Here is a 51,580-nt window from a genome sequence, read left to right on the forward strand (position 1 = left end):
TTCGATCACGGGAGAAGGCTCTCACATTCTGAAGGTTAGATCGCATGATACGACCTCGTTGGAGCGATTGCTTGGCAGTATTCAATCCTGGCCAGGGGTAACGGGCACGAGAACCAGCATTGTTCTGAGCACCTACAAGGAGACGCGTGAATTGCCTGTATCCCCAGATAACTAGCTCGCTCGACAACTAGTATCGTCGCACATGAGCGGATGAACCGAATGCCTGAAGATCAGACGAAGACCGGATGGTCAGCGTCCAGTCAGAAGGATCGTGAGCTGGTTTCCCGCGCACTGGAAGGGGATCAGCGCGCGTACGCACTGCTCGTTCAAAAATACCAGAAAGGGCTGTCCCTGCACATTAAGCGTACGATTGGGGAGACAAAAGGGATTGAAGATTTGGTTCAGGAGGCGTTCATGAAGGCATTCAATGCTTTGGATACGTACTCCACCAGTTACGCGTTTTCAACCTGGCTCTACAAGATTGCGTCCAATCATGCGATTGATTATAAGCGCAAGCGAAGGCTGGCGACGATCTCGTTGGACAAGCCAACGCAGACCAAAGAGGGTGAGGTCCGTCAGCAAGTCCCCGATACCACGTACCGGCCGGACCGTAAAATTGAGGGTGGACAGCGTACGAATATCATTCAGGAAGCGATTGATTCGCTGCCTCCCAAGTATCACCGGGTAATCGTAATGCGGCACCAGCAGGAAAAATCCTACGAAGAAATTGCTCAGGAACTGGATCTCCCACTCGGAACCGTCAAGGCGCATATTTTCCGGGCCCGGAGACTATTATACACACGCCTGCGGGATAAGCGTGATTCGCTGTGAGAGCTGAGACCATCGGGATCCGAAATGTTCAGGCACAGGACCGCACAAGACTGTGCATGGATAACCGAATCTGCAGTGATCCAACCCCCTCAATTGTATATTCAAGAAATTACAGATTAAGAAGCGTATGATTCAGCGATACACCCATTCGGTTATGCAGAAACTCTGGAGTGAGCAGCGCCAGTTTGAGGTGTGGCTTCAGGTAGAGTTGGCAGTTTGCGAGGCGTGGTCCAGGATCGGAGTCATTCCCGAAGATGAAGTTCAAACCCTTCGGGAAAACGCATCCTTTGACCTGCAGCGGATTCACGAGATAGAAGAATCTACGCGGCATGATGTGGTTGCGTTTACGCGTGCGGTCAGCGAGGGACTTGGACCGGAAAAGAAGTGGGTCCATTATGGCCTTACCTCATCCGATGTTGTAGATACGGCCTGGTCCGTACGGCTTGCAGAAGCGAATCAATACATTGGAGAAGCCCTTGAGGCCCTACTCAAGGTCTTGCATGACCGGGCCCTTGAGCACCGTGATACTCTAATGATGGGCAGGACCCATGGAGTGCATGCAGAACCGACCACCTTTGGGCTGAAGCTTGCGCTCTATTATGCAGAGATGGGCCGAAACCTTGCACGGTTCAAAGCGGCTGCTGAGGAGGTTCGAACAGGGAAATTGTCTGGAGCCGTCGGAACGTTTGCTCATACGCCACCGGAGGTCGAACGAATCACCTGTGAACTCCTCGGCCTTGAACCAGAGCCAATTGCTACGCAGGTAATCCAGCGGGATCGCCATGCAAATTACGTGAGCGTACTGGCACTCATAGGGGCCAGCCTTGAAAAGATTGCTGTGGAAATTCGGCACTTGCAGCGCAGCGAAGTCAGAGAGGTCGAGGAAGCGTTTGGGAAAGGGCAGAAAGGTTCCAGTGCCATGCCGCATAAACGCAATCCCATTGGTAGCGAAAATATCACGGGTTGCGCGCGGTTACTGCGCGGCTATATGGTGGCAGCAATGGAAAATGTAGCCTTGTGGCATGAGAGAGATATTTCACACTCCAGTGTGGAACGTGTGATTCTCCCCGATGCAACTACGGTCGTACATTATGCTCTGCTGAGATTGACACGTATTCTTCAAAACTTGGTTGTCTACCCTGATCGCATGCAGAAGAACCTGGATGCAACCTACGGTTTGTATAACAGCCAGCGATTGATGCTGCACCTGATTGACCACGGGCTGACGCGCGAAGAAGCATATGACCTAGTTCAGCCCCTTGCAATGCAAAGTTGGAAGGAAGGGAAGCCATTTGAGTCGTTGGTCCTGGCTTCTGCGGAGGTCATGTCCCATACCTCCACGAAAGAGGTTCGAGATCTCTTCAATGCAGCCCACCATACGAAACAGGTGGATTTACTTTTCTCACGCGTAGGAATTACAAGCTCTAACCCTTGATTCATCACAAAAAAATCGAAGGGCATGATATATTGCCTGAAGGTTTTTTTTTGCAAGGAGTTAAAACCACGGTTTGAGTCATGTTGTGCGGAATAGCCGATCGAGCGATGCGTACCCTGCTGGTGAGTGTGGTCGTCTGCGTACTTGCTGAGCCTGTTTTTGCACAGACGGGGGCGGTTACCGGCAAGGTCACTGATTCAGAAACAGGCCTGCCGCTGATCGGTGCGAATGTGTTCATCACGGGGACGGCGATTGGACGTGCGACGGACACAGAGGGAGTCTTTGAGATCCGTAATCTTGCTCCCGGAGTCTATACGCTGCGTGTCAGTTTTGTTGGCTATGCGGCCCAGGAATCTCAGATCACCTTGACTGCGGGTGAGAATTATATATGGAATGTTGCTTTGGTGCCGGGAACGGATTTCGATCCGGTTCAGGTGACGGCCGGGCGCCGGAACGAGAAAGCACTGGATGCGCCTGCATCCATTGATGTGATCATTCCACGGGAGTTTCAACTGGACGTTGCTCCGACGATGGCGCAATCGCTGCGGAATGTGACGGGGGTGGATATGGTACAAACCGGAGTAGATCGCTATGAAATCGTGCTCCGGGGATTCAATAATGTCTTTTCGCGGACCACTCACGTACTGACCGATTACAGGAAAGCCGGTGCGGCATCGGTTGGGGTCAACCTGCACAATATTATGCCAAGCCTGGCTATTGACACGGAACGGATCGAAGTTGTACGTGGGCCAGGATCTGCACTTTACGGTCCTGGTGGAGATACCGGGGTCATCCATTATATCTCTAAAGATGCGTTCAGTTATCCTGGAACCACGGTTTCGGTAAGTGGGGGACAGCGATCCATGTTCAATGTCCAGGGCCGCATCGCAACCGTCTTGGGAAAAAATCTTGGCGTAAAATTGATTGGCAACTATGCAACGGCAGATGATTTTGCTCTTCAGGACTGTGATCCCTTACTTCTCGAAGCAGAGCGGTTCAGTGAGTGCCCCGATCCAGAGGATGCAGTGCAGCTGTTCGTAGACGGTGAACGCGAGATCCGGCAGCGTAAGCTGGTATTGTCGGGCAGCGTGGATTGGCGCATGAGTGGTCAAACCACACTTTCAGTCAATGGGGGTATTGCCAACCTTGATGGGACTATGCTCAGCAGTATTGGCACCGTTCAGGCCAAAGGATTGATCACCGGCTATGCTCAGCTTCGATTGGCCAGCGGACCATTCTTCGCGCAGGCTTATGTGAATGCAATCGATTCGCGTGATTCATACATATACGGGGGAGATCTCATTACAGAAGTTTCGGAAGAGTATGTACTGCAGGGTCAGTACAGGCAGGCGATTGGCTCTCGGCAGGAATTGATCGCAGGCGTTGACGTGACGCTGGAGCATGTGGACAAATTCGGCGCATATGTACAGTCAACCACAAAGATTTCGGACCGACTAGAATTGACGCTCGCACTTCGGGGAGACTACAACAACGTAGTGACGGACATTCAGGCATCTCCCCGGGTTGCACTTGTTCTAAAACCGACACCATCGTCAAGTCTGCGTGCAACATACAACCGCAGCTTTTCCTCGCCGCTTGCCACCGACTACTTCCTCAATATAGTTGCTGCTTCCCTTGGAGATCTCAATGTGCGGGCACGCGGTGGAGAAAGCGGCTTCACCTATTCCCGGAACCCGGACTATTTGACGCTCGGAGCTCCAACGGCGCTTGTCGCTTCTAGCATGCTTCCTGGTATGGAAGGCGTGCCAACTCCCGTTGGAATTGATACCGGTGTGATGTACGGACTGATTTACGAGGGATTAGTAGCAATCCCGGACGCTGACTTGGCCATGATGCTGGCGGATGCAGGGGTAAATATTCCCGCCTCATTGATCTCTCTTTTGAAGCAGGGACTAAGACCTGAAGTTACCCCGGTTCAGGGATTCAGTCCTGGAACTTTGGCATTACCCAATCTCAGTACACTAGAGCTCGTAACTGATCCTGAATTGAATAACCTCCCGGATTTGGGGCCGATTAAACCTGCAATGACCCAGTCATGGGAGGTCGGATACAAAGGAATCGTTCGCGATAAGCTCTTGTTCACGGTGGATGGGTATTTTGCGAAGCGGGAAAATTTTATCGGTCCACTCCAGGCCAAGACTCCGTTTGTGCTTGTCCCGAATCTGCAACAGGATCTCATCCGGGATATTTCGGCTGGGTTCGCAGCAAACGAAGACATCGTAAATGTACTGGGGTTACTGGGCTTAACTCCCCAAGAAGGTGCAGAAATATTGGTCAATGTCGCCGGGGATGATCTTCCCGACAGTGAAACTCCCATCGCGATCGTACAGACAAACGAGAATAACATGGGGGTGGGGCATTTTCCAGAGCTTATGTTGACCTATCCGATCTTTGGAAGCATTCAGTACTTCGGCATGGATATTTCAGCTCGGATCCTTGCCAGTGATAAACTGATGTTTTTCGGGAATGCATCCTGGATTAGTGACGATTATTTTGATCACACGGAGCTGGGCGAAGGATCCGAGGATTTGGAGCTGGCACTCAACGCTCCCGGCTTCAAATTCAAGGTTGGTGGGCAATACCAGCGCAGGAACGGCTTATCGCTGACTGCATCCGGGCGGTTCATGAAGGGTTTTCCTGTCATAGCAGGGCAGTATATAGGGGAAGTTGAGAGCTATACAATTGTTGATGTTGGTGTGGGATATTCGATCTATAAGGCTGGAATTCGCGCAGACCTGGGGATCAATAATCTTTTCAACAGCAATCACCGTGAGTTTGTAGGTGCTCCCAGGCTCGGTCGTGTTGCGTCTTTCCGACTCACCTACACAACGGATCGTGGAAGTTGAAGAGTGGGCAATCTATAGTTCTATGTGTTAAATTAGAAAAGGATGGATTCGAGGCGCAACAATGGGAGAGTTACAGAAGGATAGTGTTGAGGCTGATTCCAGACCATGCGGTTGAGCGTGTCGTGTCAAACATTCACAAAATCTAGAACAATGTGCACTACAAGAAAAATCTTTGGGATCGTTTTATTTCTGCTGTTTTTTGTATCTCCCAGTTGGGTTTATGCTCAATCGGCCTCGGTGACCGGCGTCGTTACAGATGCGGAGACTAGCCTCCCACTATTCGGGGCGAATGTGGTTCATGTTGGCTCTGGACAAGGGACAGCTACCGATGAATCCGGGCAGTATACACTTGAGGGATTGCCGGAAGGAGCCGGCGTCATTCGGATATCCTATACGGGATACAGGTCCGTTGAAATCGAAGTCAATCTCTCCGGGGTAGAAACACAGACTCTTGATGTAGGTCTGGTGAGTGGAGTGGATCTGGAACAGATACAGGTTACCGCTGGCCGACGGCAGGAGAAGGTATTGGACGCGCCCGCATCCATTGACGTGATTTTGGCCCAGGACCTCGCGCGCGCGGTTGTCCCTTCGACAGTTATGTCTCTGCGTGCTGTCACAGGACTTGATATGGCCCAAACCGGAATAGATCGGAATGAAGTAGTTCTGCGAGGTTTCAGCAATGTATTTTCCGGAGCCACGTTGGTTTTGACGGACTATCGTGATGCCGGCTCACCTGCTATTGGAGTAAACCTGCATACCCTGATGCCCAACATTTCAGTAGATCTGGATCGGGTGGAAGTTGTGCGAGGTCCGGGATCTGCGCTCTATGGTGCGGGCGTGGATGCAGGAGTCATTCATTACATCACCAAGGATGCCTTTACACATCCAGGGGCTACGGTTTCGGTCAGTGGAGGAGAACAATCTCAGATGAATGTACAAGCTCGGGTTGCGAGAGTGCTGACTGACCGCATTGGTGTCAAAGTAACCGGTTCGTATGCGACTGCGGAGGATTTTGCTCTTCAGAGCTGTGATCCTTCGCTTCTCGAAGCGAGCAAATTTGATCAGTGTCCTGATCCAGACGATGCAGTACAGCTTTTCGTGGACGGTGAGCGAGACACAGAGGTCAACAAGTACACCGTTGCGGGGGATCTGTCATTCCGCTTGGGAACCGGGACAACGTTGTCCTTGAACGGTGGAATCGGTGTACTCAAGGGGGCGATGTTAAGTGGGATCGGCACGATTCAAGGGGATAACTATCGGTATTCGTTCGCCCAGGCACGGCTATCCAGCGAAAACTTTTTCGCGCAATTTTTCGTCAACGTCAATGATTCTGGTGATTCCTATGTGTATGGGGGAGAGCCAGTCACCGAACATTCTCGCGAGTATGTGATGCAGGCCCAGTACGATATGCAATTTGGTGCCCGTCAGTCATTGATCGTGGGAGTGGATTTTGAGTTGACCCGCCCAGATACAAAAGGGACCGTCTTGGGACGCAACGAGGATAATGATAACATTGATGAATATGGGGTGTATGCGCAGTCGACGACAACAATCACCAATCGTGTCGAATTGACACTGGCATTGCGTGGGGACTATAATGACGTTGTCGACAAAGTCCAGGCCTCCCCGCGTGTTGGACTGGTGGTGAAGCCCACTCCAAACTCAAGCTTCCGCGCAACCTATAACCGCAGTTTCTCGTCCCCCTCGGCGACCAACAACTGGTTGGATATAGTCGCTGCAGTGCTGCCGGGTAATTTAAAAGTACGCGGACGAGGTGCGGCCACTGGCTTTACCTATGAGCGGAATCCAGACTATCTGGCGTTAGGTGCCTCAACGGATCTTGTTGCGTCAAGTCTATTGCCAGGGGCGGAGGGAGCTCCAACTCCGGTGGGGATCAGTACCGGAGTAGTCTACGGGCTGATGTACCAGGGACTAGTTGCAATCCCCGATGAAGACCTAGCCCAGATGCTCGCCAATGCCGGTCTGAATGTACCTATACAACTGGTTTCAGCGCTGAAGGACGCTTTCAGCCCCACGTCAACGGTGGTAGAGGGGTTCAGTCCAGGGGTTCTAGGGGCATTGAATCTCAGCACGCTTAGTATAGATTTTGGATTAACGGATCTGGAGGATGTTGATCCCCTCCAACAGACGATATCTCAGGCGTTTGAGGTGGGCTACAAGGGAATTATTGGTGAAAAGGTATTGTTTGCTGCGGATGTCTACTATGCGACAAAGAAAAATTTCATAGGCTCTCTCCAAGTGCGTACGCCACTGGTTTTGGTTCCGACCCTTGCTCAGGATCTTGTTCGGGATATTTCAACGGGAATTGCGAATAATTCCACACTGGCCGGTGCACTCGGGCTCTTCGGTCTGACCGCGGAGCAGGCTGCGCAACTATTGGTAGATGTCGCGGGCAGCCAGTTGCCAAATCCATCAACACCGATCGCAATCGTGCAACCCAGAGAGAATAATCCGGGTGTCGGTCAAGTACCAGAGATCATGCTGGCCTATCCTAATTTTGGAAATATCCAGTACTATGGCGCGGATGTATCTTTGCAGGTGCTTGCTACCCGTGCACTCTCCCTGTTCGGAAATCTGTCCTGGGTGAGTGACGACTTCTTTGATCATACGGAATTGAATGAGGACCATGAGGACCAAGTGCTTGCACTGAACGCGCCAAGTTTGAAGTTTAAGTTTGGTGGGCAGTACGAGCACCGAAGTGGGTTCAGTGTGAATGCATCCGGTCGTTACATAAAGGGATTTCGGATGCTTTCGGGGCCCTATGACGGTGACGTACCATCCTATTTTGTTGTGGATTTAGGTGCTGGTTATGAAATCAATCCGACACTTCGGGTAGACCTTGGCATCAACAATGCGGCCAACAGCGATCACCGGGAGTTTGTCGGTGCACCTAGGTTGGGTCGTCTTGCAAGCGCACGTTTGACCTATACCGCGGACTGGAGGTAAAATTTGGGGGTTAGCAGTCGAATATATAATCCCCAATTCTCCTTACTGCGTATAACTTCACGGCCATGGATTCGTGGAGGAGGGGTCTGGGCGTAACGTGACCAGAAAAATGGGTTTGCCGCCGCGGTTTACTTCAGTGGTCTGCATTTTTCTGGCGGAGTAGTCGCGCGGCAGCCCGTAGTAGCAGAGTACGGAGTCGATAGTATAGATCATTTGTGATTCCAGGTTCTATCCCTCAGCAGTTGAGATGAGTGCAGCAATGTGTATCTTCGTGAATAACACAGTTTTTATGGTCTATAGTAGGAAACCAACGATTTGATATGAGTGCTGAATTCACTGCACTGTTGATTATGTTGGGGCTGGCCACAGGCCTTGCCCTGACGTTGCTTCTTGCTCAGCGACTCCTTGGTCCGCGAAGACCGAATCGGGTAAAGGTCGGCGCCTATGAGAGTGGGATGGATCCCATTGGGACGGCGCATCAGCGGTTTTCTGTAAAGTTCTATCTGGTCGCGATGATCTTTATTGTTTTTGATGTAGAAGTCGTCTTTCTGTATCCATGGGCGGTCAGCCATCGACACTTCCTGGAAGCAGGGATTGGGATGGGGGTACTCGCAGCCGTTACGATATTTGTCATCATTCTTGCAGTTGGGCTATTGTATGACATTAAAAAGGGGGGACTCGAGTTCGATTAGCGAAACAGAGCGCACAGATTTTCATAAAATCAATCAAGCTTTTATGCAATGGATTCAACGACTGGATACTTAACGACTACGGTTGATGCTGTGGTCAACTGGGCACGGTCCAATTCGCTGATGCCGATGCCGATGGGCCTTGCGTGCTGTGCCATCGAGATGATGGCATTTGGGGGTCCCAAGTACGATGTTGGGAGGTTTGGCAGCGAGGCAATGCGGTTTTCTCCCCGTCAGGCTGATCTGATGATCGTCGCGGGATGGTGCAGTTACAAGATGGCACATGCCATACGGCGTGTCTGGGATCAGATGGCCGACCCAAAATGGTGCATTGCAATGGGAGCATGTGCATCCAGCGGGGGCATGCATCGTTGTTACGGGGTTGTCCAGGGGATCGACAATTTTATGCCGGTTGACGTGTACATCCCCGGTTGTCCTCCCAGACCGGAAGCGGTCATTCATGCGTTGATGGATATTCAGGAGAAAATCCGCAATGAATACTCGGTGACTCAGGACTATGCGAGTGGACCGAAAGAGTCAGCGGCGCAATCAGGCAAGCCGGGAATCTTGACTGAAGATGGCCGCAAGGTAGCCTTGAATGCGTCAAGCCTAGCTGATGCCTGAGACACTTCCGTTTCATTTTACCCCCGTTGACGAGGCGCGTGCAGACGAAAAAAATGTGCACGAGAAAGCGTCTACCAACGTGGCAGACACGATTGAGACGCTCAAGAAGCAGTTCCCCGGGTCAATTACGGAGGTATCCGTATATGCGGGTGAATATACGGCGTTTGTGAAGCGAGATTCCCTATTGCAGATTTGCACTGCATTGAAGGAATCACTGGGCTTCGTCTATTTGGCAGATCTGGCCGGGGTCGATCGTTTTCGTGAGGATGCACCCCGCTATGAGGTGTACTACTGCATGGTTAACCTCGAGACCAATAAACGCCTTCGACTCAAGGTGCTGGTTGACGAAGAGGATGCGGTTGTTCCGTCGTTAATCGGTCTCTTCAAGGCAGCAGATTGGAACGAGCGAGAGTGCTATGATATGTTGGGGATTCGCTTTGAGGGACATCCCGATCTTCGGCGAATGTATATGCCGGAAGATTTTGAGTATCATCCTCAGCGTAAGGAATTTCCACTTCTTGGGATTCCGGGATCCCTGCCACTTCCTCCACGGACCCCTGAAGGGGAGTTGACCATGGATCCCTTTGCGGCTGCCCACAGTGGCAGTCCCGCCAAGAGTTATCAAGAGCCCGAGGGAGAGTAAATGTCAGTGGCAACCCCTTATCATGACCGGGAGGCAATCTTCTCGTTCTGGCCCAGGCACAACGAGACCTTGCTCAAGCGACTTGAGAGTAAAGATGCGTGGCTGAGCACAAAGCGGGGGATCGAAGTTTCGCGCGTAGAGGATGCACTTGAGCATGAGATGACCCTCAATATCGGACCACAGCATCCGGCTACTCATGGTGTACTCCGATGCGTCGTGAAACTCGATGGCGAGCGGATTGAGAAGTGTGTATTGGACATTGGGTACTTACACCGGGGGATCGAAAAACTTGCAGAGAGCAAGACCTATCAGGAGTTCATGCCCTACACAGACCGCATGGATTACCTCTCTCCCTATGCAAATAACGTGGCCTGGTGTATGGCAGTGGAAAAACTTGCCAACATTGAAGTCCCTGACCGTGCGCAATGGATCCGGATGATCATGTGTGAATTGGCCCGTATTTCCTCGCACCTGTTGTGGTTGGGAGTTGGGTTGATGGATGCAGGGGCCGTCAGTGTTTTTCTGTGGACTTTCCAGGGACGAGAGGATCTCTACAATATCTTTGATGAAGTGTCCGGTGCGCGCTTTACAGTGTCTCACAGCCGTATCGGTGGATTGGCAACGGACCTAAGTCCAACTGCCATTACAATGATCAAAGATTTTGCAACCAGCTACGAAGAAATTATCAAAGGTTGGCAGAAACTTCTTAACCGTAACCGCATCTGGATTGATCGAAATAAGGATGTTGGTGTGATCAACAAAGAGGAAGCAATTGAACTCGGGCTCACTGGTCCGAATCTGCGTGGCAGTGGAGTACCCTACGACATCCGAATATTTGAACCCTATCTGAAATATGACGAGGTTGATTTTACGATCCCGCTCCGGGAAGAGGGGGATTGTTTAGCTCGCTATCATATTCGCATGGAAGAGATGCTTGAGAGTATCAAGATCATCAACCAGTGTCTGGATCGGTTGCCGGAAGGGCCAATCCGGACGGATGATGCAAAAAAAGCGTACCCGTCCAAGGATGAGGTGTATTACTCCATGGAGGGGATGATACATGATTTCATGTACACGGAGACCGGGGTTACACCCCCCAAAGGAGCCGTGGCTTATCATGCAATTGAATCACCGAAAGGCGAATTGGGGTTTTATCTTGAAAGTGATGGAACCGGATGCCCATGGCGTGCGCGTTTGAATGCACCGTCCTTTACCAATTTGCAGGGTTTGGAATCAATGATGGAAGGACACCCGGTTGCCGACATTGTTGTGCTGATTGGCTCAATTGATCCGGTTATGGGGGAGGCGGACAGGTAGCATGGCAGATTTTATTCGTAATCCGGTGGTTGCACTCCCGGATCCAAACCCAGAGCCGCACTTTTCCGAGAAACAGCTCTCCTTTACAGAGGAGGAAAAAGCCAGGATTGCAGGTTGGGTCCGGCAGTATCCCACATCGGATGGAGCAGTAATGTGGACACTTTGGCTTGCACAGGAGAAATTTGGATTTCTACCACCAGAGGTTTTGCAACTGGTTGCAGCCGAGCTCTCCCTACCTTATGCACAGGTGTACGGGGTCGCAACCTTCTATACGCAGTACTTCAAAGAAAAGAAGGGGACTTTTGTACTGGACGTATGTACGTGCTTTTCGTGTCAGTTCTGTGGTGGTTACGATATTCTGGCCTATCTGGAAGAGAAGTTGGAGGTAAAGCGTGGGCATACGTCGGCCTGTGGGCGCTATACTTTGCAGGAGGTGGAGTGTCTGGGTGCATGTGGTTCCGCTCCCATGATGCAGGTCAATAATGGCCCCTATGCCCATAACTTGACTCCCGAAAAAGTCGATGAGTTACTGGAAGCTCTCGAAGCCGGCAAGTCATTGCCGTTTGTATCAATTACGCTGCCGCAGGACGAAGATGAAATGGGCGGGAACAGGCGAACTGATGCGGAATCGGTGGAAAATTATGTGACCCCTCCACGATCAGAACGAACTCAGTAATCCGCCTGAAACTGTCATGCATCCAAAGGCCTTATTTCGGGACAGAATGAGAGACGTATTATGACGAAGGCGGGGAACTGGAAATCTTATGAGCGGGTGCTTCTGCCTCCGGTCAAAAATTTGCATCACCTCGATGTCTATCGTGCCGGTGGTGGGTATGAGACTCTGCACAAGGTCGTCAAGGAACTGGAGCCTCAGGAGGTGACAGCTGAGATGAAGCGCAGTGGGTTGCGTGGCAGGGGAGGAGCAGGGTTCCCTACAGGGCTCAAATGGAGTTTCATGCCCCCGGTCAAGCCGGAGGTGCCCCGCTACCTGTGTTGTAATGCAGATGAAAGTGAACCAGGGACATTCAAGGATCGGCAACTCATGGAGTACAACCCTCACCTCTTGTTTGAGGGGATCCTGATCGCCTGTTATGCTATGTCCCTCAAAGCATGCTATCTGTATGTTCGCGGCGAGTATGCAAGTTGGATCACGCATATGGAGGAGGAGCTGGAAAAAGTGTATGACGCAAAATTGGCAGGCAAAAACATGCTGGGAACGAATCACAGTATGGACATCATTCTCCATAAGGGAGCAGGTGCTTACATATGTGGTGAGGAGACCAGTTTGATGGAATCCCTTGAGGGGAAACGGGCCTATCCCCGGATTAAGCCACCATTTCCGGCACAATCAGGGATTTGGGGATATCCCACTACGATCAATAATGTGGAGACGCTCGCCTGTGCCCCGCTCATTCTGGATCGAGGGGCCGATTGGTTTGCGGCAATTGGTGCAGAGAAAAACCCAGGGCCTCTGCTTTATGGGATTTCGGGGCATGTGAATCGACCGGGCGTATATGAATATCCAACGGGGATGCTCATCACCGACCTTCTCGAGATTGCTGGAGGGATGCGTGGAAATAAAAGGCTTAAAGCACTTGTGCCTGGCGGGGCATCCGTGCCGGTGCTTCGGGCAGATATGATTGAGGGAGTCACGATGGATGTGGAGAGTTTGCAGAAAGCAGGCTCGATGTTGGGGACGGCCGGCATGCTATTTCTGGACGAGGACACGGATATGGTTGCGTTCTTGCGCCGGGTCGCACATTTTTACCACCATGAAAGTTGTGGACAGTGTACTCCGTGCAGGGAAGGTACAGGGTGGATGGAGAATTTGATCACCCGAATTGATGATGGCGAAGGAAACCTTCGGGACCTTGATCTTTTGCTCGATCTCTGCGATCAAATGGAAGGGCGTACCGTTTGTGCATTGGCGGATGCGGCGGCTTGGCCTGTACGCAATACGATCAAGCGTTTCCGGGAAGATTTTGAGCACCGATGCCGTCCGGCAGTCTGGGCAGTGAGTGCCTGAATATGAACATGACGATTGATACATGAAATACAACCTGATCCTTGTCGTTATCTTTTTTATCGCCTGTAATCGTGCAGAGCCCATCAGCGATGCCGTCTATGGACTAGTGCCAGACGTTGCAGATGCCGTCCCGATAGAGGCTGTTGTATCGGAGCCGCAACACTATACGGGGACGAATGTGGCGGTTGCAGGAACCGTACACGAAGTCTGTCAGATGGATGGATGCTGGTTGATGCTCCGAAGTATAGATACAGAAGATGGCCTGCGCGTTCATGCCGAGATGGATAAGGATGGCGAGTACCAGTTTACCGTGCCCAAAGATATCAGTGGTCGCCATGCCATCGTCTTTGGGGTGATCTCGATTCCAGAGGAGTGGGCAGAAGCGCACTACCAGGAGGATGCACCGGGGCCGAGACCGGTGCTTTCCATGAGCGCAGTAGGTGTTCGTGTGTCTCCAGAAGAATCCAGTTAGATTTTCCATGCCCCAGGTCATCATAGACGGCAAGCAATACGAGTTTGAAGGTCGGCCGAGTTTGCTCCAGTTTTGTCTGGATCACGGCATCGAACTTCCCCATTTTTGTTACCATCCGTCCATGTCAGTGCCGGCAAACTGTCGACAGTGTCTAGTAGATATTGGGGCGCCGATGCGGGATCGGCAGACGGGTGAGATCCAGGTGGATGAGAAGGGAGAACCCGTCATCCAGTATTTCCCCAAGCTGCAGACCAGTTGCAGCCATATCCTATCAGACGGACAGGTCGTTCATACTGCACGCTCAAGTGAGAAGGTTGCAGATGCGCAGCGTGATACCTTGGAGCTCCTGCTCATTAACCATCCACTTGATTGTCCAATCTGCGATCAGGCGGGGCATTGCCCTCTTCAGATTCAGGCGTACAAGTACGGGCCGGAAGGATCGCGATTTGAATTCCGTAAGGTTCACAAGCCGAAGAAGGTCAAGCTTGGTCCACGCGTTGTGTTGGATGCGGAGCGTTGCATCAACTGTACACGTTGTGTGCGCTTCACAGATGAAATTTCCCAAAGTGGACAACTCACAATTATCGAACGCGGGGTGAAGAATTACCCGATTACGCCGCCGGGGGTTTCGTTTGATGAACCCTACTCCATGAATGTGATTGACTTGTGCCCGGTTGGTGCGCTGACCTCTGTTGATTTTCGATTTCAGGCGAGGATCTGGGAGATGGCCAGCACCCCATCCATCACGACAACCAACGCGAAGGGGTCGAATTGTCATCTATGGGTCCGGGACAACCTAGTGTTGCGGATTACGCCGCGTACCAATCCAGATGTCAATGAATTCTGGCTTCCCGACGAAGATCGTTTAGCCTATCAACGCTTTAACGAAGATCGGCCTGCAGGTCCTTCGATCGCAGGAGAGACCAGTTCATCCTCATGGGATGAATCGTTTCAGAAAGCTGCGGAAGTCTTGCAGGATGCGGGCGAGCGTGCTGTATTTATTGCGTCCGCTCATGCGACGGTTGAGGATAACTGGATGTTGATACAGCTCGCAGATGCAGTTGGGGGGCAGGTTGCCGGCTATATACCTCATATTGAGCCCGGACACGGGGATGATTGGCTTTGTACAGATGACCGGGCTCCGAACAGCCAAGGGTGTGAGCGTCTGGGACTATTGCCGATTGATCTGTCACTCTGGCGTGCACGGATTGAATCTGGAGAGGTCTCGGTTCTGTATGTTCTGGAGGATGATCCAGTTGCTTCAGGGCTGTGCAGCATTGAATCCTTGGCCGATATCGAGGTTATCCTGCATTACTATCACACGACCAATCAAACGCTTCCTGCGGCGAGTGTAGCACTGCCTGCGGCAATGGTTGCCGAGACAATTGGGACTTTTGTCAATGAATCCGGGCGGGCACAGCGAGTAATTCCTGCCAAAGCCATCAAGGGAACCAATCGGACGCTCATGATGCACATGGGACTCAGCCGTGCTGACCAGCATGGTACGCCTTTTGATCGCTGGCATAATGAATCTCACTATGTTGATTGTAAGCCCAGTTGGGAAATGATTCCAATCATATCAAGGATACTGGGCGTAGAAATTCATCCACAAGGCCCCAAAAAGGTTATGCAGCACATTAGCCAAACTGTCTCGGGGTTTGCAGGAGCCACACATGAGGCAATGGGACTAAGTGGTATCAACCTTCCACTCATTGAGACAGAGGTCATCAGTTAAGGGAGGATGGATCTATCGCCAGGATTATTGGCCTTGGTGGCCTTTGGGATCATCAACGTTATGTTGATATCGGCATCCTGTCTGGTTTATGCCGAGCGGAAAGTGTCTGCCTTCATCCAAAATCGACCAGGTCCGAACCGGGTCGGGCCCGGAGGTTTTTTTCAGCCGTTTGCAGACGTATTCAAGCTGGTCTTCAAGGAGGATACCGTTCCTGAGGGTGCAAGCAGGTTTGTTCATTCACTGGCCCCGGTGGTGATGGTTGTGATTGCGATGACGGTGCCGGCACTAATTCCGTATGCGCGTGGCTTTGTCATTGTGGACAGCGCAGTAGGGGTTCTGATCATCTTGGCGTTGACGAGTATCTCGGTCTATGGGGTCACGCTTGCTGGCTGGAGCAGTAACAGCAAGTTCTCCCTTCTTGGTGGGTTGCGCTCAAGTGCGCAGATGATTTCTTACGAGCTCTCAATGGGATTAGCTGTGGCCAGCGTCGTGATTACCGCCGGTTCGCTCAGTGTCGTGGAGATTGTAGAAGATCAGGCAATGGGGGGCGCAATCCTGGGATGGAATTTTTTCCGTAACCCTATTGGTGCCGTCCTGTTTATCATTACTGCTTTTGCAGAAACGAATCGCGCCCCGTTTGATTTGCCGGAGGCGGAACAGGAGTTGGTGGGAGGCTATCATACGGAGTACAGTGGGATGAAATTCGGCATGTTTTTTCTGGCTGAATATGTGAACTGGTTTGTCGCCTCGTTTGTGATTGCTACGCTCTTCTTTGGAGGCTACCTGATCCCATTTGAGCCGCAGTTACTTGCAGCTTTGCCGTGGCTTGAGGGCTCCATCTTACTGCCTCTGATGCAGGTAGGGAGTTTATTGGTCAAAGTTGCGTTCTTCGGATTCTTGTTTTTATGGGTACGCTGGACTCTGCCTCGCTTCAAATACAACCAGCTGATGCAGATTGGTTGGAAAGTATTACTGCCGGTTGCGCTTGTCAATGTGCTTTTGATGGCCATCATTGTCGCCATTTTTTCGTGAGACAGAATGTTGATTGCCCCCTCAATTCTTTCTGCTGATTTTGCAAGGCTGGAGTCCCATGCAGAAGAGGCCGTGGATGCAGGGGCGGATTGGCTGCATATTGATGTGATGGACGGACATTTTGTGCCGAACTTGACCTTCGGCCCGTTGGCGGTCGCTGCACTTGAACCACTGAAGCGAAGAACTGGTGTGGTCTTGGATACGCACCTGATGATTACGGAGCCCAAGCGGTATGTTGAGGATTTTGCCAAGGCGGGAGCGGATATTATTACCATTCACGTTGAAGCCTGCAAGGAGATCGGGCCTACGCTTCAGAAAATTCGTGCATTGGGATGTAAGCCAGGATTAACCCTGAATCCAGACACCCCTCTGGATCAATTAAGCCCTTGGCTCGATAAAATTGAAGTGGCAATGATTATGTCCGTGTATCCAGGATTTGCTGGTCAGTCCTATTTGCCCGAAGCGAGTCAGCGTACACGTCAACTGAGATCAATGATTGATCAGAGTCGTGGGGAAGTGTTATTGGAAGTAGATGGAGGCGTTGGTCCAGGTAATGTGCGCGAGGTTGCTGAAAATGGTGCAGATGTTGTGGTTGCGGGGAGTGCGGTCTTTGGAGGAGTTGTATCGGAACGTATCCGCGCGTTGCGCAATTCATCTGCCCCTGTAGCTCAACAGGATAGAGCGACGGCCTCCTAAGCCGTATATCCGGGTTCGAGTCCTGGCGGGGGTACCGTAATGCAAACAGCTTATATCGCATTGGGATCAAATTTAGGGGACCGACTTGCACGGTTGCAGCAGGCAGTAGCGGATTTACGGAAGATAGATCCGCATCTGCGGTGTTCACCGGTTTATGAAGGCGCAGCCCATACGCTTCGTCCCAGTGATGAATCCCCTGACTTTTTGAATGCGGTCGTAGAGTTACATACGGATTTAGAGATAGAGGACCTGTTGGATTTTTGCCAGGAAATCGAGCAGAAAGCGAATCGTCGACGATCGATCCCCTATGCCCCCAGAACCCTGGATCTGGATATTCTTACGCTGGGACAAATCACATGCAATACGGAACGGATAATACTTCCGCATCCCAGGCTGCAAGAGCGGCGGTTCGTGTTGCAGCCGTGGTACGATCTAGCCCCCGACAGCTACATTCCGAGTCCAGTTGGTACCACCGTGGCGGTAGCATTGGATCAATGCACAGATGATGTCCGACTGTTCAGGATGCCTTCGGGACTTCTCAGTGCAGATCAGGAACGTATATCGAGCGCGCTTGCTGTCGGGTGAATTTTTTGCAGTGGTGCCGCATCCCGGAAAACAAGTGTCACGTTTCTGAAAGGGTGCGTATCGATTTTTTCGGGGAGCAAGCGGGCCTGCGTTGCATATCATTCACTACTTCAAACTGTTGTCCAACTGAATGAATTTCGGAGTGGCTGTTTTACTTGCGGTGATCGGATACTTTATCGTACGGGCAGTTTGGCGTATTTACAGGGCAGTGGGCGTAGATCGTCCAGACCGCGGCAAAAAGCCTTTGCAGCAGACCTATCGGGATGAGTTCGGAGAAGAGCAGGAGGTAGAGGATGCTCGTTGGCGAGATCTGCCCTGAGATTTAGCTTCCGAATTTGAAGGTGAGCTTGTGGTTACTGGCAACGACAACCCCCTCTTTTCTTGCTGGACGAAATAGGGATCGCATGGCGGCGTTTATTGCTGCTTCTTCCAGCCCATACCCTAATTCATCCACTAGCGTCCGCGTATTTTCTTTTTCATCCAGCAGGTATCGCTCAAGGACTTGCGGGGATCGAACTTCCCCTCGTTGGTCTACGACCAGTGTGATCACGACTTCTGCACGTATTTTGCGCCGTTGTGCTGATCGAGGGTACTCTGGTGTAACAATTCGAATTGGTTTCGGTGGTTCGGAGGCAGCAATGCCAGTTGATCGAATTCCCTCAGGCTCGGCGGGGATTTCGTCCATAGGGGGACCTGTTACCGTCAGCGGGTTAAAATCAAGCGTCAGGTCTTCCTCTAGAATAATATCTTCCGGCCGGATCACGGGGGGTAGGGGTGGAGGTGGAGGTGGGGCAAGTCGAGTTTGGCGAGTCGTTACAATCTCTTCCATCTGGATCGCCTCGGGATCGGAATAGGTGATATCCAGGGGCCCCGGAGTCAGAGGAAGAGGCCATAGTTTTATGCAAAGCAAAACCAGTACCTGTGCCACTAAGATACTGGCAAGCAGGCGCAAGGTGTAATGATCTCCGTCGAAATGGCGCCGCATCCACTTGGGAGTCGTTGGTGTACTTTAAAAGTCTAAATCGAAAGCCGGTTCGGGTTGTACATAGTTACGGGGGATCCGTTGAGATGACGGCCTGGACTATCAGCAATGTAACCACCCTTCCGTTACAGTCGTCTGTCTCATAGCCTTCCCGCCATCCATGTACGTGAATCGAAAGAGCCTATTGTTAGGGTACGAAGCACATGTGCTCAAGTTTACGACCCCCGTTCAGTTCCATCGGATCCCTTTTCCAGATTCAGCGAAGCAATAGTTTATTCTTTTCAGTAATAAAAATTATCTATTTTTATTTATTATTGAAGAATTAAAATTAAATTTCGTATTTATTCTTAATAACATCGTTATTTAGCTGTCCTAGTTTCTGTGAAGCCATGATCTCGGCCGCAGAGCAGAAGCAGCCCCAGTTTTCCTCGATTATTGGGTATATTGGGGGCAATTGGCAGAGTTAAAATAAAAAATATATAATTTTTCTTATTTTGAGGGAATCAAAATTAAATTTTGTAATCATTCTCATAATATCGTTGTTTGGTTTTCCCAGTTTCTATGGAGCCATGAACTTGAACTCAGAGCAGGATCCTGCCCCTCTTCCTGGGCTATTGGACGGAATGGAGTGGCAGTCAGTAGGGTAATAATAAAAAATATGATATTTTCTTTATTTTTGAAGAATCAAATAAAGTTTTATGATTCCGCATGCAACATGACAAAATAACGTCTCGGATAGGAAGTAAGATTGTCATTTCTTCTGTAGGAGAGGAACGGGTTGAGGCATATTTGCCACCGCCGCTTCCCCCAGATCCACCGGTTAATATGCAAACGTTAACCGACAAACTGGGAAAGGCGCATTGGGTCATGGGAAGATTGGATGGCGTGAGTGCGATTTTGCCAGCTACTCCAATTTTTCTGTACGCATACGTCAGGCAGGAGGCGTTGCTATCATCCCAGATTGAAGGAACCCAGTCATCATTGTCTGATCTGCTACTCTTTGAGGTTGATGATGCACTTGGTAATCCCCCGGATGATGTACAGGAAGTGTCCAACTATGTGGCTGCGATGAATTATGGATTAGAACGTATCGCAGGCGGTTTCCCAGTAAGTCAGCGCTTGATGCTGGAAATACATGAAATCCTCCTTTCCAAAGGGCGTGGGAGTACAAAACTGCCAGGGGAATTTAGGCTATCACAAAATTGGATCGGAGGATCGCGTCCAGAGAATGCTTTGTACGTTCCCCCTCCCCCATGGTGTGTCGCCAATTTGATGAGCGACCTTGAAACATTTATTCACACGGATTATCCCGAATACACCGCTCTGGTCAAGGCTGGTTTGATGCATGTTCAATTTGAAACGATTCATCCATTCTTGGACGGGAATGGGTGCCTAGGGAGATTGATGATTACATTCTTGCTGTGCGCGAGTGGACTTCTAAGACATCCGATTCTCTATCTCAGTCTGCATTTCAAGACATACAGATCTCGTTATTATGAGTTATTACAGCGCGTGCGCACACATGGTGATTGGGAAACATGGCTTGAATTCTTTTTGGATGGTGTGATCCATACGTCGGAGCATGCTATCGAGACTACCCAAAAAATTCTCGAGCTATTTGAGAGAGACCATGAAAAGATTAAACAGTCGGGGAAGCTTGCGTCATCACCACTTCGGATACACAGAGTATTGCAGGAGCGTCCAGTGCTCTCGGCACCGTATGTCGTCAAGAGTGCTGGCATTTCGTTATCGACAGTATACAGTGCCCTCAGGCACCTTCAAAGCATAGGTATCGTGAGAGAAGTGACCGGAAAGAAAAAGAATCGCATTTTCGCGTATGACGAGTATTTTCAGATTTTGAACAAGATCAGTGATCCCACTGCATAAAGAGCCCGACTTAGGAGTAAGACTGACTTTACTGAGCTTGGAATAATGGGTTGTTAGAGAAATTGATGGGAAAGGGATGTAAAGGATGCAAGACCTCTTTATTGACACGAAGAGTTGGTGGATGCGGTGCAGGAGAATTTTGCTCGTTTAGCTCCTACGTACGGTGTTGATTTGGAATGTCCGCTGGCTGCCCTTATCTTTGGTCTGGGAGTTAATCTATTGCGAACAGGGGAGTGCCTTCTCGGTAACGAGAGGGCTTTTTTATGGGCAAAAAACCATGTTAATATCCGGGTAATATGAGTTTTGTACCACGACCTTCAAAGCTTGCATTGGCTGATGGCACGGTAGTCAACGGTACAGCAATTGGTGCCGGTGGTGAGAGTGGAGGGGAACTCTGCTTTAATACAAGTATGACAGGGTACCAGGAGATTCTTACCGATCCCTCCTATCATGGACAGATCATGATGATGACCTATCCTCATATTGGGAATTATGGTGCCCATGATGAGGATACCGAGGCGGCAAAACCAATGGTTTCCGCTTTGGTCGTCCGGGCATTTTCCCAGGAGTATTCCAACTTGCTGGCACAGGAATCCCTGCATAACTATATGGACCGACATGGTCTGGTCGGGATCACGGGAATAGATACCCGAAGACTGGTCCTACACATTCGTAAGTGCGGTGTTATGAATGCTGTGATCTCATCCGTAGACTTGGAGGATAGTTCTCTGATCGAAAAAGCGCAGGATTGGCCCAGCATGGAGGGATTGGAATTAGCGTCCAGAGTGACATGCAGTGAATCTTACGTATTCTCCGATTCAGGTGACCGACGTATTGCGGTCTATGATTTTGGGGTGAAAACGAATATCCTGCGCACGTTTGCAGCACTAGGATGTCAGGTTAGAGTTTTTCCTGGCGCGACCCCCCTGAAAGATGTCTTGTCCTGGTCCCCAGATGGATTATTCTTTTCGAATGGTCCTGGAGACCCGCGCGCCATGCCAGAGGCAGTGGATTGCGTGCGGGAGGCAATGACTACAGAATTACCTCTTTTTGGAATTTGCCTCGGGCATCAACTGATGGCGTTGGCACAGGGGATTGAGGTATTCAAGATGTATGTTGGTCACCGAGGAGCCAATCAGCCGGTCAAAAATCTTGCGACTGGACATGTTGAAGTAACGACTCAGAATCATGGATTCTCAGTTGATCCTGAGTCTGTGTCCGCTAAATTGGCAGACGTTTCCCATCTGAACCTCAATGATCAGACAGTTGAGGGCCTTCGATTTAAGAAATTTCAAGGATTCAGCGTTCAGTATCATCCCGAAGCATCTCCGGGGCCGCATGATAGTCGTTATCTGTTTGAAGAGTACCTAAAGATGTGTTCAAAAACCAAATCCTGATTGATGCCCCGGCGCACAGATATTCATAAAATTTTATTGATTGGATCTGGCCCGATCGTGATTGGCCAAGCTTGTGAATTTGATTACTCAGGAACGCAGGCATGCAGAGCACTCCGAAAAGAAGGGTATGAGGTTGTACTTATCAATTCCAACCCAGCTACAATCATGACCGATCCGATTACAGCGGATCGAATCTATATGGATGAATTGACAGCAGACTCAATCCGTCGTATTGTGGAAAAGGAGCGTCCAGATGCTGTGCTGCCAACTATGGGAGGTCAAACCGGATTGAACTTGGCCGATGAACTACAGCGGCAGGGATACTGGGAGGAGCAGGAGGTAAAAGTTATTGGTGTAGACATTGATGCAATTCATATCACGGAAGATCGACAGCAGTTTCGTGATTTGATGGAACAGATTGGTGTAGATCAGGCGAGAAGTCGGGTAGCCAAGAGTTTGCTTGAGGCCAAAGAGGTAATCCAATCTTTGGGCGGCTTGCCTGTAGTGATCCGACCATCTTTCACGCTTGGTGGCGCAGGAGGTGGGATCATATGGAGCCCAAGAGAGCTGGAACGCAAAATTATGCGTGGACTGGAGCTCTCTCCCGTTCATGAAGTTCTCGTGGAGGAATCGGTGTATGGTTGGAAGGAATTTGAATTGGAATTACTTCGGGATCGTAACGATAATGTGATCATCATTTGTACGATTGAGAATGTAGATCCCATGGGAGTTCACACGGGTGATTCTGTTACGGTGGCCCCCGCACAGACACTGACCGATAAGCAGTTTCAGCATATGCGGGACACCGCGATTCGGATGATGAGGTCCATTGGAACCTTCGCGGGAGGATGTAATGTCCAGTTTGGAATTAATCCAGTAGATGGACGCATGATTGCCATCGAGATCAACCCGCGCGTTTCCCGGTCATCCGCGTTGGCATCAAAGGCAACCGGGTACCCAATCGCGAAAGTAGCGGCGCGACTTGCGGTTGGTTATACCCTGGACGAACTCAAGAATGATGTGACCCAGACTACGAGTGCGTGTTTTGAACCTGCGATTGATTATGTGATTACTAAGATTCCTCGGTGGAATTTCGAGAAGTTTGAGGGGGTTGATGAGGAGTTGACGACGCAGATGAAAGCGGTCGGAGAGGTGATGTCCATTGGGAGAACCTTTACCGAAAGTCTACAGAAAGCCTGGCAGAGTCTGGAAATCGGCTATGCGGGATTAGGGGCGGACCGAGAGGATCCGAAGCGCCCTCATGTACGTGAGCGCCTGCAAAAATCCTATTGGGATCGAACGCTGCAAATCAGGAATGCATTTATCCACGGTGCATCCATGGATGAGGTGTACGATATCACCCGGGTTGACTATTGGTTTCTGCAGCAGATCAAGATGCTTGTTGATCTGGAAAATGAAACCCGTCAATTGCGCTTGCAGGACCTTACAGCAGAAAAACTTCTGAACCTGAAGCGGCATGGCTACTCCGATGTTCAGATTGCCTGGCTTGTCACGGACGAAGTCACGGAAGAAGAAGTACGTGCGCACCGGTTATCATTGGATATTAAATCTCAATTTCTCCTCGTAGATACGTGCGCTGGAGAATTCCCGGCAATCACGCCATATTTCTACTCCTCCTACGAAACCGAAAGTGAGAGCGTCGTTTCGGATCAGAAAAAAGTCGTCATCCTCGGTAGTGGCCCCAACCGGATTGGTCAGGGAATAGAATTCGACTATTCCTGCGTGCATGGTGTGCAGGCGGTACAAGAGATGGGGTATGAGGCAATCATGGTGAATTGCAACCCGGAGACCGTGTCAACTGACTTTGATATTGCAGACAAGCTCTACTTTGAGCCGGTATTCTGGGAACGGGTCCTTGATATTATTGAACACGAGCAGCCCGAAGGTGTCATTGTACAACTTGGCGGCCAGACCGCATTAAAACTGGCAGGCAAGTTGTCGGAGCGGGGGATCCGAATCTTTGGTACTCCCTATGATCGGATGGATTTGGCTGAGAATCGGGGCAAATTCTCCGACATCCTGAAAGAGTTGGAAATTCCGTTTCCCCCGTACGGGATGGCTCGGACCGTGTATGAAGCTGTGCGTGTTGCGGAATCCATTGGGTATCCTATTCTGGTTCGTCCCAGTTACGTCCTGGGAGGGCAGGGGATGAGGATTGCCATTAACAAGGAAGAAGTTGAGCGGTACGTTACAGATATTTATAAATTGTTGCCAGACAATGAAATTTTGCTTGATCTGTTTTTGAACAATGGGATTGAGGTTGATGTAGATGCCGTAAGGGATGCAGATGGAGAGGTATGGATTACAGGGATCATGCAGCACATTGAACCTGCAGGAGTACATTCAGGGGATTCGACAGCAGTCTTGCCTCCTCATTCTCTGGGTGAAACAGTTCTCGAAGAAATCAGGAAATACACAATTGCAATTGCAGATCGCTTGGAAGTTTTGGGATTGATGAATGTACAGATGGTTGTGCAGGATGAGTCGGTTTATGTGATCGAGGCAAACCCCCGTGCATCTCGCACGGTCCCGTTTGTTGCAAAGGCAACAGGGATCCCTGTTGCCCGAATTGCCAGTAAGGTCATCTTGGGAGCCAAGCTCAAGGAGTTTCGCAGTAAGGGAATGCTGGACTCCAAACTCAAAGGATACGCAATCAAAGAACCCGTATTCTCCTGGTCAAAGTTTCCTGAGGTTCGCAAGGAGTTGGGACCGGAAATGAAATCTACCGGCGAAACAATTGCCTTTGTAGATGCACTCACAGACAGGCACTTCAAACGTCCCTACGAAATGAGGAATCTCTATCTGTCGCGTTAACAGATGGCTGGACACAATAAATGGTCGAAAGTAAAGAGGCAAAAAGCGGTTACAGACAGCCGCCGTTCAAAGGTGTGGGCTGTGATTACTCGCGACATTATGGTTGCAGCCCGCGAAGGTGGAAAGGATCCAGATATGAATGCCCGGTTGGCTCTAGCCATCCAAAAAGCCAAGGGCAAGAATATGCCCAAGGAAAATATTGAGCGCGCGATCAAGCGTGGGGTAGGAGAGATTGAGGGACAGGATTATAAAGAATGTACTTATGAGGGATATAGTGCACAGGGTGTTGCCATCATGGTGGATGCACTGACCGATAATACAAACCGGACGGTTGCAGAGGTTCGTAGTGTATTTTCTAAGAGTGGTGGCAACTTGGCAAAATCGGGGAGTGTTGCGTATTTATTTGACCGTAAAGGCTTGATTCAGATTCGCTCAGATGCCATTGATGAACTGGAGCTCTTCGAACTAGCTGCTGACAGTGGGGCAGAGGATGTAGAAGAAGATGGTAATATATTTGTGGTGGTTACGCCGGTAGAAGCTTTTGAAACTGTTCAGGCCAAGATCTCTGCTGCCGAAGTCGAGATTGAGGAATCCCGTCTCGTTCGCGCTCCAATGACAACCGTTCAAAAATCGCCTGATCAGGTTCGCCAGACAGAAGCTCTGGTGGCAAAATTGGAGGATTTACAAGATGTGCAGGAGGTCTTCACGAATCTAGAGGTGTAATGCGGATTTTGGGTATAGATCCTGGTTCGTCACAAACCGGTTACGGCGTCATTGATGCCGATAATCGGGTGCACGGGTATGGGGTTGTTGCACTCACCGGGGATCATATGCTCCGCATCCAGACCATTTACCACGAGGTAACCAGGCTTGTAACGCAGCTAAAACCGAATACCTGTGCGATTGAAATGCCAGTATATGGAAGTAACCCGCAGGCAATGCTCAAACTTGGACGTGCCCAGGCAGCAGCAATGCTGGCGATTCTGAACCAAGGTCTATCCGTAGCACAGTACACACCAAAAACGGTGAAGCGGTCAGTTACGGGGAATGGGAATGCGAGCAAAGAGCAGGTTGCATATATGGTATCTAGCCTGCTGAAATTTGAAGGATTGAACGAGGGGGTCCCTCATGATGCATCGGATGCCTTGGCCGTTGCATTTTGCCATAAGGAGAGGGAGCTAACAGGTAAGAAGTCTGATCAGCCTCGCTATAGCGGATGGGCCGCATTTGTCCGGGAAAATCCGGACCGCGTGATTGAGGGTAAGTGAGGTAATTCTCGTGGAATTCGTACCCCATTCTGGCATGCGATCATGGCAGCAGTGAGCAGGGGGCCTGCGGTGTAATATCTCAAAATTGAGCACCTGACGTGGTGAAAATGCGTCTTTTTCCTCGGATAGGCGAGAAAAAATATTTTTTTTTCTCGCCAAGCTGGATTTAGGGGTTTTTACCTGAACATTGCTCATTAATCTGCGTTAGGGGCGCGTTGCAATTAACTATCCCAGACCCGTGCCGAAAAAACCTAAGACAAACAGTGAGTATCAGTTGGAGCGCCTGCCAGTCGTTCAGGTCTTCCACTGGAAAAGTCGATCCAAGCCCGCCCTGGAAAAAGGCGAGGAGGTCTATTATGGTCCCTTTCCAACTTCCTATGGAATTGGTGTAGTTCAAAATGTAACGAAAGGCCTCGTTTCGGTCGATTTTCGCGGCACGGGAAGTGCCCGTGTACATGAGGATGTCATCCACGAGCGTTACCTTGTTCCGCTCAAGGAAGCGGCTCTGTAGGGGACTGGCAAGCCTCCAGGCGGTTCGATTGAACCGCATAGTTTTTCATATTTTCGCCAAGCGCAAGATTGATGAATTTCGCGCTTGTTCGGGTGAGTTGTATCCATGAATTCTTTAGTTCTTCAGGGAGTTACCAAGTGTTTCGGCAAGGTCACTGCCGCTCAGGATATTTCGTTTACAGCTAGTTCCGGGCGGATTCTTGGACTTCTAGGGCCAAATGGTGCTGGAAAGACCACAACCATCCGTATGATCGCCAATATCTTTACGCCGGATGAAGGTACGGTTACATTTGGTGGACGTGAGGTGGGAGCATGGAGCCAAGAGAAAATGGGCTACCTTCCAGAAGAGCGGGGGCTATACAAAAAACTTAAGGTAAATGACCAACTGCGGTACCTAGCCGCGCTCAAGGGGCTGGGATCACAGGAGTCCGCCAGTAAAGTGGAGTACTGGCTGGATCGTCTTGGATTGACAAAATGGGGGGCACGAAAAGCTCAGGATCTATCGAAGGGGATGCAGCAAAAAGTACAATTCATTGCTACGGTGTTGGCAGATCCTCAACTGCTTATTCTGGATGAACCCTTTAGCGGGCTCGATCCAGTCAACAGCGAGCTGCTCCGGGAGATTATTGCCGAGATGAAGCAGCAAGGGCGGATTATCCTGTTCGCGAGTCATCGTATGGAGCAGGTGGAGCAGTTGTGCGATGACATTTGTCTGATTGCAAATGGGCGACTGGTGCTCAGCGGAGGTTTGAGGGAAATCAAAAATAGTTTTAAGCGCGAGAAGCTGGTCTTGGAATATGAAGGGGAGGTACCATTTCTGGATGCTATGCAGAAATCTGGCGAGATCCAGGTTCTGGAGCTCAGAGATGACGGGTGTGTTTTACGTATCTCGGAGGACTGTAATCCGAGAGCGTTGCTTGATCGCGTGTTATCGGTTCCTGATCTTGCGCTGTACCGTTTTGAGTTGCTTCAACCATCAATGAACGAAATATTCATTCGGACCGTGGGGGCCAGCGATGAGTCATAAGATCCTAGTGGTTACTCAGAGCGAGTTTATGCGCCGAGTGACCTCAAAAACCTTCATTTTGACTACGCTGTTGGGACCGGTACTGCTTGGAGGATTTATTGCGGCCATGATCGCGATCTCAGTCTCCACAATTGAGGATAGTCTCAACGAATCGTTCTCTACCGAGCCCCTTCGAATTGGCATCGCTGATGAGACAGGAGTTTTAGGAACTAGGATCATGGAGCAGGGCGCGGGTGAGAATACAATTGTGCTGATTGCACCTGATTCTGTCGAAGATGCAATGATCAATGGAGAGATCGATTCGTACGTCCACATTCCTTCAGAGATCATTACAACGAATGTACAACCAGTCCTGCACTCTATGGGTGGGGATAGATATGGAGTTCGGGTAACACTATCGGAAACCATTGAGAGATCCCTGAAAGATTTTCTTCTGGCCCAGAACAACGTTGCCCCGGATGTACGGGCAATTCTAGACCGATCCGTTTGGGTGGAATCGGTCGCCTATAATGAGGAACGGGAAGTAAGGGAGGAGGCTGAATCGGATGACGCGTACCTTGTCCTCGGAGGTATCCTTGGGATGCTGATGTACATGGGGATTCTTATCTATGGTACGTTGATCCTGTATGGAGCAATGGAGGAGAGAACGACACGGGTGGTTGAGGTGATTGTCTCCTCTGTTCGCCCATTTGATCTGCTGATGGGCAAGGTGCTGGGGATTGGCTTGGTAGGTTTTGCTCAGATGGCAACCTGGGCCGTAATGCTCGTCGGTGTTACGATATTGGCAGCACCACTGATAGAGCTATTCATCGATCCAGCAATGTATGATCTAGCGGCAGATGCAAGCACCCAGGAGCTCATGGCAGCAGCGGATATCCCGATACCAAGTATTTCGCCGGCCATACTGATTTGGTTTCTGCTCTACTTTGTAGGTGGTTATCTTCTCTATGGTGGGTTATTTGCCGCAGTCGGAACGATGGTTGACTCCCCGCAGGAGTCGCAGACCCTGCTACTTCCTCTGATGATGCCGATCATCATCTCGATCGTGTTCATGGGCACGGTCATTGTAGATCCGCATGGCTCGCTTGCTGTGGGTCTGTCGCTATTTCCCCTGACATCTTCGGTTCCAATGATCGTGCGCATTGCGATTGGTGGAGTCCCCCTTTGGCAGATTCTGCTGTCCTATGGACTACTTTTGGGTTCATTCCTGGCATCAATATGGGTCAGTGCACGAATTTATCGAGCAAGCCTTCTGATGTATGGAAAGAAGCCTTCCCTCAAGACGGTGATCGGGTATCTTCGAACTGGCTAAAGAGGTCTGGGCTTGTATTTCTGGCTTCCAACCGGAGAAGGGTTTCCTTGCGTTGGATCCCACCGCCGTATCCAGTCAGGTGGCCATTCGCACCGATCACCCGATGGCAGGGATAGACAATGGGGATTGGGTTTGAACCGTTCGCACGGCCTACAGCACGTGACAAGTTTACGTCGCCAAGTAGCCGGGCAAGTTGTCCGTATGAGCGAGTCTCACCATAGGGGATTGTCTCCAGTAAAGTCCAGACCCGTTTCTGAAATGCCGTTCCATGTGGATCAAGTTTAATTGAGAAGCGGGTAAGCTTTCCTGAGAAGTATGCATCAAGCTCGTGCGCAGCCGCCTCGAAAGGAATACCGGCCGGTTCGTAGTCCGATATCGCCCCGTATTCAATGTTTGTCAGACCAACAGACGAGAAAACTAGAGTCAAAGGGCCAAGCGGCGATTTAGGGATTACCCCGCATGTAGAGTTTTGTGGGACAATTAGCATGGGTAAAGCGTTTCAGGCCCCCTGAGTAATTATGATCAATAATATCATTTTTTAACGTAATGGAAACCTTTGTCCGTGAGACTGGCGACATGGTCCGCGTTTTGGAAATCAAGGCAGAGGCCTCGGATCTTGAAACAGATGTGCGGCTGGCGGTAAAAAAACAGCAGTCTGTGACTGTGCGACGCGGGTTTCGGCCAGGCCATGTTCCCCGCAAGATGATTCGGCGCATACACGCGAGCGAGATTGAGGATATCGTCGTTCAGGATCTAGTCAAGGAAGTGTTCGAGGATATAGTTATACGCAGTGATAAACATGACGTAGTTGGACGACCTCGTGAGATTTCCCGTGAATATAAGCTAGAAGAAGATTTGCACGTTCAAATTGAATTTTATGTGCTTCCCAAGATCGAATTGAAGGATTTCACAGAGCAGGTGCTTGAAGTTCCCGTCGCCGAGGTGACGGGTGATCTCGTTCAGTATTTAATTAAAATTCGGATGGCTCCACATCTGCCCATCAGATCACTTAATACGGATGAGAAAATTGGTGAGGCGGACTTGGGCATGTTTGACCGAATAACGTTCGAGTACGAAAATGTTGATCGCAAAACAGGACATGTTCTAATAGGAGCGGGGGACACGAAAACGAAGCAGTATTTTGACTATGCCACCGCTGTGCGTATGGGCCCGGAACATCTTGAGTTCGGAGAGACCTTCAAAGGGTACTCCGCTGGAGATGAATTTGTTATAGAAGACGATGAGAGCAATTCCGGATTGGTTCGGACGGATTCGAAAGAATCAAATCTACGGGTTAAGATTTTGGAGGCCGAGCGGTATGATTGGCCAGAAATTGACGATGAATGGGCCGCTAAAATCAGCGATGATTCAGTGAATTCACCGAAAGAATTAAATGGATGGGCACAGGAATATCTTGAGGATAGCTGCGAAAAAGCAAGTCGCAGAATGTTGGAGGGGCTCGTACAGAAGCGAATTTGTGAGCTACATCCCTTTTCCATTCCGGTAGAATTCCTAGAAGAGATCAACTCATTAGAACCTGGTGCTCTCCAGGAGACACCGACGGGCAAGCAACTTGCTGATATGATGAGAGAGCAAGTACGCTGGAATTTGTTACTCCCTGCCATTGAGGAGCGGCTTAATTCTACGTTGCCTGAGGAGTCCTCAGTCTCCGAATCTGCGAATGAGAATGCAGAGCAGGAAGGATCATCTGAAAAGAAAATTCTTGCTGAATTAGCGGAGCAGTTTAAGATTAAGCAGATCCCTGCCACCGAATGGCAGATGATGCGTATTGTAGCAGAGGAAAACCCTGTGAATAAGCCAACCCCAACAGACGGTGCCGATTAGATGGTAGATGATTTTGTCAAGTTTTCGAAAAGCCTCCAGTTGCCGGAGAGTATCTATAAAAAGGGGCTTGGAGATCAGCCCATCGGGAACTTGGTTCCAATGGTGGTTGAGCAAACATCCCGTGGAGAACGGGCCTACGATATATTCAGCCGTCTACTCAAGGAGCGTATCATTATCTTGGGTACACCCATCAATGATATAGTGGCAAACTTGGCGGTTGCCCAGTTACTATACCTGACTAGTGAAGACCCGGAGCGGGACATTAATATTTACATTAATTCACCGGGTGGACTGGTATACAGTGGGCTCGGCGTTTACGATACGATCCAGTACGTTTCGTGCCCGGTTGCGACTATTTGCGTAGGTTTAGCCGCATCTTTGGGGTCAGTACTGTTAGCTTCGGGAACGAAAGAGCACCGAGCGGCGCTTCCGAACTCCCGTATCATGTTACACCAACCTCTGGGAGGGGCCCAAGGGCAGGCATCGGACATCGAAATACAGGCCCGGGAAATTTTATGGTTGAAACAACGACTGTATGAGATCCTGGCACGACATACGGGGCAGGATACCGACACGATCGAGAAGGACGCAGATCGGGATTACTGGCTAAGTTCCCAGGAAGCCAAAGAGTATGGGCTAATTGATCGTGTACTTGAACCACAAGTACTTCCAAAGAAAAAGTGAGGGTACCGCGTACGGGATTTGAACCCGTGTTACCGGCGTGAGAGGCCGGCGTCCTAGACCCCTAGACGAACGCGGCAATGGGGTATTTTACTTGGAATAACCCCGGAGGGTTGCCCTATGCGGGATATAGTATGCTGCTCTGGAACCTCATCTTTTGGATGAAGGTAGCACCTAGGTGACTTTTGTGCTATGTCTGCGGTTATATATTTGGACTACAATGCTACGACGCCGGTTGATCCTCGCGTCGTGGACAAGATGTTGCCATACTTCACAGAACATTATGGCAACCCTTCCAGCCAGGCACACATGTACGGGTGGGCCGCAAATGCCGCGGTTGAGAAGGCACGTATGGAAGTTGCACAATGTCTTGGTGCATCCAGGCCAAGTGAAATCACCTTTACGAGCGGTGCAACGGAAGGGATTAATGCAGCAATCAAAGGTGTAGCTGAGGTCCGTTCCCGTCGCGGAAATCACATCGTTACCGTGCAAACTGAGCATAGCGCAGTGACCCATGCCTGTCAGCATCTGCAGCAGCAGGGATGGCACGTCACGTATTTACCGGTTAATTCAGATGGGCTTCTTGATCTTGACTCCTTAGAGGACAGTCTCACCGATGAGACGGTCTTGGTATGTATTATGTGGGCCAATAACGAGACAGGAGTTATACAGCCGATTTCTGAAATAGCAGGATTAGTTCGGGGGCGTGGGATTCCGTTCATGACGGACGCGACGCAGGCGGTTGGCAAGCTGCCGGTATCGGTGGACGATGTAGATATCCTCGTTTGCAGTGGACACAAAGTGTACGGTCCCAAGGGGGTAGGTGCAATGTTTGTTCGTAGTCGTGTACGGTGCGCCCCATTGATTGATGGGGGTGGACAGGAACGGGGGAAGCGAAGCGGTACCCACAACGTCCCGGGAATTGTTGGCATGGGTGAGGCCTTTCGGCTGGCGAAACTAGAGTGTGAACAGGATGCAAAGCGCCTTTCCACTTTGCGTGACAAATTTGAACAAGACCTGATAGATTCGGGAGTTGCAGTTCAAATTAATGGCGCCGGTGCTGACAGGCTCCCCCAAACAAGTAGCGTATCCTTTCCAGATTTGAACCTGGAGAGACTTCTCTTGTCTATTCGTACGCTGGCAGTGGGGACCGGAAGCGCGTGTGGATCCGGTAAGAGCATGCCCAGCCCGGTACTATCCGCAATGGGTGTTGGAGATGATGCCGCTAGGCAGACCTTGCGAGTCAGTTTAGGGCGTCCAACAACCAAACAAGACGTTTTTCAGGCCTCTGAATTACTTATGAAGGCCTTAGATGGACTTTACAACAAAGCTGCATGACTCAGATGGAAATTGTTAACCGTGTAGCTCAAAGTGGGATTGAAGTTTATGATTTGGAGTTGCTCTGGGCGGGACATGAGATAAAGGAATTGGATCTGGCTTCTTTTCTTGAGGGAGGATTTCTTCTGCGAGAGAAGTTATTTCGGTCACAGGTCGCTGCATACGACGATTGGCAGGCGTTCAATGGGGTTCATGTGGCACTCTTTTGCAGTACGGACGCACTGGTGCCGATGTGGGCTTATATGCTGATCGCTTCGCATCTTGATCACGCAAGGAGTATTACAATGGGACAAAAAGCTGATGTGATTCGAGAGCAATTTACGCTGGCGTTGGAGCATGAGGATTGGACAAAATTTTCTGACCGGATTGTTGTAGTTAAGGGTTGCGGCTCGGGGATTGTCCCAGAAAGTGCTTATGCCAGAGCAACGAGGGAACTGCAGAAGGTAGCCCGTAAGGTTATGTTTGGTGAGCCTTGCTCCAGTGTACCAATATGGCGTCGGCCGAAGGAGAAAGTGGCCCCGTCTGCATAGAGAGTAGATCACCGACGACCATTTTTTGTGACTGCGATTTCGTGCAATTTGGCCAAGTTAGACGACATCTCCCGCTGCTGTGATATCCGAAGAAGCCGATCGTCAGCCTATTGACAGGCTCCCCCAAAAGAGAGATTGAATGGACATTCGTGTTTCCCTGATCAAATGAAAATTGAGCTTGCAGGTAAGGTGGCATTGGTCACTGGCGCCAGCCGTGGCATTGGAAAAGCAATTGCTACAAGTCTCGCGGGTGCCGGTGCAACGGTTGCTGTACACTATAACAGGAATATCACGCAGGCGGAAGCAGTTGTCTCTGAGCTGGGTAATCAAGCAGCCATATTCCAGTCTGACCTATCACAGGTCGAAGCTTGTGAGGCGCTTCTGCAAAACGTCATGAAGACATATGGGCGGTTGGACATACTGGTTAACAATGCGGGCATTGCTCAATTTGTCCGTTCCTCTGAGCCTACCAACAAATGGGTTCGTGTGTGGGAGCAGACGATGGCGCTGAACGCCCGGGCAACTGCACTCTTGTGTCGTCTGGCAATCAGCTACTTTCAGACGCAGGGAGAAGGTCGCATAATCAATATTGCATCACGTGCTGCTTTTCGTGGAGATACAGCCGAGTACATGAGTTATGCAGCTTCAAAGGGGGCAGTTGTTTCGCTGACGCGCACGATTGCTCGTGCTTATGGGAAAGATGGGATCAAAGCCTTCGTCGTGGCGCCCGGCTTTGTCCGTACAGATATGGCCCAGGATGCAGTAGATTCCTATGGAGAAGAGTTCATTTTAGGGGACCTTGCTCTGAATAATTTAACAGAACCGGAAGATGTTGCCCCAGTGGTTACACTCTTGGCAAGTGGCTTGGCAGATCATGCCACGGGCACGTCAATTGATATCAATGCCGGCAGTTATGTCCACTAATGCTCCGGTGGCTGCTCTCTTGTTCAGTGTAAGTTTTTTCTCACCGGCACTCCTGCAGGGCTGCGATGACAGAGAGAATGTCGTCAAGGTGCAGGAGCTAAATGTCTGAACTCAAAGGTCGGTGCCCTGGTTGGCTTGTCTACGCCTGCGCTCGGCTAAATAACGCCTTAGGATAGCCGCGTCTCTGTTGTGGCTTCGCAAGTCAACATTGAATGAATGGCCGCCATCAGGACTGGCGACAAAGAACATGAAGTTGTGATCTTCTGCTGCTGCAGTTGCTCGGAGAGATGATGGAGAGGGATTGGTAATCGGTCCAGGTGGTAAACCACGATATAAGTAGGTATTGTACGAATGACGAATCCGATAATCGCGGTAGAGTAGTCGCCGCCGACTGCCTTCCAGCTCAACCAGTGCATATTGCACGGTCGGGTCTGCCTGCAAGGGCCAGCGTTTTCGCAGACGATTCAAGTATACACCGGCCACACGAGACTTTTCAGCGTCCACACTTGTCTCCCATTCGACAATAGCTGCCAAGCTCACGATCTGGTCACGCGTAAGGTTTCGATCATTCGCTTTATCGGCTAGCTCACGCTCAAAAAATTTGTCGAACTCCTTTTTGATGTGCCGAACAACATCATCCGCTTCCGTGAGCCAATAGAATTGATAGGTTTCGGGAAGCATATAGCTGAACAAGTGAAGCGTGTCCGTATCAAGCTCGGATGCTAGGGTAGTATCACGAAGCGCTACGAGAAAATCCTCCGATGCAAACGCCATATTGGCGGCTGCACTGCGAGCGATCCGGTCACGTCGGGATCCGGCTGGGATCCTTACAGATACCGGAGTCTGAAGCCCCTTTCGTAGGATTTGCAACAGGTGAACGTTCGATTTTCCAGAAGAAAAAACATAGTGACCCGCCTTCATTTGATCCTTCCATCCCGTCGAATGGGCTACTAAACGGAAAGTCCAAAGGTGCTTCACCAGTTGCCGACTTTCAAGTGAATCAACAACATCAATGAAAGAGCTCCCTCGAGGAATGTGCAGAGATCGGTCGTCCTCAAAAGAGGGCATATTCGGGGACCATAGCACCCAGGCCGCTCCCGCTCCAATCAGAACTCCTATACTTAATGTAAGAAGCAAGATTCTACGCATCATGAGGGAGTGATAACCAAGATTAGTCTACTCAGACTGATATTTTTGGCGCTCAAGTGCACGCGTCTCATCTATGATACGCTCGAAGAGTCTCCGCACAGCTTCAGCAGAGAGGGGACCTGGGTTTGTACGCATTACATTCTTGAGGATTTCCTTCTCCCGGGCAGGCATATAGATTGGGAGTCCCAGTTGCTGCTTGATCTCCCCAATATTATTCGCTAGATTCGAGCGCTCGTTCAAAAGCTTTATAATCTTCTGATCTATCTCATCAATCTGCGTCCGGAACGGTTCTAGATCTTCTTCCGAAACTGCTTGCCGCGGTGATACAGGCTTCATGGTGTAAGTTGTATGCGAGCGCTTACTCAATAGGTACGAATATGAACAAAAGTGAAATCTTCAGGTATTGATAATTTGCAGAGTCCGCAGTATCTTTCTTAACCAAAGATATGCTTTGATGACCTATAAGAATTTATTGCTTATTGCTGTTATAGCTTTTCTGGCGTTGCCTGCAGATGCGCAGTTCCGGGAAACGGTCCCCAATGCGTTTCCGCAAACCAGACTGTATAGTCCATCAAACAAGGTTGGTGCACTGTTGAACCGGATCTTTAACCCCAGCGTCTTTCAAATGAGCCATAGCTTCGAAATGACGGCCGGTTCCTTTGCTGGTAATGGGTATTCAATGGGAATGTACACAAATACGATGGTCTGGCAGTTCAGTCCTAAACTAGCTGCGCGAATGGACGTTGCAGTTGCGTATTCTCCTCAGAATCAGATTGCCCGGGAGGCTGGATTTGGGCAACAACACCCGCAGATCTTTTTACGTAATGCCGAAGTAGCATGGAAGCCATCTGAGCGTGTCCAGTTCCATTTTCAAATCAGACAAGATCCCTATGCATATCATGGCATGATGGGATATGGCCCCTATGGCTACGGGTATAATCATCGTCACATTGGACACTATAGAAGGGGTTTCTGGTTTTAGTACCGCACGGTTGGAGTGTACATGAACCGACTGAAGGCTTTTAGTCTTTCTATTTTCTCGACTCTATTAATCCTCGTTGTCGTCGTACTGGTCGTGTCTTTACTGGTGAACATTCCACTGGTAAAGGAGGCATTCTTTCCCGTTCAAGTCGCCTCTTCCATTAGTACTACTGAGATTGAAGCCCCAGGGCCTGCGGATATTTATCAGGTTGAGGTTCGTAATGGGGTAGGCGTCCACGGTGTAGCTGAACGAATGCGGACGTACCTGCGCTCAAAAGGATACGATGTTGTAGGCGTGGGGAATCATCCGTCCTTTGATGTTGGGCAAACGGTCATTATAGATCGGATCGGCAATCTGGAAATCGCCCAACAGGTCGCTGCATCTCTTGGTCTGCCACCTGAACGTGTCCAACAGGATGTGCGCAGTGAATTTCATCTGGATGTCTCAATCATTCTTGGTAAGGATTATGGGGTCATCCCTCCATTTGCACCCCCGCAAAGTGCTCCTCCCATTCAAGACCCGGATAATGGTAACTGAGCCACCTTTGGTCACGTCTTCTACCACGCCGAACAAGAAGCGGTTAAGCCCTATACCCGTGCAGATTCTTGCCCGGGAAGCTCTGACAGCCATACGGGAGAAGAAGGCTTCTGATGTGGTCATTATGGATATGCATAAGGCCAGTGGTATCGCCGATTATTTTATCCTGTGCTCTGGCACATCGGACATCCAGGTTAAGGCCATTGCGGAGGCGGTTGAGAAACGACTCAAGAGTGAATGTCACGAGGTTCCGTGGCATATTGAAGGTACGGAGCACCGCCAGTGGGTATTACTTGATTATGTGGACCTAGTCGTTCACATATTTACGCCTGAGAGACGTGAATTCTATGACCTTGAGCGGCTATGGAGTGATGCGCCGATAGAAAAGGTTGATGAAGGGACCGCGGTTCTGCTTCAATCATGAGAACAGGATTTGCGACCCTCACTGTGCTCCTGCTCGGGTATGTGACGGCTTGCAGCGGATCCAACACCGCAACGTCTACAGAACCAGACATGCGATTTGGACACCGATACGAAGGGGTGCCGCCGGATGGGTATCGCACGGTCACGATCAGTGTGCCTGAACAGGAGCACACGTTTACCTATTTTCCCGCAACTTTTGATCGTGTATTTGTACGACCAGAACTGCTTCAATTGGAGCAGGACACCGTAGCGGTGGAGGTCTTGGTCAAGGGCAGTTTGCCGGATGCATGTATGGAACTGCATGCCTTTGATCAAGAGAGGATGGGGAATATCATCACGGCCACACTGCAGATGCGCCGCGGCCAGTCACATGTGTGCGCAACTGCCCGTCATCCCTATCGGCTATATCTAATGTTGGACGGTGGCTTCATTCAGGGGCACTACACGCTGAAGCTCAATGATTCGACCATACCTTTTACGGTTCGAAAGCTTGAGACCAGAGAATAAGATTATCGCTCTTTCAACACAAAGGAAAGCATAATAACCCTCTGGACTTCGACGGTTATCCAGTGCATAGAGATATCGGAGCTGGATTCCCAGGAAAATTGAGCCCTGCAAATCCTGTTTCCAGGGATGTGGACGATCCGGGAATCATGATGAAGGTGATGGAGCTGTGCAGTATCCGGATCAAAGAGGCCAGCTATCCGACATCGGTCTACTCACCGATAGGATCTCCAGCCTTTTTTGAGGCGGTTAAGGACGCTTGAAGGTTCTGTTGATCCGTCAGATCCTCCAGGTATGCGTATGCATTGGAGCTATGGAGTATCTGAGATTTCGTACCAAACACCTCGTCAAAGTGATGCACAACAAAATTGGATACCTCATCAAGGTTGCATGGCCGATTCAATTCCTGAACGATCGAGGTGACTCCCCGGTCTGAAATCCCGCACGGTGTGATTCGGCTGAAGTAGTTCAGGTCGGGGTGCACATTCAATGCCAGACCGTGTGTAGTAACCCACCGGCTGGCATGGATGCCAAAGGCACAGATTTTCCTCTCAAATCCCTCGGTACCGACCCAGACACCCGTTCGTCCTGATACACGGAATCCGACCAGATTATATTCGCTAAGCGTACGAAGTACAACCTCTTCGAGGTTACGCATAAAGCGGTGCAAGTCACGATAAAACCTGTCTAGATCCAATAAGAAGTATACCACGAGTTGGCCGGGACCGTGGTAGGTGACATCTCCTCCACGATCAATATATACGACCTCAGCATCACCCGGCGCAAGTAGATGCCGGTCGTCTCCACTCTTTCCCATTGTGAAAACCGGTGGGTGCTCCAGCAGGAGAACCACATGGGGTAAGTGCGTGTGATTCTTTTTTGCTTGAATGAGACGCTCTTTAACGGCCTCTTGAAGTGCCCATGTTGGCCGGTAAGCGACACGCCCCAGATAGCATGCTATAGATAATTCGGATTGCAACTGTTTAATGGGAAAAGTTTACACGCAAATTGAAGCCACCATTGATGGTGGTGTAGGGGAGTCTTCGACTGTCGCCAATAAAGTCTTCGTACTGCACAAAGACATCTGCGGAAACAACATTACTGAACTGGTAGGCGATTTTTGGCTGTGCCTGAATCCTTGACGTACTTGTCAGGACGTCGACATAAGGCTCTTCAAGAACGTCGGATACATTAAATTCCGGATCAACGGCTGCGACCTCCATAGCCCGACGGATGTAGAAACTTCGATCATCGTTGGCAATGCGGGACAATGAGAGCGAGAAGTTAATGCGGTTATTGAGTGTCCGGCGAATGAATGGGAGCCGCAGACCCGACTTGGCCCAGGATGCTGTAAGCGAAATCTCGTTACTTCGGTTTTCATTTACGACATTATTGGTTGTACTCAGGGAATAAGAATTGGTCTTATTCCATGCGATGCTAGTCTGAATATTTCCTCGGAACGATAGATCTACCGCGATTAATGGCTGAAACCGTTCATTGATTCGCACTGCATCCACTTCTTCTTGTGGAATAGTAAAGGCGATCAAAGGCCCCTCTCCCAGATAAAAATTATCAGGTTGTCCACCACGAAGATTTGATCTGAAATCAGCTGAAAAGCTACTGGCGTAGCTGTGGCGCAGGGTAGCATTCTGGAAAATTCTTCGAATCAGCGGCCATTTGGCAATTCCCGAGTAACTGAGACTCCAACCCGGCAGTGGAAAGGGCATATTTCCCGTAGACCCAAACACAAGATAACTTGACTGGAAATCCCGATAAACCAGACGGTTGGTCAGGACCGTTGATTCCAGTGTGTCAGGCAAGGGGCCGTCCGAAGAACATGCCGCCCCACAATCCGAGCGGTATTGATTCAGTTGCGATTGAAATAAATCCTGATAGGAGGCCGTAAAACTCCAGGCGGAAACCGTAACATCACTGGTCCGTGTAGTGTCCGCTCCCGGTTGTCCGTTATCCAGAATCCGGTACGTAAGGTTTTCGCGACGGGTCTCTTCCATCCTCCAGTTCAAGGTAATCCGCATTTGTGAGGACAGATTCAGGGATACTCGACCGGCCCACCGGTCTGCATCATTGAGTGCGTCGGTTACCTGAAATCGCTCGTCAATGACGCGTCCCTGCTCGGGTGTAATGGTTCGGTCAAGTCCCAAGCGATACCGCAGTGATGGCCCCTGGTCATTGAATACGGCGTCATACAAACTGTAATGAACCTGTACGTCACCAAGCTCGTCCAGAACCCCAACATTATTGGCTGAGGTATTGCGTGTGCCATTATACGTTAAGGATAGATCCTGAATACCTGTAAGCGCGAGCAGTAGTCGGCGTGTAAGTGCTTTGGGAGTTAAACTCTGCGGGAATCTGATCCTGGAAGTGCGGGTTGGGTTCTCTGTCTGCAACTCAGCAGGATCAGGGATAGGTTGATTGACGGGAGGATCTGCAATAGGAACCTCTTCCTCGTCCTGTTCTGTAATGGGAACCTCTTCCTCGCCCTGCTCTGCAATTGGAACTCCTTCCTCTTCCTGCTCTGCTTCACGCTCCTGCTCCTGTCGCCTCTCTTCCCGACGTCTCTCCAGTTCCCGACGCCTTTCTTCTCGACGCCTTGCCCGTTCCTGTTCTCTTATCTGGCGCTGAGCTTGAGCCTCAGATGCAGCGGCACGCTGCGCCTCCTCAAGTCGCTGATAGAATCCAAGCTTCCGAATGAGGTCTTGCGGGCGCAAGGTGAGTCCACCACGAATCGTGGTGGTGAGTCTGGTTCGGGCGCCTGTATTACTGCCTACAGACCCATTTGACCAATCAAAGTTTGTTGAGTACCCGATATCCTGAATCTGTATCCAGGACAATGCCCGATAGCGTTGAAGGCGAGGTCTGAAAGTGGCATTGAATCGGGATGAGTAGCTCTCAGGACGAATATTGGGTGCACCGGGCACACTGCCTCCAAGTGCCTGCCGGAACACCTGGCCGAATTTCCGGGGCTGAAGGTGGGTAAGCTCAAAAGCACTCACTCCTACCTGCGAATCGTCAATCACCCCTTCCTGAATCAGCGAGGCCAGGTTCGTATCGTCCAGTTGTGATTCAGCCCCGGTCGAATCAATTAAAATGACGGAATAAAGCGTATCAACTCCGATCGCATTCAAGCTTTGATCTGTGCTTGACTGTATCCCCAGATCGAGGAAGCTGAACGGACTGTATTGAAAACTAAAGTCTCGGGAATGCGAGAATTGGTGTTGAGCGCGAACCGGAAATTGTACATCCAGGGGCAAGTCGGAACTGCGTTGACGAGATGGGTCCGCGCGCTGCTTCGAGGACGAAAGTGCTCGGTTTGCACTCAGGCTGTAATCTAGTGAAGAGGGGAGGTAATTGAGACCGATATTACTCAATAATCCCAAGACAGGGACTCCCTCCAGCCAGGAAAATAATCGCAGGACTCTCGGGTTTCTGATCTGCAGACGGTAGCCGAATGATGTACTCCAGCGCCAGGAATTTCGAAAGGATTGTGTCGGTGTCCGGGTTTTTGTATCGGAGTAGGAATAACTGAAAGACAGGCCATCGAGCGTATTTCGCACTAGGCGGGAGCGTGCCCCACTCTTACTAACCCGTGTGGTGTATGAGGTAGTCTTGGAAAAGGTTTGCGCTTCTTCGCGAATCTGCTGTTGCCGGATCGCAATTTCTGAGCTGGTCAAGGTAGAGTCAGCTGCAATTGCATCTTGGAGGCTCGTGACACGTATGTCCCCCCGGTTCGGGTCAAATCGTGGAAGTCTGGAGTTCTCTTTCATCTCCATACTGACAGGTAATGTCCATCCGTACCGTTCCGGGATAAACTTGTCAACGCTCAGCTGGGAGTTGACGGTCCAGTTCTGGATATTGAGTTGTTCCCGATCAGCTAGAGTACTGGAGAGCGCACCAAAACCATCCGATTGTGCTCGTAGAGATACCTTAACGCGTGCCAGATCTGCCAATTTGATGTCCGCTGTACCATAAGCTGCATACCCTACTTCCTGATCGTATCCAGACACACGTAGTTCATTGACCCACACATTTGCCTCATTCAACACCTCCTCTTGCTCCGACACGTTTCGAATACCAATTACGATCGTAGTAATTCGATCAAGGCTCGGTGTCCCGCGGACTCCAATTCGTGTGCCTGGAGGAGCAAACTCCGCAATGGTTGATTGAAAGTTTGCATTTATGTCACTCCAGAACACTTCGTTGGGATCATATCCGTCCCCAGATTCATCCACGTATGTGTCACGCAGAAACTTCATTTGGTTCAGAGAGCTCAGCAAGATATTCACGGAATTGAGATCAATGAATGCCTCCCCGTCCGGATCGGGGTTTGGCTGATTCGTACGCCATAGAAAATCGGATCTTTGCTCCGAATCGGCGGGGAGTTCACTGAGTGGGCTGGCGGTCAGGGACTGTTCATATTCATAATAGTCGGAGTCTTCATTGCCCCCAAGTCGGATAAAAAATTTCAGGGCTCCCCGGTCTTCTGCTTCAAGAGGCCGGTTATTAATCTCGCCATCCAGGTGTACAAACATGCGCAGGTTCTTGTATCGGAGTAGGTCCTGTGCCGAGGTGTAGGTGTGGAAGACTGCCAATTGTCGATTTGGCAGAAGATTGCTTGCACGAATAACCATTGCTTGCTCTCTGGCATCTCGAATCGTATTCGACTGCGCTTCACGTACACGATTCCTGACCGCCCCCTTTGGGATTTCGTAACTGGGGCTTTCTTCATTATTCACGCTTTCGATACTGATGCGTGCCCCCGTAATCGGATCCTCAGGAGGAATCATCTCTCCATCTGCGTCCGTTGCATTGACCACCTCACTTGCTCTCCACTGGCTGCCAACCAGTTCGAGGGTCGCAAAGCGTATGGTGATGGGGGAGGTATGTCCGGTTGTCCAGATGCGGATGGATTCCATAAGTGTGAAGTCTTGAATATCCCCTACACGGCGGGTAAAATTCTTGACGGGAATCCGAATCAGGAACCATCCAGTCCCCGCGCCACCGGAAGACTTAATCTCGTTGATCACATAATCGTCCGTGTTCTCGGGTTGGGCCAGATTATCCAGGATCCCGAGATTGAGTGGCACTTCGTACTGGAAGTAGCTGTTTTCCGTATCAGAAGCAGAATTCAGATTAATATCTTCTGTGTCCGGTATGCGTGAATTCCCGTTGTCTTCTCCCGAAGGTCCCAGCTTACTATGGGCATCAAAGGAATTCAATTCGTGTCCAGGAAAAAATCGAGTGAAGCGTTCCTGAATCGTTGCGCCACCGGGAAAGAACCGATTATTGCCAAAAAAACTGTTGTTCAGGAAATAATAATAGTCGTCGGCAGAAGGATCCAGGAGTGCCTTTGCTTTTTCTCGGGCGAGTATTTCAGGATATCGGACACTGACGGTATTCTCTAGAGATTCGAGGAATTCCGCGAACACAAACTGTTCTGTTCCGGCTCCCCCTTCGTGCTCGAACTTGTTATCGGGGAATGAGGGGAGGCCGTCCAGCCCGAGATCCTCGGTGATACGTTCATTTGCATCAATCGGGTTGATTTTTTGATTCTGTTGTCCAGTAGACAACCTCGCCAATGATCCAACAATTCCGACTTCTGACAGCGAAAGGCCATCTTCTGTGTTGAGTTTATTATCCGGGATCACATCTTCACTGATACGGCCCATATCAACGATCAGCTTTGCCTGAGGATCGGTCTGTCCCGATTCAGGGTATACCCGCATTACAAACTCGACAAATTCAATATTTTTTGAGGTGAAGTCGGTGTTTCCTTCGGTCAGGCGCTGTGTCATCCCTCCCCATGCTTCGCGTGGATTGTCCAGAAAGCGTCCAAGGTCACGGTTATAGTTGTAGGGGCCGCGCCCATGTGGGGTAAAATAGAGGTCAAGTGTGGGCAGGATTCGTTCGCTCTGAAGTATTTCTCGATTCGGGAATACCTGTTGCGGAGTCACGAGATCTACAGCAGGAGTGATATCACCGCTAAACTTCTCCAGAGATGAGGCATTCAGTGTGTACCAGCCCAAAACTGCACGGCCATCATTGCTCAGATCGATTTCGGTTCCTCCCATCTCTTCCTGAACACCAATGACGGGGGCGCTGCTGAGCAGCCATGCCCCCTGACGAGCGAGCGAGATCAGGTTTTCAAACCCCTCAAAATCGTCCACGTAGGAAATTCCCTGAGTTTCGTCGGAGTAAAAATCTCGACCATCCTTTCGGAGCTCTCGCCTTTGGTCCTTGAAAGCATTCGTGAGTACATGACTGGGACGTAACTGGGCAAATTCTCCAACGACAGCGATGGAGCTGGGCTCCTTCGTTTGAACGAGCGGAAGCCAGTCAATTGCCCGTGTGAGCCACTGAGGGGTCAGTTGAAGACGGGAATCCAACCCCCAAATCATGTTGGAGATTGGCTCATCTCCAACGCGAAACTTATCGGTGAGTGATTTTTGACTCAGCCGCATGATGGTTCCACCCACAGAAATCTCGTCTCTCGGAAGATATTCGAGCCGGGCTCCAAGAAGCGTTTTCTGCTGAAGATTGATAAATGCGTTTTCTTCGTAATCGATCGCAATGTCTCGGCCAGCGACCAGGTAGGAGGTGTTTATAATGGTCACCGTTCCACCCAGATAGTCCACGATATAGTCTATTCCTTCCGTAAGCACGGTGCCACCTGAGGTGACTCGTACAGATCCTTCAACGAGGCCGGAATAGGCCTTGAGGTCATAGAAGGAGGGAATCCCCCCTCTGTGGGATCCTTCAATCAGGTAGACATTTTTTGCTGTATTTCGAGTGGCGTTCAGGCGCTTTTGCGTATACAGTTCTTTGAATACATAAAGCTCTTTTGCCTCAGCTTTTTCTTCATCATTCAGCCCACTGGCATCAATCAGGGTCTCGATCCTCTGGCCGAATGGCTCCAGGTAGGGAAAAATCAATAATCCATCTCCGGGAATGATGGTGTAGTTTGGTAGAAAGTCAAATAAGTTATCTGGTTTTTGAGCACCATCTTCATTGAGCCGGTCAAGACCGAGAACTTGGATAAGTGTCTGTTGTCCGGTGATCCCCGGGATCGTTTGGGTGGCAGCTTGTCCAGGCGGCTCGAAGCTGATATCCAGAGTAAAATCGGTGGGTAGCAGGCCTCGAGTAAGCTCATAGATATTCCGCATTTCCAGGTGCCAGGCTGCTGGATTGAGCTCATTCGCTTCCCCCAGGTTTGCGGGTTGTTGGAGGTTCACCGGTTTCAGTAGCTTCAGTACAAGGCGATCTCCAATCTGGCTATTGTCGCCACCGCCGGTCTGGCTGGAAAAGTCGCCAACCTGAATCTCTGATCCGCCCGCGAGGTAGCGGAAGGATACGGCCAGTGCTTCGCTCTCCTGAATACTTTGTCGTAGGCTAATGAATCCTAGGCCTTCGTCCAGATCATAGTCACGACCGAGTTCAAGTTTTTTGAATTGTCCGATCTGGTAGTCAACGGTGGTCAGAGGTTGCTGCATGGCAGCACTCTCAAGGTAGTCCTGCGGTACGGCTTCGCCTGCACGTAATTGATTCTGTAATTCCGCTGCGTCGTACTGGTCCAGGTTGCTGTTTGGGTGACGTTCCTGGGTATAGCGATTTGCATCGCGAATGATTGCTTCCGGCTCACCCAGGTCCACGACAGCGACGACCTGCCGAACGTTCTGCTCTTCTGGGGAAACCGGGGTCAATTTCCAGACTTCAATATCCGTAATGTGTGAAAAAACAGCATCCAGGATAATGTTGGGAGGATCACTTAGCGCCTCATTCCAGCGGTTACGGAAGTAGTAACTGAGAAAATAGTACTTCCGTTGACTGTAATCTGTGGGTCGGCGGCTAAAGCTGGATGTCTCAGCACCACCATCGAGAGAGAGCGAATTTGATTGCCCCTTCTGCTGGCTGGCGACGGTCGTGAGGCGCAGTGCTCCGAGCTGGAATTCAGATTTGATTCCAAACAGGCTTTGTCCACCCCGAATGAGGCTGGAGGGGGTTTGCAAGAAGACATTCCCGGCCTCGATACTTTGGATGATTTCATCTTCGTATCCGGTGTAGATCAGTTCCAGCTGGTTCTGAAAATCGAAATCGCGGTTGGTGTCCCAGTCGACATTGACTTTCATTTTGTCCCCAATCGTTCCGGTAACCCCCAATCGCAGGTCCATCCGAAACTCTGGTGTTAGTTGTGACCCTCGTCCAATGATTGCCTGTTGTGCAGTTTTCTCGTAGATGAATGCGGGCCGAATATCCGCACTTCCATTGACGCGGAGGTCCACTTCATTTTTACCAAAAATGGTGGTAAAACCACTTTGGCGGCCTCCCGGCACAGAGATTGACAGGCCAAGTCCCCGACGCTGTCGTTCTTGTAGATCTCTCCGGCGCTGAAGGAGGGTGTGCCAGTTGCGGTCAAGATTTTGGGAGAACCTCTCGGCCTGGTATTGTTCGCGACTAACCCGGAGGGAATGTCGGACATCTTCTCCAGCTACACGCTCTGTGATCGTATAGAATGAACCTGTACTGTCCAACTCAACATCATGTCTCCAACCAGAAAACAGTCTCGCCCCCAGGGATCGTCGCTCTGTTGGTAGTATCACGGCCGTGCGCCTGGGTAGCACCAGGTTGGCAAAATATCGTTTTGCGCGTTCGTTTGTATCTGGTGGTGGTGCAAGTGAATCAATCCGAACGAGAAGAAGACTGTCCAGCCCTAGATCCAGGACCATTTCCCGCACAGAGTCGCGACCCAGACGGGAGAGAAGTGCTCGGAGGGAATCAACCTGGTGCAGCGTTACGCTGTCTGTGTCCGCGACTGCGATATCCCCCCACAGGCTACCTCGAGAATGATCTCCCTGGGCAGCGGCATGCGCCAAAAGCATCCAAACCAGCAGCGCTCCTGCGGAGTATACCACCAGTTGGCGTACTGCAAAAAGTCGTCTGTTCAGGTGCATTTATCCTGTTGACGAGCCTATACTTGTCCCGTAATAATGTAGTCCGTGCCTCTTGTGCTCGTATCAGTAAATGCAGATATGCAGGTCCTTTTTTTGTAGGTTGGAGAGATATAATTATTATTCATTGCAACGCGAGGGGAGTAGCCATGTTCAGATCCATACTTTTTCTGGGGACAATCCTCCTGACAGGCTTGGTCATCGGCTGTTCGGCTACACAGGAAAGTGATATCCAAAATCTGCTGCAAATGCAGCAGGACGCATGGAATGCCGGAGATATTGAAACGTTTATGCAGGGATACCTTAACAGTGACAGCCTTCGCTTTGTTGGGTCAGGGGGAGAAGTTCGGGGTTGGCAATCCACGTTGGATAGATACCACCGGGCGTACCCTGATCGGGAAGCAATGGGGACACTGTCGTTTGATCTCCGGGAAATTCGTATGCTTGGTCGTAGGCATGCAATGATTTTTGGTGCTTACACATTAGAACGGGATAATGATCAACCCACAGGGCTATTTACATTAATCGCTGAATATACTGAAGATGGCTGGCGTATCATCCATGATCACACATCTGCAGATCCAATCGACTACCAGAATTTAGAATGACAGATCCCTGTTCGTATATGCAGGATAAGGTTGTAGTAGTAACAGGTGCGGGTGGCCGTTTAGGTCAGCGCTTGGTTGCACAGTTTACAGAAGTCGGTGCACATGTGGTTGCGATTGGCAATGAAGGGACCGAAGATCTAATCCTGGATCTGGCGAACGAGGACGAGGTCGTGGATGCGTTTGAGCGGATTCAGCGTGAGTGCAAGCGTATGGATGTCCTTGTCCATGCAGTTGGAACATGGAGTGAATGGCCACTTCTGGATACGAAGTTGGAAGATTGGGAGCGCATGATGCAGATCAATTTGACCACCGGCTTTTTGTGCTTCCGCGAAGCAGCCCGGCATATGGTCAAGGATGGAGGGACGATTATAGGAATCTGTGCTCGGTCCGGTCTTGAAGCTGCTGTCGCCCGGGGAGGAGCCTACGCAGCAAGTAAGGCAGGTCTGCTACGCCTTGTGGAAGCAGTTGCAGCAGAGCACCCAACACTGAACACGTATGCTCTGGCCCCGTCCGTGATTCTCTATAAGGACGCTTCTGGCCCAGGAGTCCATGCGGATGATCTAGTCCAGTTGGCCATTCAGTTATGTTCCGAGCCTGCAAGTGCGCTTCGTGGAACCGCACTGCAGGCATACGGCATGCATTCGTCATGATCCAATGACCGAGGCTAATCAGGAATCCAGGGGATCGTTTGTTCAAACACTGATCCGTGTGTTTACCGCACAGGCGGTGGTGATGCTGTTTCTGTGGCTTTTGCACTCGTTGTACAACTAGTCGATGCACCTGGTTAACTGGCTCATTGTTGTAGCCTATCTTGCGTATGTCTTGTGGGACGGCTTACGTCGTTCCAGGGATACGGATCGTCTCAGGGGATATTTTTTGGCAAACCAAAGTCTGCCCTGGTGGGCGGTTGGTCTTTCGGTCATGGCCACCCAACTCTCTGCCGTGACGATGATTGGCACGACAGGGCAGGGAGCAACGGACGGGATCCGCTTTATCCAGTTTTATTTTGGTTTGCCTCTGGCCATGGTGATTCTGGGGGTCACGCTCGTTCCATTTTTGCATCGTAGCGGCGTTTATACTGCGTACGAGTATTTGGAGCGGCGATTTGGGGCGGGAACCCGGTCACTCACCAGTTTTCTGTTTCTGATGTCGCGCGGCATGAGTTGCGGAACCATACTCGCGGCGCCGGCTGTGGTGATGGCTGCAATATTTGGCTGGGATCTCACGCTAAGCGTTGCCGTGATCGGAATCCCGACCGTCCTCTACACTATGGTTGGTGGTATTCAGGCGGTCGCATGGGCCGACGTCAAGCAAATGATTCTGATCGTGCTCTCGTTGGCGGTTGTAGTAGTTGTACTTCTGGTAAAGATGCCAGTGAATCCCCATGATGCACTTCAGATTGCAGGTGCGACAGGTCGGCTACAGGTATTTGATTTTTCGTTTACTCTCACCGAGACCTATACATTCTGGTCTGGTCTTTTAGGGGGGACGTTTCTGATGCTCTCCTATTTTGGAACCGATCAGAGTCAGGTACAGCGATATTTAGCGGCCCGCTCGGTTACGGAGGCTCGTCGATCTCTGCTGATGAGCGCCTACTGGAAGATTCCGCTTCAATCACTTGTACTACTCATCGGGGTTCTGGTATTTGTGTTCTATCTCTTTCAGGCGCCACCACTTCTTTATAATCCTGCCCATGAGGAGTCCGTGCGCAGCTATGCCCCAGAGGCGTATGCCGAATTGGAAACACGCTACAGTGCCGAGTTCACGGCACGGACGGAAGCTGCTGAGGCAGTTGCGGCAGGTTTGCCGGGAGCCTCCGAGCGGCTGGAAGCGCATGAAGCTGCCGTGGGCAGTCTTAGAAGTGATGCACTGGAACTTGCGCGTGAGGCGACGGGGGATGAGTCAGTTAGAGATGTGAACTACATCATGCCCCGGTTTGCACTGGATGTTCTTCCCTTGGGGTTGACAGGACTCTTTATTGCTGCAATCATGGCCGCTGCGATGTCGAGCATTTCTTCGGAGCTCAATTCGCTGTCAACAACAACGGTCATTGACTTCTATCGGAGATGGATTCGTCCAAATGCTCCAGAGACGCACATGCTATGGGTGAGCAAACTTGCTACCGGTTTTTGGGGGCTGTTTGCATGCTTTGTCGCTACATTCGCAGCGACGCTGGGGTCTTTGATTGAGGTCGTCAATCGGTTTGGATCATTCTTTTATGGCTCCATCTTGGGTGTTTTTATTCTGGCAATGATTCCGAAAGGGCGAGGAGTTGGAGCTTTTTATGGTCTGGTTGCGGGGATGAGTGCGGTTGCAGCAGTCAATTTTCTGGCCCCTGAAATATCATTTTTATGGCACAATGTGGTCGGGGCACTGACGGTCGTTTCCGTCGGGTTACTCCTCTCGTGGCTTCGAGATAGTATTTCGTCCAGCAATCGCTCGGGATAGGGTTGCTTCATCCGCGTAGCTGAGGGTAAGGCCAACAGGAATGCCTCGTGCCAAGCGGGTAATTTTGATGGGGAACGGTTCCAGAAGCTGGGTCAGATAGAGTGCAGTGGTATCCCCTTCCACGGTGGGACTGACGGCAAGGATCAGTTCGGTGATGTCTGAATCAGATGTACCCACCCGTTCAATCAGTGTACGGATATTGAGGTCATCGGGACCAATCCCGTCTAAAGGGGAGATCACTCCCCCCAGGACATGGTATCTACCACGGTACTCTCCGGTGCGCTCAAGCGCAACAATATCTTCGGCATCCTGCACCACGCAGACGATTCCTGATTCCCGTTTCGTGGAGTTGCAGATGATGCAGATCTCCGCATCGGTCACATTCCCGCAGATATCACATGCCCGCACGCGTTCTTTCATCTCCAACAGGGCGTTCGCCAGTCGAGCGACATCCTCTTTCGGCATCTTGAGAATATGTGCAGCAAGTCGCTGCGCACTCTTGCGACCGATGGTCGGGAGTTTGGAGAACTGTTCAATCAGAATTTCGACGGATTCCGAGGCGAACTGCATGGATTAGAGACCGAATTTCGAGAGATCCATGTCTTTGGGCAGGAAGCTTTCGGCTTGGTCACGCAACTCATTCTGCCCAGCTTCAGCAGCTTCGTCGAGTGCTTTGTTGACACCGGCAATAATCAGATCACTCAGCATCTCCATATCGTTTGGGTCGACAATTTCAGGATCCAGTTCGATCTTGATGATCCGCTGATTTCCATTAGCGGTCACTTTGACCATGCCACCTCCAGCTTCTGCTGTGGCAGTGACACGCTGCATGATCTCTCGTACTTTGCCGATCTGATTTTTCATGTCGGCCACTTGTTTGAGCATGTTGAGCATAGTCTTTCTCGGGTTTGATGGTCAGGGTGTGGGATTATGAACCGGGCGAAGCCCGAAGGCATCGTCGAGTTGTTTCAGAGCCGGGATTTTTGCTTTAAGTTTCTGGAACTCGGCATTTAGGTCTACTTCCGTAGATGGAAACACGTCAGGTTTTACTATAAATTCCACACGCTTATTTGCCAGTTCAGGTTGTGACTGCATCGCTTCCTTGAGAGCCTTTTTCAGGTTTCCGTTCTTTGTAACGGCGAGTTGCATATCATCACGTACCGCAATTTCCAGACATTGATCATGTTCTCTGAGGACAATCAAATTCTGGAGTGTGCGGATTGCCGGTACATCAGAGCGCTGTTCCATCGTTTTCAGGACGAGCTTCCAGCTCTCTTGAAGATCCGCATGGACCTCTACAGGTGCGTGGGATGGTTCAACAGGTTGGCGGTTTTCAGGTTTTTTTTTTGTTTGTTCCAGGGCCGGCCTACCTTTGAGTGCCGCAGAAGCAGGAGGTTCACCGGAGCGTTGAGCTTGCTGAGTCTCTGGCAGATCTGCGGGCTTACTTTCTTGGGGGGCGGTGGGGGCCGGTGCTGGTTGAGTGGGGAGGGGGGCAGGTGCTTGAGGCGCAC

General features: G+C 50.5%; 46 protein-coding genes and 2 tRNA genes (1 of these 48 only partly in view). 38 read left to right on the forward strand and 10 right to left on the reverse strand.

Features of this window, described 5'->3' with window-relative positions; genetic code table 11:
* From F4Y64_05440 to F4Y64_05525, 18 genes are all read left to right on the forward strand, one after another.
* Positions 1-175, forward strand: partial view of an Lrp/AsnC family transcriptional regulator gene (locus F4Y64_05440; GenBank protein MXX97041.1) — the final stretch only. It extends 296 nt beyond the left edge of the window; 175 of the gene's 471 nt are visible here — the last part of the coding sequence; its start codon lies beyond the left edge, outside the window; the stop codon is at positions 173-175.
* A gap of 44 nt (positions 176-219) precedes the next feature.
* Positions 220-831 carry a sigma-70 family RNA polymerase sigma factor gene (locus F4Y64_05445; protein ID MXX97042.1) on the forward strand — a complete coding sequence of 204 codons (612 nt, stop codon included), beginning with the start codon at positions 220-222 and terminating at the stop codon, positions 829-831.
* Between the two features lie 127 nt (positions 832-958).
* Positions 959-2,266, forward strand: coding sequence for an adenylosuccinate lyase (gene purB, locus F4Y64_05450; GenBank protein MXX97043.1), 1,308 nt, complete (start codon positions 959-961; stop codon positions 2,264-2,266).
* An 80-nt stretch (positions 2,267-2,346) separates the two neighbouring features.
* Positions 2,347-5,133, forward strand: coding sequence for a TonB-dependent receptor (locus tag F4Y64_05455; GenBank protein ID MXX97044.1), 2,787 nt, complete (start codon positions 2,347-2,349; stop codon positions 5,131-5,133).
* Between the two features lie 105 nt (positions 5,134-5,238).
* The gene (locus tag F4Y64_05460; GenBank protein MXX97045.1) at positions 5,239-8,100 is read left to right on the forward strand and encodes a TonB-dependent receptor; all 2,862 of its coding nucleotides are present in this window, start codon (positions 5,239-5,241) and stop codon (positions 8,098-8,100) included.
* Between the two features lie 320 nt (positions 8,101-8,420).
* On the forward strand, positions 8,421-8,792 hold the full coding sequence (locus F4Y64_05465; protein MXX97046.1) for an NADH-quinone oxidoreductase subunit A: 372 nt from the start codon (positions 8,421-8,423) through the stop codon (positions 8,790-8,792).
* A 48-nt stretch (positions 8,793-8,840) separates the two neighbouring features.
* Positions 8,841-9,413 (forward strand): NADH-quinone oxidoreductase subunit B, encoded by a 573-nt coding sequence (locus F4Y64_05470; GenBank protein MXX97047.1) that lies wholly within the window; start codon positions 8,841-8,843, stop codon positions 9,411-9,413.
* Positions 9,406-10,056: an NADH-quinone oxidoreductase subunit C gene (locus tag F4Y64_05475; GenBank protein MXX97048.1), complete on the forward strand. Its 651-nt coding sequence runs from the start codon at positions 9,406-9,408 to the stop codon at positions 10,054-10,056. Before F4Y64_05470 ends, F4Y64_05475 begins: the two co-directional genes overlap by 8 nt.
* Positions 10,057-11,373 carry an NADH-quinone oxidoreductase subunit D gene (locus tag F4Y64_05480; protein MXX97049.1) on the forward strand — a complete coding sequence of 439 codons (1,317 nt, stop codon included), beginning with the start codon at positions 10,057-10,059 and terminating at the stop codon, positions 11,371-11,373.
* A gap of 1 nt (position 11,374) precedes the next feature.
* Positions 11,375-12,049 carry an NAD(P)H-dependent oxidoreductase subunit E gene (locus F4Y64_05485; GenBank protein MXX97050.1) on the forward strand — a complete coding sequence of 225 codons (675 nt, stop codon included), beginning with the start codon at positions 11,375-11,377 and terminating at the stop codon, positions 12,047-12,049.
* Positions 12,050-12,109: 60 nt separating this feature from the next.
* Positions 12,110-13,399, forward strand: a complete 1,290-nt coding sequence (gene nuoF, locus F4Y64_05490; GenBank protein MXX97051.1) for an NADH-quinone oxidoreductase subunit NuoF — start codon at positions 12,110-12,112, stop codon at positions 13,397-13,399.
* A gap of 22 nt (positions 13,400-13,421) precedes the next feature.
* Entirely contained in the window at positions 13,422-13,871 is a 450-nt protein-coding gene (locus F4Y64_05495; protein ID MXX97052.1) for a DUF4920 domain-containing protein, read from the forward strand.
* Positions 13,872-13,878: 7 nt separating this feature from the next.
* Positions 13,879-15,606: a 2Fe-2S iron-sulfur cluster binding domain-containing protein gene (locus F4Y64_05500; GenBank protein ID MXX97053.1), complete on the forward strand. Its 1,728-nt coding sequence runs from the start codon at positions 13,879-13,881 to the stop codon at positions 15,604-15,606.
* Between the two features lie 6 nt (positions 15,607-15,612).
* Positions 15,613-16,638: an NADH-quinone oxidoreductase subunit NuoH gene (nuoH, locus tag F4Y64_05505; protein MXX97054.1), complete on the forward strand. Its 1,026-nt coding sequence runs from the start codon at positions 15,613-15,615 to the stop codon at positions 16,636-16,638.
* A gap of 6 nt (positions 16,639-16,644) precedes the next feature.
* Positions 16,645-17,334, forward strand: coding sequence for a ribulose-phosphate 3-epimerase (gene rpe / locus F4Y64_05510; GenBank protein ID MXX97055.1), 690 nt, complete (start codon positions 16,645-16,647; stop codon positions 17,332-17,334).
* Positions 17,296-17,368, forward strand: a tRNA-Arg gene (locus tag F4Y64_05515). The genes rpe and F4Y64_05515 overlap by 39 nt, the downstream gene beginning before the upstream one ends.
* A 5-nt stretch (positions 17,369-17,373) precedes the next feature.
* On the forward strand, positions 17,374-17,919 hold the full coding sequence (gene folK / locus F4Y64_05520) for a 2-amino-4-hydroxy-6-hydroxymethyldihydropteridine diphosphokinase (GenBank protein ID MXX97056.1): 546 nt from the start codon (positions 17,374-17,376) through the stop codon (positions 17,917-17,919).
* A gap of 130 nt (positions 17,920-18,049) precedes the next feature.
* Complete coding sequence (locus F4Y64_05525) at positions 18,050-18,238, forward strand: DUF2062 domain-containing protein (protein ID MXX97057.1); 189 nt, start codon at positions 18,050-18,052, stop codon at positions 18,236-18,238.
* A gap of 3 nt (positions 18,239-18,241) precedes the next feature.
* Here the strand turns inward: F4Y64_05525 and F4Y64_05530 are convergent, their stop codons facing one another.
* Complete coding sequence (locus tag F4Y64_05530) at positions 18,242-18,904, reverse strand: energy transducer TonB (protein MXX97058.1); 663 nt, start codon at positions 18,902-18,904, stop codon at positions 18,242-18,244.
* Positions 18,905-19,609: 705 nt separating this feature from the next.
* On the opposite strand from F4Y64_05530, the gene F4Y64_05535 reads away from it, so the two are divergent.
* From F4Y64_05535 to F4Y64_05570, 8 genes are all read left to right on the forward strand, one after another.
* On the forward strand, positions 19,610-20,788 hold the full coding sequence (locus F4Y64_05535) for a Fic family protein (protein MXX97059.1): 1,179 nt from the start codon (positions 19,610-19,612) through the stop codon (positions 20,786-20,788).
* Positions 20,789-21,084: 296 nt separating this feature from the next.
* Positions 21,085-22,185, forward strand: coding sequence for a glutamine-hydrolyzing carbamoyl-phosphate synthase small subunit (carA, locus tag F4Y64_05540; GenBank protein ID MXX97060.1), 1,101 nt, complete (start codon positions 21,085-21,087; stop codon positions 22,183-22,185).
* Between the two features lie 3 nt (positions 22,186-22,188).
* A complete protein-coding gene (gene carB, locus F4Y64_05545) occupies positions 22,189-25,020 on the forward strand; it encodes a carbamoyl-phosphate synthase large subunit (GenBank protein MXX97061.1) in 2,832 nt (943 codons plus the stop codon).
* Positions 25,021-25,023: 3 nt separating this feature from the next.
* Positions 25,024-25,743, forward strand: a complete 720-nt coding sequence (locus tag F4Y64_05550) for a YebC/PmpR family DNA-binding transcriptional regulator (protein MXX97062.1) — start codon at positions 25,024-25,026, stop codon at positions 25,741-25,743.
* The gene (gene ruvC, locus F4Y64_05555; GenBank protein MXX97063.1) at positions 25,743-26,288 is read left to right on the forward strand and encodes a crossover junction endodeoxyribonuclease RuvC; all 546 of its coding nucleotides are present in this window, start codon (positions 25,743-25,745) and stop codon (positions 26,286-26,288) included. Before F4Y64_05550 ends, ruvC begins: the two co-directional genes overlap by 1 nt.
* A gap of 220 nt (positions 26,289-26,508) precedes the next feature.
* Positions 26,509-26,799, forward strand: coding sequence for a hypothetical protein (locus F4Y64_05560; protein ID MXX97064.1), 291 nt, complete (start codon positions 26,509-26,511; stop codon positions 26,797-26,799).
* A 105-nt stretch (positions 26,800-26,904) separates the two neighbouring features.
* Positions 26,905-27,825 carry an ATP-binding cassette domain-containing protein gene (locus F4Y64_05565; protein ID MXX97065.1) on the forward strand — a complete coding sequence of 307 codons (921 nt, stop codon included), beginning with the start codon at positions 26,905-26,907 and terminating at the stop codon, positions 27,823-27,825.
* Positions 27,815-29,137, forward strand: a complete 1,323-nt coding sequence (locus F4Y64_05570; GenBank protein ID MXX97066.1) for an ABC transporter permease — start codon at positions 27,815-27,817, stop codon at positions 29,135-29,137. Before F4Y64_05565 ends, F4Y64_05570 begins: the two co-directional genes overlap by 11 nt.
* Here F4Y64_05570 and F4Y64_05575 read toward each other — a convergent pair.
* Positions 29,103-29,624 (reverse strand): methylated-DNA--[protein]-cysteine S-methyltransferase, encoded by a 522-nt coding sequence (locus F4Y64_05575; GenBank protein MXX97067.1) that lies wholly within the window; start codon positions 29,622-29,624, stop codon positions 29,103-29,105. The two genes, F4Y64_05570 and F4Y64_05575, sit on opposite strands and share 35 nt — an antisense overlap.
* 59 nt (positions 29,625-29,683) lie before the next feature.
* Here F4Y64_05575 and F4Y64_05580 point away from each other — a divergent pair, with 59 nt between their 5' ends.
* Both F4Y64_05580 and F4Y64_05585 read left to right on the forward strand, forming a co-directional pair.
* Complete coding sequence (locus F4Y64_05580; GenBank protein MXX97068.1) at positions 29,684-30,982, forward strand: hypothetical protein; 1,299 nt, start codon at positions 29,684-29,686, stop codon at positions 30,980-30,982.
* Positions 30,983-31,666: an ATP-dependent Clp protease proteolytic subunit gene (locus F4Y64_05585; GenBank protein MXX97069.1), complete on the forward strand. Its 684-nt coding sequence runs from the start codon at positions 30,983-30,985 to the stop codon at positions 31,664-31,666.
* A gap of 3 nt (positions 31,667-31,669) precedes the next feature.
* On the opposite strand, the gene F4Y64_05590 is transcribed toward F4Y64_05585, so the two are convergent.
* Positions 31,670-31,742: transfer RNA gene (locus F4Y64_05590), tRNA-Glu, on the reverse strand.
* A 113-nt stretch (positions 31,743-31,855) separates the two neighbouring features.
* Between F4Y64_05590 and F4Y64_05595 the strand changes: the two genes are divergently transcribed.
* The 3 genes from F4Y64_05595 to F4Y64_05605 all read left to right on the forward strand — a co-directional run bounded on the left by F4Y64_05595 (position 31,856) and on the right by F4Y64_05605 (position 34,455).
* Positions 31,856-33,001 (forward strand): cysteine desulfurase, encoded by a 1,146-nt coding sequence (locus F4Y64_05595; protein ID MXX97070.1) that lies wholly within the window; start codon positions 31,856-31,858, stop codon positions 32,999-33,001.
* A gap of 5 nt (positions 33,002-33,006) precedes the next feature.
* Positions 33,007-33,531: a DUF2480 family protein gene (locus F4Y64_05600; GenBank protein ID MXX97071.1), complete on the forward strand. Its 525-nt coding sequence runs from the start codon at positions 33,007-33,009 to the stop codon at positions 33,529-33,531.
* A gap of 165 nt (positions 33,532-33,696) precedes the next feature.
* Complete coding sequence (locus F4Y64_05605) at positions 33,697-34,455, forward strand: SDR family oxidoreductase (GenBank protein ID MXX97072.1); 759 nt, start codon at positions 33,697-33,699, stop codon at positions 34,453-34,455.
* Between the two features lie 111 nt (positions 34,456-34,566).
* Here the strand turns inward: F4Y64_05605 and mltG are convergent, their stop codons facing one another.
* On the reverse strand, positions 34,567-35,604 hold the full coding sequence (mltG, locus tag F4Y64_05610; protein MXX97073.1) for an endolytic transglycosylase MltG: 1,038 nt from the start codon (positions 35,602-35,604) through the stop codon (positions 34,567-34,569).
* Positions 35,605-35,631: 27 nt separating this feature from the next.
* Positions 35,632-35,940, reverse strand: coding sequence for a chorismate mutase (gene pheA / locus F4Y64_05615; GenBank protein ID MXX97074.1), 309 nt, complete (start codon positions 35,938-35,940; stop codon positions 35,632-35,634).
* A 118-nt stretch (positions 35,941-36,058) separates the two neighbouring features.
* Between pheA and F4Y64_05620 the strand changes: the two genes are divergently transcribed.
* From F4Y64_05620 to F4Y64_05635, 4 genes are read left to right on the forward strand one after another with little or no spacing between them, the layout of a single operon-like run.
* Positions 36,059-36,586: a hypothetical protein gene (locus F4Y64_05620; protein ID MXX97075.1), complete on the forward strand. Its 528-nt coding sequence runs from the start codon at positions 36,059-36,061 to the stop codon at positions 36,584-36,586.
* A gap of 21 nt (positions 36,587-36,607) precedes the next feature.
* A complete protein-coding gene (locus F4Y64_05625) occupies positions 36,608-37,123 on the forward strand; it encodes a LytR family transcriptional regulator (GenBank protein MXX97076.1) in 516 nt (171 codons plus the stop codon).
* Complete coding sequence (gene rsfS, locus F4Y64_05630; protein MXX97077.1) at positions 37,113-37,547, forward strand: ribosome silencing factor; 435 nt, start codon at positions 37,113-37,115, stop codon at positions 37,545-37,547. The genes F4Y64_05625 and rsfS overlap by 11 nt, the downstream gene beginning before the upstream one ends.
* Entirely contained in the window at positions 37,544-38,053 is a 510-nt protein-coding gene (locus F4Y64_05635) for a hypothetical protein (GenBank protein ID MXX97078.1), read from the forward strand. Before rsfS ends, F4Y64_05635 begins: the two co-directional genes overlap by 4 nt.
* A gap of 208 nt (positions 38,054-38,261) precedes the next feature.
* Here F4Y64_05635 and lipB read toward each other — a convergent pair whose 3' ends face one another.
* Positions 38,262-39,029 carry a lipoyl(octanoyl) transferase LipB gene (lipB, locus tag F4Y64_05640; GenBank protein MXX97079.1) on the reverse strand — a complete coding sequence of 256 codons (768 nt, stop codon included), beginning with the start codon at positions 39,027-39,029 and terminating at the stop codon, positions 38,262-38,264.
* Between the two features lie 4 nt (positions 39,030-39,033).
* Positions 39,034-47,016 (reverse strand): cell surface protein SprA, encoded by a 7,983-nt coding sequence (gene sprA, locus F4Y64_05645; GenBank protein MXX97080.1) that lies wholly within the window; start codon positions 47,014-47,016, stop codon positions 39,034-39,036.
* Between sprA and F4Y64_05650 the strand changes: the two genes are divergently transcribed.
* From F4Y64_05650 to F4Y64_05660, 3 genes are all read left to right on the forward strand, one after another.
* Positions 46,578-47,621 (forward strand): nuclear transport factor 2 family protein, encoded by a 1,044-nt coding sequence (locus F4Y64_05650; protein MXX97081.1) that lies wholly within the window; start codon positions 46,578-46,580, stop codon positions 47,619-47,621. The genes sprA and F4Y64_05650 overlap by 439 nt on opposite strands.
* Entirely contained in the window at positions 47,618-48,271 is a 654-nt protein-coding gene (locus tag F4Y64_05655; protein MXX97082.1) for an SDR family oxidoreductase, read from the forward strand. Before F4Y64_05650 ends, F4Y64_05655 begins: the two co-directional genes overlap by 4 nt.
* Before the next feature lie 124 nt (positions 48,272-48,395).
* Positions 48,396-50,069, forward strand: a complete 1,674-nt coding sequence (locus F4Y64_05660) for a sodium:solute symporter (GenBank protein ID MXX97083.1) — start codon at positions 48,396-48,398, stop codon at positions 50,067-50,069.
* Here F4Y64_05660 and recR read toward each other — a convergent pair.
* From recR to F4Y64_05675, 3 genes are read right to left on the reverse strand one after another with little or no spacing between them, the layout of a single operon-like run.
* Positions 50,016-50,639 (reverse strand): recombination protein RecR, encoded by a 624-nt coding sequence (recR, locus tag F4Y64_05665; protein ID MXX97084.1) that lies wholly within the window; start codon positions 50,637-50,639, stop codon positions 50,016-50,018. The genes F4Y64_05660 and recR overlap by 54 nt on opposite strands.
* A 3-nt stretch (positions 50,640-50,642) precedes the next feature.
* Positions 50,643-50,963 (reverse strand): YbaB/EbfC family nucleoid-associated protein, encoded by a 321-nt coding sequence (locus F4Y64_05670; protein MXX97085.1) that lies wholly within the window; start codon positions 50,961-50,963, stop codon positions 50,643-50,645.
* Between the two features lie 21 nt (positions 50,964-50,984).
* Positions 50,985-51,317, reverse strand: coding sequence for a hypothetical protein (locus F4Y64_05675; GenBank protein ID MXX97086.1), 333 nt, complete (start codon positions 51,315-51,317; stop codon positions 50,985-50,987).
* Between the last annotated feature and the right edge of the window lie 263 nt (positions 51,318-51,580).

The organism is Rhodothermaceae bacterium, from assembly GCA_009838195.1.
Taxonomy (GTDB): domain Bacteria; phylum Bacteroidota; class Rhodothermia; order Rhodothermales; family Bin80; genus Bin80.

Coding starts and splice junctions, on each gene's coding strand:
- recR (MXX97084.1), bottom strand. CDS start 50,639: ATGCAGTTCGCCTCGGAATCCGTCGAAATTCTGATTGAACAGTTCTCC.
- F4Y64_05495 (MXX97052.1), top strand. CDS start 13,422: ATGAAATACAACCTGATCCTTGTCGTTATCTTTTTTATCGCCTGTAAT.
- carB (MXX97061.1), top strand. CDS start 22,189: ATGCCCCGGCGCACAGATATTCATAAAATTTTATTGATTGGATCTGGC.
- F4Y64_05625 (MXX97076.1), top strand. CDS start 36,608: ATGAACCGACTGAAGGCTTTTAGTCTTTCTATTTTCTCGACTCTATTA.
- purB (MXX97043.1), top strand. CDS start 959: ATGATTCAGCGATACACCCATTCGGTTATGCAGAAACTCTGGAGTGAG.
- F4Y64_05585 (MXX97069.1), top strand. CDS start 30,983: ATGGTAGATGATTTTGTCAAGTTTTCGAAAAGCCTCCAGTTGCCGGAG.
- F4Y64_05460 (MXX97045.1), top strand. CDS start 5,239: ATGCGGTTGAGCGTGTCGTGTCAAACATTCACAAAATCTAGAACAATG.
- F4Y64_05445 (MXX97042.1), top strand. CDS start 220: ATGCCTGAAGATCAGACGAAGACCGGATGGTCAGCGTCCAGTCAGAAG.
- F4Y64_05485 (MXX97050.1), top strand. CDS start 11,375: ATGGCAGATTTTATTCGTAATCCGGTGGTTGCACTCCCGGATCCAAAC.
- F4Y64_05620 (MXX97075.1), top strand. CDS start 36,059: ATGACCTATAAGAATTTATTGCTTATTGCTGTTATAGCTTTTCTGGCG.
- F4Y64_05570 (MXX97066.1), top strand. CDS start 27,815: ATGAGTCATAAGATCCTAGTGGTTACTCAGAGCGAGTTTATGCGCCGA.
- pheA (MXX97074.1), bottom strand. CDS start 35,940: ATGAAGCCTGTATCACCGCGGCAAGCAGTTTCGGAAGAAGATCTAGAA.
- folK (MXX97056.1), top strand. CDS start 17,374: ATGCAAACAGCTTATATCGCATTGGGATCAAATTTAGGGGACCGACTT.
- F4Y64_05670 (MXX97085.1), bottom strand. CDS start 50,963: ATGCTCAACATGCTCAAACAAGTGGCCGACATGAAAAATCAGATCGGC.
- F4Y64_05675 (MXX97086.1), bottom strand. CDS start 51,317: ATGGAACAGCGCTCTGATGTACCGGCAATCCGCACACTCCAGAATTTG.
- F4Y64_05650 (MXX97081.1), top strand. CDS start 46,578: ATGAACCTGTACTGTCCAACTCAACATCATGTCTCCAACCAGAAAACA.
- F4Y64_05465 (MXX97046.1), top strand. CDS start 8,421: ATGAGTGCTGAATTCACTGCACTGTTGATTATGTTGGGGCTGGCCACA.
- F4Y64_05655 (MXX97082.1), top strand. CDS start 47,618: ATGACAGATCCCTGTTCGTATATGCAGGATAAGGTTGTAGTAGTAACA.
- F4Y64_05535 (MXX97059.1), top strand. CDS start 19,610: ATGCAACATGACAAAATAACGTCTCGGATAGGAAGTAAGATTGTCATT.
- F4Y64_05575 (MXX97067.1), bottom strand. CDS start 29,624: ATGCTAATTGTCCCACAAAACTCTACATGCGGGGTAATCCCTAAATCG.
- F4Y64_05530 (MXX97058.1), bottom strand. CDS start 18,904: ATGCGGCGCCATTTCGACGGAGATCATTACACCTTGCGCCTGCTTGCC.
- F4Y64_05500 (MXX97053.1), top strand. CDS start 13,879: ATGCCCCAGGTCATCATAGACGGCAAGCAATACGAGTTTGAAGGTCGG.
- F4Y64_05455 (MXX97044.1), top strand. CDS start 2,347: ATGTTGTGCGGAATAGCCGATCGAGCGATGCGTACCCTGCTGGTGAGT.
- F4Y64_05580 (MXX97068.1), top strand. CDS start 29,684: ATGGAAACCTTTGTCCGTGAGACTGGCGACATGGTCCGCGTTTTGGAA.
- F4Y64_05565 (MXX97065.1), top strand. CDS start 26,905: ATGAATTCTTTAGTTCTTCAGGGAGTTACCAAGTGTTTCGGCAAGGTC.
- nuoF (MXX97051.1), top strand. CDS start 12,110: ATGACGAAGGCGGGGAACTGGAAATCTTATGAGCGGGTGCTTCTGCCT.
- F4Y64_05550 (MXX97062.1), top strand. CDS start 25,024: ATGGCTGGACACAATAAATGGTCGAAAGTAAAGAGGCAAAAAGCGGTT.
- F4Y64_05470 (MXX97047.1), top strand. CDS start 8,841: ATGGATTCAACGACTGGATACTTAACGACTACGGTTGATGCTGTGGTC.
- F4Y64_05525 (MXX97057.1), top strand. CDS start 18,050: ATGAATTTCGGAGTGGCTGTTTTACTTGCGGTGATCGGATACTTTATC.
- rpe (MXX97055.1), top strand. CDS start 16,645: ATGTTGATTGCCCCCTCAATTCTTTCTGCTGATTTTGCAAGGCTGGAG.
- F4Y64_05480 (MXX97049.1), top strand. CDS start 10,057: ATGTCAGTGGCAACCCCTTATCATGACCGGGAGGCAATCTTCTCGTTC.
- carA (MXX97060.1), top strand. CDS start 21,085: ATGAGTTTTGTACCACGACCTTCAAAGCTTGCATTGGCTGATGGCACG.
- ruvC (MXX97063.1), top strand. CDS start 25,743: ATGCGGATTTTGGGTATAGATCCTGGTTCGTCACAAACCGGTTACGGC.
- F4Y64_05475 (MXX97048.1), top strand. CDS start 9,406: ATGCCTGAGACACTTCCGTTTCATTTTACCCCCGTTGACGAGGCGCGT.
- F4Y64_05595 (MXX97070.1), top strand. CDS start 31,856: ATGTCTGCGGTTATATATTTGGACTACAATGCTACGACGCCGGTTGAT.
- F4Y64_05600 (MXX97071.1), top strand. CDS start 33,007: ATGGAAATTGTTAACCGTGTAGCTCAAAGTGGGATTGAAGTTTATGAT.
- mltG (MXX97073.1), bottom strand. CDS start 35,604: ATGCGTAGAATCTTGCTTCTTACATTAAGTATAGGAGTTCTGATTGGA.
- F4Y64_05635 (MXX97078.1), top strand. CDS start 37,544: ATGAGAACAGGATTTGCGACCCTCACTGTGCTCCTGCTCGGGTATGTG.
- F4Y64_05660 (MXX97083.1), top strand. CDS start 48,396: ATGCACCTGGTTAACTGGCTCATTGTTGTAGCCTATCTTGCGTATGTC.
- sprA (MXX97080.1), bottom strand. CDS start 47,016: ATGCACCTGAACAGACGACTTTTTGCAGTACGCCAACTGGTGGTATAC.
- nuoH (MXX97054.1), top strand. CDS start 15,613: ATGGATCTATCGCCAGGATTATTGGCCTTGGTGGCCTTTGGGATCATC.
- F4Y64_05605 (MXX97072.1), top strand. CDS start 33,697: ATGAAAATTGAGCTTGCAGGTAAGGTGGCATTGGTCACTGGCGCCAGC.
- rsfS (MXX97077.1), top strand. CDS start 37,113: ATGGTAACTGAGCCACCTTTGGTCACGTCTTCTACCACGCCGAACAAG.